The sequence below is a fragment of the Sphingobacterium sp. UGAL515B_05 genome, from assembly GCF_033097525.1.
Classification (GTDB): domain Bacteria; phylum Bacteroidota; class Bacteroidia; order Sphingobacteriales; family Sphingobacteriaceae; genus Sphingobacterium.
Genome location: NZ_CP109907.1, coordinates 6,285,136 through 6,340,559 on the forward strand (window position 1 = coordinate 6,285,136; position 55,424 = coordinate 6,340,559).

Below are 55,424 nucleotides of genomic sequence, written 5' to 3' on the forward strand. Positions count from 1 at the left end.
TCCGCAAGCTTATATTTAACCGCATCGTCCGCATCCCGAACGCGATAGTCATTTGCTATAGCCCGTAATGAATCGGCAGCAATATTTCTGCTCGCTGCTATTTCATTAATAAAAGTACTGTATATACTTCCCAAATATGATGTTACCTGCAAACGATTGGGATCACTCATTTTATTCAAAAAGTAAGGTTCAACAGCACTTTTAAATGTACCTACCTTCACAATCTGCATCTCTACTCCAACCTTATCCAAGAGGTCTTTATAGAACATCGTAGAACTTGCCAAGCCTCTGAAATCAATCGTTCCTTGTGGATTAACATATACTTTATCAGCGATGCTCGCTACATAATAGGCCTTTTGGTCATACCCGGCATTATAAGCAACAACAAATTTGCCGGTTTTCTTAAAGGCCAAAAGTTCGTCCCTGACTTCCTTTAAGCTCGCAAAACCAACTCCGATATGACTAGCATCTAAATAGATCCCTTTAATATTCCCATCCGTAGCTGCATACTTGATCCTCGCCAAAATATCGTCCAACCCAATATTTTTAGTAGAATAACCTGGAAGATTAAGACTACCCAAAGGATTCGCTTCACTTCGCTCTGTAATATCATAATCAAAAGATAGGTATAAAACCGAGTTGCTTTTAACAACAATCTCCTGATCAGAGGACGCCGAGCTGATAATCGCCCCAATTATCCCCATCAAAACAATAAACAACACAACAAAAGAGATCACAATCCCCGTAATTGTTGCCAGTACGTACTTAAAAAATGATTTCATATTTTGTAATTAAATCCGATCCATAAGATATCTTCCAAGAGAAAGACCTATTTTTCACTAAAGGTAAGGCAATATTTTTTATTCACCCAGTCTTTTATTTCATCTACACCACATTTTATTCGCGAAATTAAGGAGCCTAGCCTGAAAGAAATCTACCTATCCAAAGATCATCAATACCCTAAATCCAAAGAAATAGCCGAAATTCAAACAACTAAGTTCCCCAAAAGCTTAATTTAGCATTATGAATAAGATTTATATACTTTTGGGCACTAACCTCGGAGACCGTTTTCAACAGCTTGATCTAGCGAGAAAACAACTTGAAACACACGTTGGAGAAATTATTGAAGTTTCTTCGATTTATGAAACAGCGGCCTGGGGAGTTGAGGACCAACCAGCCTTTTTGAATCAGGTCGTTTTAGTAGCGTCCGAGTTACAGCCTTCGGCATGTTTAAATCTAACACAACATATCGAACAGGAATTAGGACGTATCCGCATAAAAAAATGGGGTGAAAGAGTAATTGACATCGATATACTCTACTTTAATCAGGAAATCATCGACTTGCCCGCACTGCAGATCCCACACCCTTATATCGCCGAACGGAAGTTCACACTCGAACCATTGGTAGAAATAGCTCCGGGCTATATCCATCCCGTTTACAAAAAAAATAACGTATATTTATTGGATAAATGCAAAGACGACTTACCCGTAAAGAAAATTAGCGACGATGAACCATATCGACATTGAACTGATCCGCCAAAACATGTTTGACAACCACGAATTAATCAAACAATTTGTATCCATGTATCTTATCCAAACACCTGTGGATCTCGACAAGCTCCGACACGCGGTAGCTGAAGGTGATCTTCAAAAGATTGGTGATACAGCCCATCATATCAAACCGACAATGGACTATATCGGTGCCTTTCACTTAAAAGAAAAATTTGAGGAATTAGAGACCAATGCAAAAAATGAAGAGTCTCTCGAGGGCCTTCAGGCCACCTTCGATATTATAGATATCGAAATGAAAGAGCTCCTGTTTGAATTGGAACAATATGAAAAAACGATCTAAACCAGATCGTTTTTTTTATTGAAATGCAATGCCGATAATAGGAAATATAAAACTAAAATAATCGGTAAAGCCATAAATTGACCAACAACAAACAAGATCAACGTCATGATCAAAAATATAAAGCGAAACTTATTCGTTTTCCAGTCCATCGAACTAAATTTCATCGAAAACAACCTAATTTCACTCACCAATAGATAACTGGTTAGAAGAATACTAACGATTAATACAATCGGATTTAAAACCAATTGCGGGTACTTGTCTGCAATATAAGGCAGTGAAAGTACATAAAATGTATTCATTGGCGTATTCAAGCCAATGAAATCAGAAGTTTGACGCTCATCCAGGTTAAACTTTGCTAAACGTAAGGCCGAGAAAACAGTAATGATAAACCCTAGATAAGGCAACAGAGAGCCATCAGGAAACACCTTTGTCAATAAAGTAAACATAATTGTCCCGGGTAAAAAACCGAAACTGACCATATCGGCCAACGAATCAAGCTCTTTTCCGATTGGTGATTTAACATGAAGAAGCCGCGCCACCATTCCGTCAAAAAAATCGAATATCCCGGACGCAAAGACACAAATAGTAACCACTTGAATATTGCCTTGCAATGCCATCAATACAGCGATACAGCCACTAAATAAATTTAGGCAAGTCAGTAGATTTGGGATATGTTTTTTCATTTACAGGATCTATTTTATAAAAAAAGCCATCATTCGATTAAAATGATGGCTAAAATATCAAAATTTGATGGGATTACCCATTCATACTGATCAAAAATTCTTCATTTGATTTAGTTCCACGCAATTGACCTTGTAAAAATTCCATGGCCTCTGTAGAATTCATATCAGATAAGTGATTACGAAGTACCCAAATACGTTGTAATGTTTCTTTGTCAGTCAATAGATCATCGCGACGTGTACTGGAAGCTGTGATATCGATCGCAGGGAAGATACGTTTGTTCGCCAACTTACGATCCAACTGTAATTCCATATTACCTGTACCTTTGAATTCTTCAAAGATAACTTCATCCATTTTAGAACCTGTATCTGTTAATGCTGTTGCTAAAATTGTCAATGAACCACCGTTTTCGATATTCCGTGCGGCACCAAAGAAACGTTTCGGCTTATGTAAAGCGTTAGCGTCCACACCACCTGACAAAATTTTACCTGACGCAGGCGCAACTGTGTTATATGCACGAGCCAATCTTGTGATTGAGTCTAACAAAATAACGACATCATGTCCACACTCTACCATACGTTTCGCTTTCTCAAGCACGATATTAGCGATTTTCACGTGGCGGTCAGCCGGCTCATCAAATGTTGAAGAAACAACTTCAGCGCGCACACTTCTCGCCATATCAGTAACCTCCTCAGGACGCTCATCAATTAATAAGATAATCAAATAAACTTCTGGGTGATTCTTTGCAATAGCATTTGCAACCTCTTTCAACAAGTTTGTTTTACCCGTTTTCGGTTGAGCAACGATTAACCCACGTTGACCTTTACCTATTGGCGTGAATAAATCCATGATACGTGTCGAATAGTTTCCAACACCCATATCCAAATTTAAACGCTCATCAGGGAATAATGGTGTCAAATAATCAAATGGCACACGATCCCGTACCTCAGCAGGATTTTGCCCATTGATAGCTTCAACCCTTACCAAAGGAAAGTATTTTTCACCCTCTTTAGGAGGACGAATACTACCACGTACCGTATCACCAGTTTTCAAACCAAATAATTTGATCTGAGATTGTGATACATAAATATCATCAGGAGAAGTCAAATAGTTATAATCTGATGAACGTAAGAAGCCGTAACCATCAGGCATGATCTCCAATACACCCTCATTAACGATCACATTATCGAAATCTGTACTTGAAGAAGTGTTTTCTGCTTTAGGAGTTTGTGTTGCTTTTTCAGGTTGGGGACCTTTATCTGCTGATGGTGTGTCTTCGGTTGCAACCGGGGTTTCCTCTTGCTCAGAAACTTCACGTTTTCTTACCGTGACAGGTTCCGCAGTCTTTACGGTCCGCACACGTTTACGTGTACGTTCAGCATGTTCCTGGTTATCTTCCTCTACTTTAGCTGCTTTTTCAGCTGGCGCTGGAGCTGCTTCCTCTTCCCCACCAGTATTGCTAATTCTTTCGATTAATTCTTGTTTACGCAATTTATCAGCATCTGCGATACCGATCAACTTAGCAATCTCGCGCAATTCCGATACGAGTTTAGCGTTTAATTCGTTAATATCCATTAATGTGTTGTGTATGATTTTTGGATTTTTTTTGAGCTTTTTTCTGAATTCTGATTACACACTTAAACAAGTTTCCATGATTAAATGTAATGAAGAACTTAATGATTTCTTTTAAACCCGAAGTGGATTAAATATTGAGAACCTAGACAAAGAAAAAAACAAATTTTGTTATTTCAAAATATTTCAAAAAAAATATTTACTATTGTAGCTAGTAAAACGATTTAACAACATTTTTAGATTGAATTTTATATTTTTTTTCATAAGTTCGTACCTTTCAAAATTTAAGTTTTTAGATCCCTTATATGGAACAGCAACAAACTAAAACCAATTACCCCGCACTCTACACATTGATTATTGTGTTTTTCTTTTGGGGGTTCATTGCGGCAGGGAACAGTGTTTTTATACCGTTCTGCAAAAATTACTTTCATTTAGACCAGTTTCAATCCCAGTTAATAGACTTTGCTTTTTATACAGCCTATTATATTGGTGCATTGCTACTATTTATTTTCAGTTCAATCGGAGGAAAGGACCTGGTTGGAAAATGGGGATATAAAAAGAGTATCGTTTACGGTTTACTTTTCTCGGCCTTGGGTGCAGCAGCCATGATTGTTGCTGTCGAAGTAAACTTATATGTTGGTATGTTGTTGGGATTATTCGTTGTAGCCCTTGGTTTTTCATTACAACAGACTGCAGCAAATCCATTTGCCGTTTTATTGGGCGATCCGAAAACGGGTGCTTCCCGTGTGAACCTAGGTGGTGGTATCAACTCATTTGGTACAACAATAGGACCTCTTGTTATCGGATTTTCCTTATTCGGAACTTTTGAGCCTATTTCTGACTCCGAGATCGCTAACCTTCCTTTAAACAAGGTTGTTTATCTTTACATAGGTGTTGGTCTATTGTTCCTACTTGCTGCAGCATTATTTAATTTCAGTAAAAAAGTTCCTGCTGGCATTAGTGATGAACCAATGGAAAAGGCTAATAAAGCTTTACGTACATTGATCATTATGACCGTACTACTTTTTGGTATGTTCACACCGGTTTTTCTAAGCTATAAGAGCGATTTAGCCTTGCAGGTAGAGCAGTTACATAAACAGGTTTCAAGTTTAACGGATCAGGTTCAGATTGACCAACTCAAATTGCACATTAAAGAAGTGGCCAAACCACTCGAAATGCAACGTATGCTATGGTTGGCCGGAGCATTGGTGGTTGTGATCGGCGGTTTATTATTCTCCAATAAGAGTGCACAAAAAAATCCAGAAGGCTGGGGTGCAATGAAATATCCACAATTGGCTTTGGGTATGCTCGCCCTATTTATCTACGTCGGTATCGAAGTTGCTATCGGTAGTAACCTCGGGGAATTATTGACATTGAAGGAATTTGGTCATTTGCAATCATCGCAAATTACACCTTATGTATCTATGTATTGGGGGAGTATGATGATTGGTCGTTGGGCCGGTGCCATTACGGCCTTTAACTTGAGTAAATCGACTAAAAATGGATTATTGATTATCGTTCCTCTGATTGCATTCTCCATTATCATCGGAGTAAATACGCTTGCAGGATTTGAAATGTCACATCTCTATTATTACGTAGTATGTATTCTTCTTCAAATTGTAGCATTCTATCTAAGTAAAGAAAAACCTGCTCGTACATTGATTATTTTCGGATTATTTGGAATCATAGCGATGTTAATTGGCCTATTCTCATCGGGTACTATTGCAATCTACGCTTTCTTATCAGGCGGTCTTGCATGTTCAATTATGTGGTCCTCGATTTTCAGTTTATCGATTGTAGGTTTAGGTAAATATACCGCTCAAGGTTCGGCATTTCTTGTCATGATGATTCTTGGTGGTGGTGTTCTTCCTCCGATTCAAGGAAAATTAGCGGATATTATCGGCATCCATAACTCGTATATTCTACCATTAATCGGATTCTGTTATGTTGTTTTCTTTGCGATATTTGTTAAGGGAATATTAACAAAACAAGGAATCAATATTGACGAAATAGAGGCCGAAGGGGGCCATTAATACCCCTCACTAATTGTAAATAGTACACTATTTAAACAATTTTATTACACAGCTCAAAAACTGGCTTAACAATATCGTTAAGCCAGTTTTTTTATATAGTCACCAAACTACAAAAATTTATTTTTTGAAAAATACGCGGATAAATTATGATATTTAAAATTAAAAAATGTATTTTCGGGGAATTGATTAATGAATTGATTACTCATTTTATAACGATAAACACAATTAAAACTACTCAATAATGATAATCATTGCTGACGGGGGATCAACAAAAACAAACTGGTGTTTGTTAGACGATTCGAATAAAAAAATCTACTTCAACACAGAAGGATACAACCCTTATTTTGTTGATAGTGAATACATTGTAAACTCCCTAAAAAAAGGACTACCGCAAGATTTACCTTTTGAAAAAATCTCAGAAGTAAACTATTATGGTGCAGGTGTTCATAACAAGGAAAAGGCACAAATTGTAGTTGATGCCTTAAAACAAGTATTTACTACAGCTGAAGTTGAAGTAGGACACGATCTTCTTGCAGCAGCAAGAGCATTATTAGGAACTCAAGCCGGATTTGCTGCGATCTTAGGAACAGGAACAAACTCTTGTCTCTATGATGGCAAAGAAATCACATTAAACATCGACTCAGGTGCTTACATTTTAGGTGATGAAGGTTCTGGTAGTTATATTGGTAAAAAATTATTGGCAGACTATGTTCGTAATTTGATGCCTAAAGATGTTAAAGAAGTATTCTATAACACGTATAAAATGACAAAAGACGAAATTATGGACGCGGTTTATACCAAACCTATGCCAAATCGTTTTTGTGCTAGCTTTAGCAAATTTGTCTATGACAACAACGTAAATATCGAATATACACGTAATATCGTTGATGAAGCTTTTGAAGCATTTTTCAGAAACCTTGTTAGCAAATACCCTAATTATCAAAGCTATACTTTCAACTGTATTGGTTCGGTAGGTTATAATTTCAGAAATGTTTTGGCTGAAAAAGCTGAGCAATATGGAATGAAAGTAGGCAAGATCTTACGTTCTCCTATCGACGATTTAGTACAATTCCACATCGATAGAGCGGCAGCAACTGCCAAATAAAAAAGAAAAATAATCTTTAACATAATGAAAGGTATTCAATAAAATTGGATACCTTTTTTGTTGCTTTTCCCCCACGCTCTTGACCTTGTGGTCGTCTCCTCCATGAAAATCCCTTGCCAATATTAATTTCCAATAAACTAATTCATACCGTTTTACAAGACATTTTAATGATTTAATAACAGGAATTTCATCGGTACAAAATAAAAGTATCCTTTTTTTGTAAAAGAAGATAACAGATTTATTGAATGAAAAATCGTGGCATACAATAATACAAAAAACGGTAAAATAGACCGCTCATGATCGATTCATTTCAGGCAAATCCGTCAAAGGTGAACTATAGTCCTCAACAGCGGGACAAACAACAAAATCAACAAAGGTCGAGACATCTTTGTAGACATAGATGAATAAACAAATTTATTGCAAATGAAAAGAAGCCTTGATATACTTGTAATCTCAGATTTACACCTAGGTACCTACGGTAGTAGAGCTAAAGAGCTTTTACTTTACCTAGAGTCCGTATCTCCCAAAATACTGATACTCAATGGAGACATCGTAGACATTTGGCAATTTAAAAAAAGTTATTTCCCACAGGAACATCTCAAAGTCATCAAAAAAATCATTGACATGAGCTCTTCGGGCACAGAGGTGCATTACATCACGGGCAACCACGATGAAATGCTGCGCAAATTTACCGATCTAAAATTAGGTAATATCAAGCTGAGCAATAAACTACTTCTCTCACTCAATAATCAAAAAGTATGGATCTTTCATGGAGACGTTTTCGACGCATCCATTCATCATTCTAAATGGTTGGCCAAGCTGGGTGGATGGGGCTATGACAAACTTATACAGCTCAATAATATCATTAATTACTGCCTGGATAAAATGGGTAAGGAGAAATATTCTCTCTCTAAAAAGATCAAAAACTCTGTTAAAAAAGCCGTCAAGTATATATCGGATTTTGAACATACAGCTACTGAACTAGCGATTGAAAAAAATTATGATTTCGTTATCTGTGGACACATCCATCAACCTCAAATCAAAGAAGTTATAACACGAAAAGGAACCTGTACCTATATGAACTCAGGGGACTGGATTGAAAACCTCAGTAGTTTAGAATATAAAAATGGAGAATGGAAGCTGTTCTATTTTGAAGAAAACAAAGAACAAATCCTGAAGAATAAAATCATCGATATCCCTCTTTTCAGCCTGGAAGATCTTAAAAAGATTGTCATATCTTAATGAACACAACGCAGATCTGCATAAAATCAGGAAAACCATACAACAAAAAGCCGAGCTAGCTCGGCTTTTTGTTGTATGGTTTATAACTCAAATGTTGAACCGATTTCCGGCAATGACAATGAAATATCCTCATTTTGGAATTTATCCAAAGCTTGTTGTTTATCGATCGTTATTGGCGGAAATGAATCGTAATGAATACCAACTACCCGAGCACAATTCACAAATTCAGCGGCTTTAATTGCATCATCCACATCCATTGTATAATGCCCACCAATAGGCAAAAATGCCCAATCCAGCTTCATGTCTGCCAGCAATTTCATTTCCATGGTTAATGCAGTGTCTCCAGCAAAATAAATTCGCTTGCCTTTTACAGTAAAGACAAAACCGACAGGAAACCCACCGTATTGACCATCAGGTGTACTATTGGTATGTGCAGCATATACCATCTTTACCGAACCAAAAGGTAGTTGAACCGTTCCGCCCAAGTTAAACTCGATAACTTTATCATCAGGTACCCCCTGTCTTCTCACCCAACCTGCCGTTTCAACAATCGCTAAAACAGTGGCACCGCTGTTTTTTTGAATCGTCGCCATATCTGCCACATGGTCCTGATGTCCATGACTTAAAAAGATATAATCCGGTTTAATTGTATTTACATCGATTTCTTTTGCAAGTGGATTATAGGTAACAAATGGATCTAAAAGAACCCTCGTTCCGTCAAAATCAAACTCCACACATGATTGTCCATAATAAGTTGCTTTCATGATAATATCGCTATTGATTAAACAATCCACCTAGTCCTCCTAATCCACCCAACATATCCTTGCTTGCTGCCTGCATTTCAGCCTGGCTGATATTCTCAGCTTGGGCAATTGCCTTATTCAAAGCAACCACAAGTAACTCCTCCAATTCTTCCTTATCTGCGTTTGATAAAAATACAGGATCGATGGTAACCTCTTTTATCTCTTTGTTTGCTGTCGCTACCACACGGATTAGACCACCTTCCACTTCACCAGACACAGAAATTGAATCCAATCTTTTCTTGATTTCCTCCGCCTTTTGCTGGGCTTGAAATAATTTGTCAAACATATTTATATCATTTATTTCAGGCCAATTTACAAAAATCTGCGCATACCTACTATTGCTAATTTACTTTCGCCAATGCCTCCCTTTTTTTGAAAGTGTCTGATCTTATTGACCAGAAAGAACCTTCAGTTCGCTTTCATTGCGCTTGGTGTCTGCGAAGTCAGGAAGGTTTTGTATTTTTGCAACATGCAAAGCAATCAAGAAAAACTAGTCGCCCATATTTTGGACCAGTTGGATCTAAATTCGGCAGCTATTCCAGCTGAAACCTACGACACATTGATTTCAGATCGCCCTCAACTTGTCGACATCGATGATATGATCTCCTATATCAAACGTATCGGGACTGCTCTCGATGCCATCGATAAAACAGTTGAACTGGTTGAAAAAATTGAAGACGAAACAAGTATTCTAATCCATAAGCTTAAGTTTATTTCGGCCACTGACAGGCCCAAGGTATTGGTGCTAGACCAAATACAGCCCCTTGAAATAAACCGTTCGGCCTATCTGCAGGAAGCCATAAAAATTGCAGGTGGTATTCCGGTTACGACAGAAAATGAAGCCGATAAAATCATTGTCATCGGCCATGGGGAACAGACATTTATCCAAATCCCACAATTGTTGAATACGGCAGCTATCGCTTCATCCAAAGCTATCGAACTCGATCAGGTCTTTATTATGACCAGTGAACAATTTGCACAGATTCCCGGATACAATTATTTGAGCGAACTCGAATCCTTAGCCGAAATTCTTCAACCAAAATATTTCGTTTATGGTCATGAAGGAAACGATTGGCTACAATTTCAACTAAGCTAAAGAACCAAAAATATGGGCATAAAAAAACAGCTCCGCTAGAACGAGAGCTGTTTTTTATGTTTTACAATTTTAGTTGTATCTTCTGCGCAGGACGTTGTATAATTTTTCAACGGTATGCGGCTTCTCGGCCCACTTATTTTTAATCGCATAATTTGTCTGCAAAAACGCGTCCGCTTCCGCGTAGCTTGTAAACCTATTCAATAATTCGACGGCCTCACTATATGCTAAACTATACCCATTGAACAAATCCTTAATAAATAAGAGTTTGTCATTTAAGCTTATTCCTGCTTTAATATCCGTGAGCTTATCGCTATTGCCAGACTGATTCACCTGATAAACACGATTCTGCACGCCGGCTTGTTTCTGTTGAGAGATAATTTCATTTAAGGTCAATGGTCTCGCTGGAGCTTCCTCAATGACCGTATTGATTTCTTCCTGAATTAAAACTTCTTGCGGCTGTTCAATAACGACCTCTTTTGGTTCTTCGATTACTTCTGTAACGAAGACAGTAGGTTCTTCGACTTGCGTAATAGCTTCCTTTTCTGTCGGATAAGCTGGTTCCTCCACTGGGGCAGCTGCAAAAACAGGGGGAATTGAAGCAACTGGAGGAACAACAGATTCAACAACTTCAGGACTAGACTCTTCCGGTTGTATAGGTTCACTTTCAGAAACAAATGGAGTTTCTGGCTCTTTCGATTTTACAGTTTCACTTTCAAAGACAAATGGGGTCTCTTTTTCCTCCACGATCGCTTCCTCATTTCCACGGCTGAAATCTTCAACTGGTTGAGCTTCTTGAACCTCTTTTTGAGGCTGTTCAGCAACAACTTCCTGCGCTGATGTTCGAATGGTCGAAGGTGGGGTAAAATAATCGTTGAAAGCAATCTTCTTACTGTCCAAGGCTGCAGTACTTAAAGCATGCTGCGATTGACCTTCCTGAAGAACAGCCTTGGTCTTGAGTAAAGTTATGTATGCTGCCACAGCCTGTGCTTTCGCTTCCAGTGTTACTAATTCGTTAATTTCGGACAAACTCTCTTGCTCTGACAAGCTTAGATACTGTCCATTTAAATCCTGTAATAAATCGCCTATCTTATTAAAAATTTCCTCTTTAGTACCCATAGTTCTATTTGAAATCACCAATTAATCATTTATAATACTTATACCTTCAATCGACCGAAAAGTGGAAAACTCAATCCTTTGATTTAGAAATATTTGGATTTACCTTCACTTTTTTGCTACCCAAATTTAATATTTAATTCTGATATAATGCCGTTAAGTTACTGTACACAAACATTATAACAAGATTGAATACACTTCGTTGTAAATTATTTGTAAATCTTTCTACAAAACTTGACAGAAGTGCCCTGCCCTATTCCCAAATATCCTAAATAAAATAAACTTTTTTCAATAACACTATCGTTATGTTGTAATATGTTTTTATATTTGCAATGTTATCGTTTTGGTTATGTCGCGTTATGTTACTAATTCTGGATTACTTGACACTGATTTAGAATTGTTAGTGCTTACCAAACTGAGGAAGTTGGAGATTGGAGGAAAGCTTATTGTATCGGAGGTGGCTAAGAGAGATCCTGAGGGATTTATCAAGGTCATTAAAAGATTGATCAGCTGCGGATGGAGTGAATACGAATTTTCCAACGACTACACAGAGGTTAAGCGCTTGGACTTGCCGGATTTTGCTCGTGATTACTATCGCGAGCAATTAAGGGCACTAAAGCTTAACGAAAATGAAACCAAATTTCACAGAGAGTAATCTATCATCATTGGGATTTGATCCCAACGGAACATGGGGAGATAAGAGTCTTCCTTTATGGTCTATCTATTTAGGACACGGCATGTCCATGCACGTGGTCGATTGCAAAGAAGTATTTATTGAGGTTGATGGTTCAATCAAACCGCTGCCAGGTGTAACCAATGTTATGGCGCTTGCTAGTGGCTTGTTGCTGTTCGGTCGGTCGGTGGAGATATCCCGTGTATTGTCTGGTCTGAACGTGGACACTTTGGAAGTCGCAACTGGGGTTTATGACATCGCGCCCGAGCGTGAGGAAGTTTGTGAGGAGGTGTAGGGATGACAATCGAAGAAAACAACAATCTAGTTGACATAGCATCTAAAAAGAAAGATGGTGTCTACTCTAAAAAGCCTTACACCTATGCTGTAAAGGATGGCAAGATGGTAGCTTATGCAGATTATTTCGGTGATGTGTACAGGTGTTTCAGAGGATTCAATTCGCACATAAGAAAGGTGCAGCGCTATGAAGTTCGAGCAACTTTAACCACGATCATTAAAGAATTATAAACCATGAAAAGCAAGCAAGAAGTAATACAGCAACACTATATCGACCTATTGAATGCTGACAAGTTTTTCAAATTGAAGCCACACATCGATGAAGATGGATGGTGCTTAATGTTCGATGAAAAAGGTGAAAAAGTTAGTTTAACATTTAAAGAATTAGGCTTCGAAAAAGATCCACTAGGTAAAACGGTTGCCGGTGGACTGACGCAAAAAGGCCATAAATGGCGGCCTAAATCCCTTGCAGGACTCGAAACAAACAACGGATGGACTATTGCCGATGTAACCAAATTACCTACAGAAGGAATATACAATGTAGGTTACTTTTTGGATGATGGTACTTTTCATTTAGGTAATGATGAAGTTGAATGGTATGAATTACGGGAATATGTAGTTGACTTTGGATTCACCCACTACCAACCCATCATCAAACCCGAAGACCCTATTTATTAACCCTTATAAATCTTAAACAAATGAACTATCATATAACTAGCGACAAATTCCATAAGTCAGGATTCGTGCCTAAAAGCAAGCATTCAGAAATACCTAAAGCTGCCTTTGTAATTTCATATCTAAAAAATAGAGACCGTAGCAATGGATTTAAAACCTGCTTAGGGGAAGGTCATATAAGAACCATAGTGATCAATAATTTCATTATGAGGGGACTTAACTTAAGATTACACGCATGTCTTGATGAAAAACTTGAACTGATTGCTGACAATATGGACCTGTTCAAAAAGTGGGTAACTAAAGAGCTAGGCGACAATACTATACTCCTTAGTCGCAAAGAATTTGAAAAACTTAAATATTAAAACAATGAATAACGAAATAACAAGGCTAACACCTCAGCAAGCAATAGAACAAGGGTACACACATTATACTATTGATCAAACTGACATTTGGGACTCTATCGAACATTTTGCAGAGTATGGTAGACCTGAGTCTTACCCTGACAATAAACTGTTTCTATTGGACAAAAATAAAACAGCTTTCAGCATTAGTGCAGAAACCATTCAAGGCTTACTTCAAGACCACATAGAGAATCAGGAAGATTACTATTGTGAAGATGATTCCCTTTGTGAAGAACTTGCCGAAGCAGACTTTGAAAAGATCGCGGAACTGGTCAATGTTGTTTTCAAAAAACGATTTATGTTCCCGACCGATATAGAGCTGGTTGGAGAAGGAAAGGAGGTTTCAGGTGAATAACGAAAAGAAAGCGCCAGTACTGACACTGGAACATATAGCGCCATATCTTCCGTATGGCATACGTGTTAAAGTTGGTAAGACTGAACGAAATTTAACAGCGGTAAGCCTTGATTCCACATTTGTATTTGTGTCCGCATGGAAAGGTAGTAGAGAAAAGGAAATGGTATCTATTGAAGAAATAAAACCAATCCTGAGACCTCTATCCGACCTTACCAAAGTGATTGAGCATAATGGTGAAAGGTTTGTGCCAGTAGTAAATCTAGGGTGGAATTCATACGACCATATTTTAAAGTCTGGCACTTGTATCAATATTTCTTATGAATACATGGTTAAGCTATTCAAATGGCACTTCGACGTATTCGGCCTAATAGAAAAAGGCTTGGCCATAGACATCAATTCTATCGAAGGAAAGGAGACCAAAGAAAATGGATAAGGAACAACTATGGATCGAACGTCTTCGAAAATATATCGAGGACAATAAGGCGGATAGAAATAATAAGGTATGCACCTGGTGGCTAAGACTTGAATACAACGACGAAACCCCAACAGCTCAAATAAATTATTGGCTAAATAAGTCAGTCGCAAAAGGAATTTTGGGCAAGGAAACTTCTTGTTATTACACCAAATATTGGTTTTTAAACACACTGAAAGGAGAAAAGAGATGAATCACGCAATCTATATTTATTTTATCATCAATGCTTTTTTGGCTGGAATGGAATTCAGTGATAATAAGGGCATGGCATTAACATTATTATTTGTTGGGTTGCCAATTTACACCCTAGGAATAATTTGGCTATACGCAATAAGGCAACCTCTTATTTGGATCGAAAACAAGTCCCTTATTTTGGGATGGTATCGGCTATACTTCACGGATTATTTCAGTAAAATGGATTACCAAACTATTGATGTAAGACGAAGACAATACAGAGGTGAATATGAAAACATAAACGCCAATCGTTATCAGCGTTTCTTTCTCCGCCAAATTGATAAAAAGTACAACTACGGTATTACTAAAGAACCAACAACATGACACCCCAGGAAATAGGCGAACTAATCGAATTAATAATAGGCGATATCCTCACATTGGAAGAAGCAGCGGCTATTGAGTGTATCGATCCGCGCGAACTATCCCGTGTGATAGATGAGGTGATGACTTTCAAATCTCGTCACTCGCGTAATAATTCGGTGGTTTGCCTTCCTTCTAAAATTTAACCAAAAATGATAAACGCATTTATACTACAACATAAACCATTCACACCACAAATAGTAAAGAATCCCGAACCGATTCGTTACATTGTAATAGACCTTTTTTGCGGTGCCGGTGGAACTACAACGGGATTTGCCAAAGCAAAAGACAATGCAGGCAATCCAATAGCTATTATTGCTGCATGTGTTAACCACGATCACAAAGCTATCCGTAGCCATTGGGAAAATCATCCGGAAGTTTACCATTTTGAGGAAGACATTCGAACTCTCGAACTTTCTCCATTGACTGTGATAGTCGATAAATACCGGGAGCTATATCCATGGGCAAAGATTGTCCTTTGGGCATCTTTAGAATGTACCAATTTCAGTAAGGCTAAAGGCGGTCAGTCTCGCGATGCCGACAGCCGAACCCTAGCGGATCATTTGGACAGATATATTACAGCTTTAGATCCTGATTATGTACAGATCGAAAATGTAGTAGAGTTCATGTCCTGGGGGCCATTAAATGAATTTGGCAAACCAGTTAGCATGAAGTCTGGTCAAGACTGGCTCAGGTGGCGAAATCACATTAATTCCTTTGGTTACCGAGACGAATGGAAGGAATTGAACTCTGCCGACTTTGGCGCCTACACATCAAGAAATAGACTATTTGGATGTTTTGCTAAAGAAGATCTTCCTATTGTATGGCCTGAGCCAACGCATTCAAAAACTGGATCTGGCAAACAAGATCTTTTCGGGAACGGCCTGTTAAAATGGAAACCGGTAAAAGACCTATTGGATTTTAAAGATGAAGGCGAAAGTATTTTCGGACGTAAAAAGCCTTTAGTTGAAAATTCCTTAAAACGCATTTATGCTGGATTGATAAAGGAGGTGGCAGGCGGTAAGGATGCTTTTATAGCTCAGTATAATTCGGGAAAAGATAGATTTACAAGCGTAGAGAGTCCATGCAATAAGTTGCCGACTACCAATAGATTTTCTTTGGTTCAAAGGTCATATTTGGTAAAAAACTATTCAGGAAGCCCAAATGATAAAATATCATCAATTGATTCTCCTGCACCAACAATCACTACCATCCCTCATGAATCGCTAGTAAACGTTGAACCATTCGTTTTGACTTCTTCCTATAGTGGTGTTTCAAAATCCATAGAGGAACCATGTCCGACGGTATTGGCTAGCAGAAAACACCACTATGTAGTAAACCCGGTTTTCTTAACTAAATATTACGGAAATGATAAAGGAAGCGAATCAATCAATAATCCACTTGGAACTATCACGACTAATGATCGTTTTTCCCTTATATGCACAAATTGGCTAGATAAACAATATTCCGGAGAGCGAAATCATCAATCAATTGAACAACCGGCTGGATCTATTCTAGCAAATGACAAGCACGCTTTGATGACTGCAAAAGGATTCATCTACAATCCTTCTCATGGTGGACACTCCATGCACATCGACCAACCGTGTCCAACGATTATTGCACGCCAGGACAAAGCGCCATTGTACTTCATTCAGTACTCAATAAACCACAATGTGATAATTGAAATATACGACGGTGATTCGGAGACCATGGTTAAAATTAAGGAGTTCATGGCGCTATACGGAATATCCGATATTAAAATGCGGATGCTTAAAGTTGATGAATTAAAATTGATTCAGGGATTCCCTATTGACTACCGACTACATGGCAACCAGTCCGATCAAAAGAAATTCATTGGCAACAGTGTAGTTCCTCATGTGGTGTGCGCCTGGGCGGAAGCTCAAGGTAAGGAACTTTTAAAATCAGCAGCTTAAAATATAGACAAAATGATAACAGTAAACAGTCTTTCGGGTGGAAAAACATCCAGTTACATTGCTGCCAATTATCCCGCAGACCTCGACGTCTTTGCTTTGTGTTGTATCGATGACCATAATGCAAATGCTCATTATAGACAAAGATACAAGGACGAGAAAATGATTCAGCGAGTTAATGATAAGCTCCAAAAGTATTGCTCTAATTGGCCTGAATTTATTGCCACATCGGAAGATCCACAGATACTCTGGACGATGTTCGACTTGGAACAAATGATAGGCAGGGAAATTATTTGGGTTCGCGGCATGGGATGGGAACAGATGATGAGATACAAGAAAGCTATTCCTAACATGAGTAAGCGATTTTGTACAACAATAATGAAGATGCAGGCAATATTCGATTTGCTATTAATGTATTTTGAGCTTCCTGTAAAGATGAGAATTGGCTATCGTTGGGATGAAATGGAACGAGCTGAACGATTTACTGAGACTTGGAAATATGCCCACGAATGTGAATTTAGAGAAAAATCAGAAACATGGATTCACAGGTGGAAAGAAATTGTGTGGCGTGTTGGTGAATTTCCTTTAGTGGATGATAAAGTGATCCATTATCATATCCAGCAATTTTGGAAAGATAAAAATATTGTTTTCCCTGAAGATAGCAACTGTCTAAATTGTTTTTGGAAAGATCCTCAACAGCTCCGTAAAAACTTCGATAAACATTCACCAATAATGCACTGGGCTGCAATTCAAGAGGTAGTAATGGGAAGAAGTTTTAAAGATAAAATGACGCTATTAGAAGTCAAAAAATTAGGTATTCAATTGGATTTCATGTTTGGAACTGGATCAGGTTGTCAAGCAGGATTTTGTACAAATTAACAACCCCCACCCTAGTATAGTCTAGGGTGGTAAAGAAGAAAACCATGCAATTAAACATAGATTTCAATATCAAATCAATCCACGATAAAGATACCAATAGCAATAAATTGAGCGTCTCAGTGGATGTTAACAAGAGTGTTTTAGAACATCTTACAGCTCTTGAAATGGCTAAACAAGCATTAGCCAACGCGCTCGAAGCATACGTAAAAGTAATGCCAAAAGGCATGGTCACTGATAAGGAGTATGAAGAATTGATAACTACACCACTTAAAAAATTGAAAGGGTTTGAAGTATGACAAACGTAATAAGCCAAACAACCCAAAAGGCACGCAAAGTTCATAGATGCAACTATTGCCGAATGCCTATCGAAATAGGTACAGAATACACCCGTCAGTACAACGAATTTGATGGAGATACATTCGCATGGAAAATGCATATGCACTGCGACCAGATAGCGCAAAAGTTGATCAATTTTAAAGAATGTGATGATGGTGGCGCTTCATCTGATGATTTCTACTGGTCGGTAGTTTACAAATACGAGGAAATAAGCGGAAGATCATCCAACGGCAAATCATTATCCGAAATGTTAGATGTAGTCAGAAAGGTGTTGAGAGTTTAAAAAAATGAGGGCGGATATACTCCCGCCCTGTTGAGTGGCCTCCACGGGATTCGAACCCGCACACCTTTCGGCACCTCTTTGGCAAAGAGGCTTGTCTACCAATTCCAACAGGAGCGACACTCTTTTTTGAATCTCGCACCTGTTGAATATAAAAATAATAATTATTTATTGAATTACAAACATGACCCTCACCAAACAACAAAGAGAAGCGCTCCGACTAAAGTATTCGGGGCGCTTTTTCTATAATAAGTTTTTATATTTTCTTTCAGCGTCCAACAATAATAAAACTATATCCATAGGCTTTAGAAATCCTTTTCCTTCTGAATCAATTACCAAATTAGCACCATTTAAGTCATTTTTAACTTCTAAAGAGCGCCACTTAGCAGGAAATCTTTTATTGTTAGTTATATTAAACTTACCACCATGGGCTGCAGCATTCCTGCAATGGTAAAAAAAATTCGCTAAAGCATCCGACTTAAGATATCTAACCGATGCAGGTAGACTTTCGAATGCCATGACAATTAACATATTTGACATTTTACTTAGCCCCTCAATCCTCCTATCGACTTTGTCTATTTTGGAAACCATGTTATCATCATTTATCAAAATAGTATTTCTATCAAACGAGTTAACAAGGTTTGAGGGGAATAGCAATCTTGGATATTGAGGTACACCTTCTTTTAAATACATCTTCTCATCATTGCGTAGATCAAATCCATCGATATATTCCTCCCAAACATTGCCCGTCCTTAACGTTTTTTCAATCTTTGATAGTTCTGATAAAAAATATTTATTCCATAAAATCGTACTGCCGTAGAAGTTAACTAAGTACTGATAAACATAATGGTAATATGGCTTATCTTTATCGAATTCGTCGAGTATAAACATAGAATTATAAAAAAAACAGAAAATTTAACAACACAAATCTAGGCTTTTACTATTGGATCAACCCAATACACCTTATGATCAGTCAAATTAAGCACATCCATTGGTGAAACATGACATTCGATAATATCTTCTAATCCATCACCAAGAACATACTTCAGGGCTTCTGCAGACTCGACAGAACCCTCCAATATAGTTCCTTCATCCAGTACATATAAATCAGATGTAATCATGTTGACCTTGTTTTTAGTAATCCATTCTCGAAGCTGATCTTTGGACATTAGGACAACTCTTTCTCCAGCTTCCTTTGCTTCTTTTATCTCTTCATCAGCAACGTCTGGAAATTCTTTCCTTACAGTCGCTTCATACAAATCCCAATTGCCTGAGCGTATCGCTTCATTTCTCAGATATAGCTTGCGGCCGTATTCTCCCACTTCACTGTAGTATTGTTGCAATGTTTTCATAATTTATTCTTCTATAAATACACTTCCAAATAGCGCATCATTGTCAATATTGTTTAGGGCTTCGTCTATCGGTAAGATATGCGGCTCCTTAAAAGGTATATTCGTCCATCCCACACAATCTAAAGCAACCAACCATTCAAAAACATTCGGTACCGTAATAGCCTTCCAAGTTACGTTTTCACTATCTTCACAGTCGGATGGAGCAATTAGGACATTATAACCTTTTCGCTGTAGCTCCTTTAATATGCGATGTGTTACTTTTTCGAATCTCATTTAGTTTCTTCCTTTCAAGAACAACCCATCTAACCGCTTTGTCAAACTCTCCTGGCCACTCTTTTAATCCTTCTTCAAGTATACGTATTCCTGCTTCAATTCCAACGCCATCAGCAGCCAATAAAGCTGACTTTTTCATGTGATCAAGATATCCAATCGGAGGTTTATTACTTAGTTTCATACTTAACAAATGTACAATTAGATTTGTTTATTTACTAAAAATGTTAGTAATTTTACATCATGAAACCTCTTGAAGTTTATTGCCGAAATCGCGTAATGTACGTCCAAATGACTGTGCATGATAAAAGCATGGGCATGAAAGACTATCATCTGTATAACAAAAATGGTCTTGCTTTTTACGTTTTCAGGAAATCTCAAGGGTTTTGGGAACTGGCCTATGGTGAACTTGCCGATGACATCAAGGAAGCGTGCATTGATGCGCTTATACTTCGCTTTGATACGGATGTACCCGAGCTTTTTTACCACCATGGCATACGCCAAGTAATAGAGGTGCGCGCAAAGAAATACAGCCTTTGGCATATCTATCTTAATAACGCCTATGTTGGCAGCATCGAGCATGACAAGTATTCAAAAGCTTTTGATTACCATATTGAAGATAACAGCCTACTTACTGACGATCACATTCAAAAGTACATTGGTATGATTCAGAGGGGTGAGCTAAAGTGGATAAAGGATGATGTTCGATAATTTTGAGGTCGATGGTGAGCCACAGGTTTTGGAGATTTGTCCACTTATGGGCGGCTATTTTCATGTGTACATCAATAGAAGGTTTGTAACTAGTATATCTTACACCACCGAAGGCTGGCGAGTTCATTTCAACAATAATTCATGGCTCACCAAAGATGAAGCTGATATATTTATAGAATTGATCGTTTCGGGGGAAATTCCTACGTTATAAAAAAGGACTAATCTTTCGATTAGCCCCTTAACTAAATTATAGACAGATCCATTTAGGACCGGAATATACTTTTGAAAAATGGCCAGGCCTTAAACCTGACCATACAATTAAAATCAACCGAAACGAAACTTCCTAAATTGAATCGATTGTCAATAAATGGACAAATGTTAAAATATATTGGTTTGAAAAAAATAAAAAAAAGCCTTGAGTGGGGAACCCAAGGCTTTAGCCATTATTAACCTATTTTTTTATGAAAAGTACATGTAGTACAATATAAATGACTCTTTAGTTTGAAAAAAACTAAAAAAGGTTGATCATAAGACCAACCTTTACATCAACCATAAAAAATAAAATCTATTAATCGTGTCCTTCAGTCTTAACGATCTTATTGTAAATTCCTAATAATAAAAACGGTGCCGCCCATTGACCGACGAACAAAGCTGTATTATCATCTTTTTTGTTGCAACATTTTAATGCTGCTGAAATTCCCATTGCTGCAAGTGAAGCCGCCAAGAATAAAATCGAGGGAATTCTGGAAGTTTGCTGTTCAACTTCTTTAGTTACTTTGTCTTCATTTCCTGTTGTAAGTGCCATAATATTTATACTTTGGTTTATAATTGAACTACTTTCAAAATGAAATGGTTTAGTTTTATACAAAATAAGGCCGAGAACATGAATACTCGGCCTTAACACGTTACCTAATATTGATAAATGGAGGACTTACATAACAAATATTATTTAGTATAGTTTTGTTAAATAAAAAAACCTTGAGTCTGGGAGGATCTCAAGGTTTGTTAAATACTGCCTAAATATTAAAGTAATTATAATACAATATCGAATAACGTTTGGTTTTAATAAAATAAAAAAAGGCTTCGGGCGGAGAACCCAAAACCTTTAGACCTTTAATTTGAAATTATTAGTCAATATACAAAAAAAAGGCCGAGTTACCAAGCTCGACCTTAACAAATGAAATGTATTTACCTTTAATTGAGAACTTAATAACAGCGAACCTCTTTATTAGTTTTCTTCCTTTGGCTTTTTGGGTCGGAACCCGATAAATAAAAGCAAGCCAATAACAAAAACCAAAGCACCTAATCCTAGCCAAATAATCATTGATCCTTTAGGCTCCTTCTGGATATCATCAATTTTAGTCGATTCCTTTTGCCGATGCTCCTGTGATGTAGCAACTTGCTTTTGGACCTGTTCAGATCCTTTCTTTTCGCTTTCTTCCTTAGCATCCTTTTGCTCTGTAACTGTTTGCTTGGTATGTTGCGTGACTTTTTCGCCAGGAGACTCAGATATCACAGTTAAGGTCTGCTTAAGCGTATCGAGCTTGACCAATATTTTGAAGCCGGCGCTATCCTTTAGTAAAATTTCTGCCCCAGACTTAACCTTGTCAACGCCAACTGAGCCGCCTACTTTCCCGCCCTTTTTCTCGGTTACAGTAGTCGTTTCTGTTTCAGTCACAATAACACCATGATCAGTCTTTATAGTTCGCTGTAGGGTATCTTTTTGCGTTTTCTCGGACAATGAGCTGTCGCGCTTACTGACAACCTCCAAAGAATGCTTTTCAACGTGCTTTGTCGACTTTCGGAACATCCCACAAGAAGCAAAGGCGGTCACTATGACCACCAATGCAATTAGTTTATTTAGCATACTTCAATATTGAGTTAAGCTCAATAACCGATTGCTTTAGGCTATCCAAGCTGTTTACTAAATCAGGCTTATTGAGCCTTTGTTTTCCGTTTGATGAGATCAGAGTAACCGACCCTAATAGCATCAATAACAATACTAATTTTTTCACCTTATTACCTCCCTTATGATCTGTTTTATTTGACTGGTAGTTGTATCGACCTGCTCACGCATTGGTGCCGTTTGCTTGCTTACTTCTTTCTCTACTGCTGGTCTAAGTTCTACCGGTAATTGCTTGCGAATTTCGTCTTGAACCTGCTGGCTCGTAGATTTCAATAAAGCAATATTCTCATTCTTTGCTTCAATGTATAAGCAAATAAATAAGATCAGTAAGGCAGACACGAAAGCACATAGAAAAGCCATTGGATTGTCCTTTATCCATTGTGTAAACTTTCCTACACCATTAATTTTCCTGTCAATGAAATCGTCTTTTTCCTCTGCCATTATTTCCACAAACTAGCATAATAATTAATCTTAGCCCGACGATCGTCAAGGCCGTTATATCCCCCATTCACGGCAAGGCATACAGCACGGATACTTGCTTCCGAAAGATCTTTAGCTTTTGCCCAAATGTTTTTTGCGTCAAACTCCTTTACAGCAGTGGTAAAATAATAGGCCGATTCTCCGATCAGATCGGGGTTATCGTACAATTCTTGACCGCCGTAACGCTTGTAATCGAAACCTCCTGTACACTGCAATGCCCCACCTCCACGATATTTCCAGCCATCACCTGGGCGAGTATTTCCAAGCTCTTTAGCCTTGCGCGGATTACCTAAGCCGTAAACACGTTCTGCCAAATCCCAAGGATTGCCCGCCAATCGTCCTGCTTCTGCCACAGTTACATTTGCCGAATGCCGTCCCGTCCCGAATATTTCCATAATTCTTGGAGCGGTATAGTTCATATTCTCCCGGACAATCGTAAATCCTCCACTTTCATGGTGGATGTTCGCAAAGAAATGTATTGTTTGAACGCGTGTGCGGCCAAACTTAACCGCGAACTTTGACAAGGTTTCCTTTCCGATAATACCGTCGGCACTCGCACCGACGGATTTCTGTAATTCTTCTATGCGTTCTTTAGCTGTCATCTAGTCCCGTCGTTATTGTATAATAAGTTGTTTTTTACTTGCATTACAATATATTCTTTAAAACATCAAACATTCTTTGTCCAAGATTCTGAGTACTGGTAGCATCAAAGTGATATGAGTCAAGCAAAGTACCATCTGACATATCAATGAGATATACAAATTTGTCCTCCTGACTTATCTCAACTTGCGCCTGATGTACTTCAGCAGTGTATTGTGCAGATAATGGTGATATCGTCCCAAAGATGAAAGGCAACTTTGGATTACCAACTATACCTCTAATGTATGAAATGACGTTCTTGAAGTTTTGATAATACTTAACTCTAGCTGTTGCCGTCGAATCTCCTTCACCCTGATGCCAAAGTACTGCCTTGATCTCTAAATCTGGATTAGCAGCAATCGCGTTTAGAATTTTAGTCTTGAATTCCTCAACAAGCTTTCTTCCTTGCGTTATATCCTCAGTATAAGGTGTCCAATATCCACCGCCATTTGTCCCAGAGGGGTCAATTGCAGTTCCTCCAACAGCCCTTTTTACAAGATATATTGTTCTATTTTTATTTTGAGCAAGAAGATAACTTGCAATAGAATCGTAAGCATATAGATTTAAGGTACTCGCTTCACCTGGTGCACCAGCTCCTGTATTTACCCCATACTTAAAAGGTGCAAACGCTTTCGTCTGATCATTCCACATCATGACATTAGGTACGGTATTGTCATTGTTCAGAATGTATGAAGGTAATTGCGCGATTGGAACACGCCCTTCTGTATTAGATTGCCCGGATACGATAATACCATACTTTTTAGTTGCAGATAAGTTAACTTTTGCAAGACCACGTTGGAAGATATTTGAAGCTTCAAAATCACTTGGATTCATCTTTTGGAACTTATCATCCGTTTCAAGATCTTTCTGTAAAAGATAGTAAAGACCCTTATTGTAGTTAATAGGTTCACTTTCTTCAATAGTCGCATAAGCTGTTCCGTAATTACCATCAGCATAATCCGACATGCCAACAAGTACATCCTGTGTAGCTATGTATGTTCCCTCTTTAAAAGTTCCTACGGTGGCTGTGGTGGGTCTCAAAACTGTTGATATGAATAATCCTTCGAGAGTATAAATGTTCAGATTGGCAACACTACCAACAGCTGTGTATAAGTTTACTCCATAATTAAGTATCTGGCTTTTTCTCAGAAGGAATTTATCAGTACGTTTATGTCCATACGTCGTACCACTCACAGCACCAGTTGTAAGATAGTAAGATGTTAGATTGAAAGGAATATGCTGCTCAGGATCTAATACCTTAGCCCCCTCAAAAGCTACATCAACGTCAACTGTCAATCCATTTGTTCTTGTATTCAATGATGCTAAAGACAAATCCTCAATGTACTGTATTTTTACGTATCTTACACCAATATTACCCAAAGTATAATCTACTAAGCCAATCTTACAATCTTCAGTAGCTGTATATACTTTCTCAAAGAATTGATTTAAATTACCTGATTGAGGATAAAGATTTTGTTTAAAAACTCCTGCCGCATCGTAAATATTGGCTATCGCAGCACTTCCAGCGGTATTATATGTATTTACCCCAAACAATAGCTTTTGGCCTTTTTTAAGGTCAAACAAAGGAGTGCGCTGCATACTATAATTATTCCCAGTATTGGGTGCTCCTGTAGTATAGTAGTAACCATCAACCCAATTATTGATAATTATCTCTTTTTTACCATCTTCAACATTTTTAATAGCTTTAAAAACAGCATCACCACTGGTGGCATCAGTATTTCCTTCTGCTACCACTCCTGTTACTGGCGTGGTACGCAACTCCTGCATCTTACTAATCTTCCAAGTAAGCGCAGTACCATTCCAATACAACATACCATCATTCCCTTGTGGAATACCATCGGTACCAAGTGGATTCTTTAAGACGGTGTTGTTATACTTCCAGTAACCCCACGACGCGTCAAACCAACGATTTTGTCCAGTCGGCCCAGCTGGCAGAGCGACAGCAGCTGCAGCAGTCGTACCCCCTTGAATAGCTGGCATAGACTCGCCATTAACCTCGACAAGTTCATTTAACCGATCAAGCTCAAACTTCATAATCGGCTTTGACTTATTACCGCACATCAAAAATTCCACGGTTGTTGGATCTTCTACCTTCTCCGCCCCATCTGGCCAAGGGAGAGCCTTTCCTTCTTCTTCTTCTGCCATTTCTTTATTTTTTAGTTGCTCATTATTCTATTAAAATGGGTTGGTTTGACTTGTATTTTGAACAAAGTCGACCACCAATCCATTGATATAATTAAAGTGATAATACACTGTCGTAGATGCTGTATTTGCTAGAGTGATTTTCCCAGTGAAGCCTTTTTTATTACCGACATATATATCACCCTTACGGATGTGAAGGGCCACATTTTCATTTCCTCCATCAGCTTCGATTTCCAAACCAACATTAAAATACTGTCCGATACCGCCGGGCAATGCAGTGTTTATAGTGTTATAAACTGTTGCTGCCGCCGCTCGTGGCTGACCTAAATTGTCTTTATACAAATTCCACGAAAATTCCCGTCTCTCACCTGCGACAGCTCCATTATCCCGCATGAGGAAATAATCCTTCGTCATATAAACCGTTTGGCTATTTATGTCCCAAGAGCCGCCATTTGGGTTTGTTCCAACCTTTAGCGCGCTAGCTGTAATAGTAAATGAACCAATTTCGCCTTTAGTGGCTTTCATTGATCCGTCATTTAGCACACTGAAAGGAGCATTTGCTCTATCTTCTTCCGTCGCCCCTGCCCAGAATCTTTGCGACTGATTGCCGTTATCCGCCAAGCCGGATATTCCAGCATTTACAAAGCCGTCTGAACCAACTGTCACCACTTGAGCAAACAGTCGATTTGCATTTATCATATACGCCGATAGAACATCGGTCTCAATTTGCCCTCCACTGATAAGGGTAAATCCCTTTGTCGGGTTGAATGTCCGTTCGCCTTCAATTACCGTCGTCAGGTACCCAAAATTGAAATGCCAATATCCTGGTTCACCATTGGTCGGAATTTGCTCAGGCGATAAAACCCATTCACCTGTAAGCGCTGTTTTGCTACATTTGGCAGCTAGGTAGTAACCCTGAGTTGGCGTTAGTCCCGTTTGCGAGAAAGCGGTAAGATTCCAGATATTCCCAAGTCCTTCAATTTTGAATACCTTATGGATCAAACGGCCGGCCGACATGGCAAAGCTGTTTGGATCACCACCGGCATTCGTAGTAATCAATACATCATCCAAATCATAATACATGGATTCCGTACCGAACCAACCAGCGATTGCCTGCTGCATGGCATTCTCAAGATTACCGTCAGGATCAAGTACTTTAGAACGGAATTCTGTCAATGCCTGGATGTTCCGACGATCACGTTCCCAAGATTGTTTGTTGTATTGCGTAACCACCTCTTTTTGTTCCTTGATATCGTTTTGCATCTTCTCAAGGAAAGTATATGTGACTTCATTGCCGATGACGGCATCGAAGGACATTCCATTTTCGATAACATCGGGATATATGGCTGGATAGCTTACTTCTGTGATACGTATTTCAGCATCAATACCTTTTTCGGCATCCTTCAAGCGAATTATATCGCCTGCATCTAAATTGGTGTTGAGCCTAGCCAAATGGATAAAGTCCACTTCAAGCTCATAAACCACGCGTGGGATGCTATTGCTGTCCAAATATTCCTGACGTTTGGTAGTCAATTCAGCTGCTGCAGCATCAATATAACTTTGTGGCATGCGAATGCCAATCAAAGTATATTTATCGCCTACCTCAGCATGTACAGTCTCAGTTGGGAACCAGTTATCGTTGCCTTCGTCGTTAGCCTTAAACCGAATCGTCTTGCTTGCGTGATTGTAACTTGTTATCTCGAATTGGTTTCCTTCCAACAGGCCCGATTTGAAAACTATATAAGCTGTTTCCCCTTCAATTTTTTGACCATTGAGATCAAAATCAATAGAACTATCAGAGATGGAGAAAAGCTTTTTATCTATTTGAGCTACGGCCGTTACGGTACCTGTTCTTCTAGGATAGATCTCTTCATCAATAAACTCACCTTCACGGATACCGTATATACCTGTGTTTTTCTCTACGTAACCAGGAATAGTAAAATAATTGAAAGTACCCTCAGGGAGATTCTTATCACCTCCACGCGCGTATGCCCGAGTAACGATCTTTTTATCCTGCAAGCTTTTTCGGGTAAGGCTATACAAGCCTTTTCCCTTTCCGTACTCGAAGGTTAAAGCGCGCGGAGTGCCCACGGTTTTCTTTAACGATATCACCTTTCCTTTGATTCCCCATTCAGCCTTAAAAGCTTGGGCAACCATGGTAAGAGCATCGAGAATATACGTGCTATCAAACTCAACAGTAACACGACCTAGATCTTCAAATTCACCCACGGACCAGCCAGACGACTTGCTGTTGGTGCAATCAACGAATAAGTGTAACCATTCCTCGGCGGTACCGGAAAAGGAAAACTTCCTTGCTCCAAGATGGACCAAAAACAAATAAGCCAAAGTATGACGCGATCCTTCAAATACAAAATCAAACGACGATACGAATCGGCTCATCTTTTTGAAGTCCTCAACCTGGTTCAAAGTGTATTCCTCGCCTTTGTACGTAAAAGTATCGCCCACACGCAAACCCAAGGAAGCAACATTACCATAACTAAATGATAGCCCATGTTCAGCCATTACCTTGTTGCTGTATTTGGCAGCATTCAAGGGAAGCTTGATCGTATCAACACCGTTTCTCTTTACCTGAACTTCCATTAGAATAGTTGTTTTTGTTGTTCGAACTGGATCGGCTTGTCGGGATATGACAAAATCAAGCCGTTCACATCAGCCAAATAAAAATCGACTCCTACAGGTGCGAAGTTGTTTTCCAATACGAGTGTGAAATCTGTATACATATAGCCGATCTGCTTCCGAGGGTTTATCACATTCAAATCGGGAGAGCTAATGTATCTAAGTGCGAAAGATCTTCCCAACGCATCCACTCGCAAATTGAAACCTTCGGGCTTGACCAATATTTCCAATAGAGCGTCTCTTTGATTTTGCAAATCGGTGAGACTGGTAGATTTCAAATAGCACTTGATACTGTATTGGATCGACTGGAAGTAAGTCGGTGATGTTGTATCATAGTCCTTTCCATGCTCGTCAGCCCAATCATGATATGCACGTTCTTTTGGAGTCGGTAACTTTAGTAATTCACTCCATGTGCCGCGCTGGAAAAACAGCCCGAAAGCAGTACTTGCAACTTTATTTTCTATCTCGAAACTCATTTTTTAAACTCCCTCACTTTAGCATTACCAAATACTTCCTTAATCAGCTGACCTTCCTTTATTTCCACAGTAACAAAAGAATGTTCGACGGCAGTCAATTTGACTACGCCGCGTTTAGTATAGATCTGGCTAACTTCATAACCATTCACTTCGATGTTTACCTGGCCACCGAGAATCAGTACAAATCGGGGATTGATTACTGTATGAACTCCATCAAAGTAAATCCCCTCCGACTCCAACTCTTTCCGATATTTTTGAAGCACTTCCAGTGTAAGAAAATCAGCATCCATTGCAAACTCCACACCTTTTGGAGATTTGAGTAAGCGGATAAGATCGGACGCAGATCGCGCTTCGGTCAATCTTTGCAATCCCCAAACACATCCTTTGTGCTTTTTAACCAGATTATATATTTCTTGACTAAACATTAGAATCGTCCTCCTAAACTTTTGTTGATTGATTTAAGTTCACTTACCGCTGTATCTAGGCGTTTAACTGTTTCCCCTGTGTTTACTTGAATTGCATTTAATGCGGTCAACTGATCTAGCGCAACCGCCAATTGCTTACCCATTGTAATTCCTTGGGATTTGCTTTCATCAAATGACCTTTTTAGCAACTCTGTTTGGGAACGCAAAAGCCCATTGTTTTCGCTTTGTGTTGCTTCGGTAACTTCTCTTTGAATCGAGCCTTTCAACCCACCTCCAGTAGAAGTGCCATCTTTGCTTAACCCTAACTGTTTGTAAGCCTCCTCCAATGTCTTTGTGAATTCAGTGCCGGCACCATCAATTTTATCTTTCCATACCGAAAAATTGAAACCCGTCAAAGTGTTGTTGTTGGATTTCATGTAGTCAGCAAGTTGGTTCACCATGTCATTTACTATTGGTTCAATCATCTTCAACTTGAGCGAGTTTACCAAAGCATTTTTGATGAATTTATCAAAGGTTTCATCAAGGGAATCCACGGCACTTTCACCAGCTTCGAATGCAGTAACTAAAGCATCCGCAAGAGAAGCAGAAAGATCCTTAAAAGTAGTTTGAACTAAATTTTCTGTAATTGATTTTTGGATATCCTCGATTTGCTTGTTTATCGAATCAATTTCATCGTAATAACCCCGAACTTTTTCCTTATCTGTCCTTTTCTTGTCTTCCTCGGCTTTAGCCATTTCCGAAAGGATCCGTTGTTGCTCCTTGAGATTGGCAATTGCCTTGTCGCTGTCACTGTAGTAGTTCTCACCTACACTATTGGAAATTCTGCGCTGCAAAGTATCGTATGCTTTTCCAAGACTGTCCAGTTGGGTTTTGTATGCATCTATCTGTTTTTGAAGCTTCTTATCTTTAGTATTGAAAAGGTCGAGTGCAGAGGTTAGGGTTTTGATGGATCCACTGATGATTGAAATTGGGTTTCCACTGGCAATCCCAGCCGCTAACTCTCCCATACCTCCAACAAGGTTTCCAATTTGATTTACTGTGTTTTGTAAATTGTCGCTAGCGCCAATGGAACCTAACAATCCATTTACATCGCCAATAATTTGTTGAGCATTTTTAAGATCCGAAGCCAATGCGGTAAACATATCTTTTTGCGCTTGTTTGGCCTGATCGGAATCTTTACCGTATAATTGAACTTGCTCTCTGTACTTTTTCAAAGCTCCTGTGGATGCAATCCAGGATTTATCTAAGTTTACTTGAGCTTCTGCATTATCAAGTTGAAACGAATCTCTTTCAAAATCCTTGTCAGACATTCCTTTACCCCGCATCTCCAACAATACTTTCCGTGCCTGAGCTATTGCGTCGAATGCAGCTTTTTTGCCAAGGATAGAAAGTCTATAGAACATTTTTTCCGTATCGGCTTCACGTTCATATTGTGCAACCAATATTGCGCTTTTCTCTTCTTGCAACGATTTGTGCAATTGGGCCTTCCTTTCCTTACTTGCATTTTCACCCAAAGCTGAGAAAGCATCTTGATATTTTTTCTCAACTGAAAGTAGTTGATCGTTATAGGTAGAAGAAAGCTTAATAGCGTCTAAATATTGGGAGAGGTTTCTTTCAGTTTGATCCTTTTCCCAATCAGCCTGCAGCTTTGTAAGCTCAGCCAGGCGTTCTTTTTCAATATCGGCCATTTTGGTAGGATCAGTCTCCAACAACTTAGACATTTCCTCCTCGATCTTTTGACCAAAGGTTTTAGTGATATCCAACTCAGCGCTATATCTCTCATTAGCTACCCTAACACCATGCTCTCTCTTTAAATCCTCGTATTTAGCATAGTTTGAATAATCGTCTTGATATGATTTAAGAAGGTGTGCCGTCTGTTGCTTGTATACCGTATCATTAATAGCCCTCTGTTCTATAGGATCAACGTCGCTAACATTTAATGCCGCAACTGGGGTAAATCCTTTCTTCCCTTTATTTTTATTGTTAAACTCAACTATTTTTTTATTTTCTTCCTCTAGAGTTTTACGAACCTCAGCAAATTTGTCTTTCAAGGCTTGAATTTCGGCCTGATCAGAATCCAGTCTCTTTTTGGCGTACTCGCGGTCAATTTGGAGGAGTTTCTCATAAGCTCCATTTCTTGAATGGAGAATTTGTTTGTAGAGGTTTTCTTGGGGAGAGGATTTGGTGGTTACATTACCTTTTGAATCACCAAAAATGTTTACTCCCATTTTAACGGCGTTTTTTTGTGCTTGCTTAAGGAAATCAGAAGCTATTTTATTTTGGGTAATCTCCGTCTTCTTAGCTTCTTCTATAACTGCATTTCTAGTTGCATTACCCATCCTAAGCATATCTTTTTTAGCTTGAGATTCTGCCTTGTTGACATCATATCTAGCGCCTGGCCCAGATAGACCCGGCATTCTATTCAATCCATCAACGAATTTTTGCCAACCAGTAAGAGATTCTTCAGGGGATTTAAGTTTTGCCATCTCAGCTTCATAAACTGCCTTGGCTGACTCCTCTAACGCCTTGTTGGCAGCAGCCTTATATAGGGTCATTTTCACATAATTTTCAGCGTTTTCTGCTAAAAAATTCTCAACCTGTCCAAACGTTTTTACTTGACCTGTTACCTGACCTATTGTTTTATTATATTCTTGCAGAACAGATTGCTTTGAGATAATACCTTTTTTGGCTAAAGAAACAGCAAGTTCCAGCGTTTTGACCTCTGTTACAGCCTTTTTGTATTCAGCACTTTTTAAGCCTTCGTTTAATGATTTTTGACTCTCTTTTAAGGCGTCTATAGCTTTCTTGCCCTTGAACAAGGATGAAATCCATTCCCCAATCTCTTTACCGTAAACAGTAAGTAAGGTTATTCCAAGAGACATTGCAGTTTGCCAGCTCAATAAACTCCCTAATAATTGTTTCCAAACAGGAACACCTTTTTTACCAGATGCATTTAGTTCTTCATTTTCAATTCTGATTTTTTTTATCTCGTCCGCAAGAACAGGAAGGTTGTTGGAAATCGCCATGAACCCCGTTTGAATAGAATAGGTAAATGCAGGAAGTTCGCGAGTCAGTTGGTTGATGCTATTTTGAATACCGTTCCACCCTCTTGCATAGTTACCAACGCCTCTTCTAAAATCTCCAAGGCGGTGCTCCACGTTCTCTATCTCTTGCCTCAGGGCTTGATGACGTTCAATCATCTTATTGACAGCAGGATTGCTGCCATCCATGGCACCGCCGGTACGAATAATTTCTGCAGTAAGTTGGCTATATTTTATCCTTGCTTCTTGAAGTGAACCAGCAGCTACATTTTCAAGTTGAACAGCTTGTTTAATATCCCTATTAAGATCTTGAAGAGAAACGGCAACAGCCTTCTGACTTTGGTTAACCGCCGTAAGCGACTTGTTATATTGATCAATAGATATCTCACCTTGCTCAAATTGGGTATTTAACGCTTTTTTAGCAGACGTTAGAGAGTCTGACTCTTTTCTTAAGGTTGTATATCTGGTTGCCAAAGATACAGACGCATCACTGAGTAAACTTAAATTACTCAGTGCGGTCTGTATGGCGTTAAGGTCATTTTCTGATATGGGTGTTTTCGACTTTAAATTCAGCTGAATTTTCCCAAGGGTATCTAACCTCTTTTTTAAATCATCAATCTTAGATATAAGCTCATCGGCGTTTTTTTGAGCATCCTTAAAACCTAAATCATTTTTGGAAGATACGCCACTCCCTTTCAACAATTCGCTAATTTTGCGTCTTGCCTCATCCTCATCTATGACTACTTTATACCTTAAATCACCCATAAAGCAAACATAACAAAAGTGATATGTAGGGATAAGACTTTGTGGTTGTCCGATGAGGCAATGACAACGTTAACCTAAATCGTTCAATATTTGAAACATATCACCTTCTTTTACCTCGCTCTCTGTACTGGATAAGTTTCGTACTCCATCTTCTTCTAAAGTGGGCATCACAAGGCTGTATAACAAAAGATTCTGGTAACTAATCCTCCACTTAATATCCCATTCACTCCATCCTTTGGAAAGAATAGCTGAGTTAATTATTATTGACCAGCAGCTTCCGGATCCTGGGTAAGACTTAGATTTAGGCTTTTTAGCAAAACCATAATATCGAAAAAAGCCCCAAGGTCTAACCTCCCGTAGACCTTCTCAACCATTTCGTTTAACTCAACATAGGTAAATTCAAATGATATAGCCCTGAGAAGGCTTTCGGATGGCATCTTGTCGTAAGGAGATGTCGCTAATCCGATGACTTTAGCAAGCTTATTGGTGTTGTGCTTTATAAGCTTGGTAATCTGATCAGAGTGGTTTAGATTTTCGATTTGCTCTTTGCCGTACATTTCATCTAACTCTGCTGCGATCAATTGTACTTTACCAATTGGTATTCCTTTTAACTCTAATCGAATTTCTTTGGTGAAACCTAAGATAGACCCGAGTATGCCAAACTTGCTTACCTTTACCGACCCTAAATATATACCGGTATCAGTAATAGTTTCCGCTATTTTTCTTTGTGTAATTTCTTGCATTTTGGAAAGGTAAATGGCGAATTGCCGTTAAAAATAACCCCTACTCGCCAACCTTTTCCACAAGAGTGGTTTTCGGGGTAAAAACGTGGACTGTGGTTATGCCACAGCAACTTTTTCGTAATACCATGGAGATACCGCTACCCCAGTTGCATTTGTAACTGCTTGCGCTTCAGCAGTAAAACCCAAGGCAACGAAAGCATCCCCCTCTTTGGTCATTGCATTCTCAATCCTACCAATTACAGAGCCATTTAAGATAACGAAAACCATTTTGAATCCGTTCCAAGGTTTGCTTGTAACACGAACAGCAAGATTAACTTGCGCGGCACCATCAATAGGAGCTTCAAATTTGGTCGTGGCGGTAGAAGCAGCATCTCCTTTGAGTACGAGATCAGCCATTTTTGGATCTAAATTCAAAAATTTTGCTGTAACACTCGCTCCGTCTCCTTCTTCCCCTACAATTGCAAAAATACCCGCCTTGTCTTCAACCTTTACTTTGGTCAAGGTTTTTTCTGGGATGTTCAATGTCGCAGATCCCATCTCAATGTTTTCCCCTTTAACCCAACCTGTGTCCGGTAGAGTCCCATCCGCACTTACTGGCGCAAACTCAATTGACTCAACGCCTTTTACAATAAATTGTGCCATATATAAATTCTTTGTTAGAGATCAACGAGAAGCATTTTGCCCTGCTGCTCGCCGATAGTTAATATTCTATTTTTTAGTAGCCTGTGTTAATAATCCGTCCGCAGGAAATTATAGTTCACTTGAATATTATAATACCAATCCGTGTTAAATCCCTTCAATTCCCCCGGATTACGCAGAGAAAGAGAAAAATCAAAACCATGATAATCATCTAATGCAGCAACAATCGCAGCACCGACGGTATACATCCGCGTGACGTCAGGTTGAGTATTGTCTTTTGCTGTTGGATTTTCAGCGGTTTGATTCTTAAGATTTGGAACATGAACGTTTATGTTGAAAATTCCCCATTGCTTTTGCTCAGCATCGTATATCAACGAGTTGGTGATGATGTCCTCTTTGGTTGATCCCAAACGGCGCTGAGCTGTCCGAAGTTCACCTGTAATCATCGAGGGAATACCAGCGACAATAAGAACGCCTTGAATATCATTCATTGCATCGAACACACTCTTTATCGTCTTCCTCATACACTTATCCTTTCAAAGGCTTTATCTACCACTTTTTCAAGTTCATTTTGTGCCAACGTAATAACTGTTAAACCTCTCCCTTCAACCCATCCTGCATACTCTTTCCCAGCCACAACGATAATACCCCAACCCTTTGATGTTCTTAATTGAGCGTAAGCAAGTTCTCTGCCTTCCTTTAATCCTGGCTCTTTGTCAGTTCCATATGGACTTAGCTCAAAATCTTCAAATAGAACTTTACCATCTTTAAAGATTATCCCACCTGTACTGGAACGAAGTTGCCCTGTCTGATCGTCATATCCTCCACCCATCCTCATTGTAGCACGTTGAATTTTCAAAGCTTCTGCTAAGACCATTTTGAATTGTTCAAGAGTTTCCGCTTCCACTCTTCTGAACTCCTCATCAACAATAGCGTCTATTTCCGCTGGGGTCATATCTAATTCGAGTCTAAACATACTTCAAGGCGCTATACATATCCTTTGCAATGAAAACTTCCATGATGAAATAAAGCAATGGGTTCTTGCCAAACTATCACATTACCCCTGTCGTCATATGCAGTAACCAGTTCACCAATCAATAATTGAGGGGTGTCCTCTGGAAATGCTATAACATACGAAACATCGACTTCAACACCATCTTTTACCTTTTTCAATCCGGTTCCTTTAGAAGGTACAAATCGACAAGGCAGCCCCTGCTCCTTGGTTTCACCTTCTCTCACTAATATATCAGGATATTGTCCTTCGAAATTCATACTTTTCCCCTCTTTCTTGTTTAGTGAGTATTTGAAAGGTCAACAAAACCCGATGTAACTGGCGTTTCATCAATCCCCCAACGGAGCAACAACCTGAGCCGTAAAGCTTCCAACGCTGTAGCATCCTGCTGGGTTAGTTGGTAATCCAATTCCTTGACAGATTTAGGCCGTGTTAAAAGGAAATCAATCAACCCTGCCCGGGAAAGATCCAATGCTTTAGTCTGATCTTGATTTTGGGGCTCACGTTCCGCTACAGGATCCAACCCATTTTCCGCCAACATCATTTCAACCGTTGCATCAGGGAACTTAAACCCCATCGATGACACTAAGACTTCCTTTACACTTGCCATATTATCTAAATACGGGTAATTACCCTTTCTTTACCAAACCACGTTCAACACACAAATCCAAACGATCCTGAGGAAAATGAGACACATCATCACCTTCAACCCATTTCTGGCTGAAATTATCTTTATCGGCAAATGGAGCGATGACAGTGTATTTTTTCTTTACTGGTTTGGTTTCGCCTTTTCCCTTAAAAGCTGCAGCATCCTTCTGCGCACGTTCGTCAGCTTTGGCTTTAGCATCTTCTGGAATCTCTACCTCATCGCCAACTTTAATACCTCGTTTTTCAAGGTCAGGGTTGTGTTTTAGATCCGATTCCGTGACGATATGTTTAACCAACTTCGGCCCACCTTGTGGATCAGTTGAAGAAGCACCGGATTGTACCCCTGCTTTATTTTCTTGATCTGCCATTATGCTTGTACAGTTTTAGTGTCCAATTGGAAAATCTCGTTTACGTTGTTAATGACAGGAACGTTGCGCGCCTGGATATCAGTAAACTCTCCGAAAGGTTTGTGTGTAACGTATTTCGAAAGTAAAGCTCCGTGTTCACCTTGGCGGTACTCAACTGCTTTAGATTGGTGATCTGCTTCAACAGGCTTTTTCCATACCAACTGCCCTACAACTAAGTCTGGGTGTAAAATAGCTTTACCTTCGTCCCAGGCTTTCACTGTTTTCTTCACTCCATCTTTTTCAAACTTAATTGAGCGATTTACAACGATCAACTTCACTCCCAACTCTTCTTCCAAAAATGAAGGGAAGTTTTTATTTGATGGTGATGGCTTAGTGTCACTAAAATTTCCATTAGCCACAGCGTACAAATCCTTAACCTCATTGCATCGGCGAGCGATATCTAAAGAAGTCTTATCAATGGTAATGTAACTAATTGTGATTCCTAATGCGTCAGCTTTGTCAATCTCCCTCTGTAAATCCGCTACAGGGGTCATTGTAGCTAAATTTGCATTCGACCAAACAACCGGCACGCCAGCTTGGTTGATGTATCCGTAATTCACACGTACACCAGTACCTGCATTATCATTATCTGTCAACGCAATACCGCTTGAAAAACCACGGAGGAATAAATACTCCTTTTGTTCTTCCACCCCGACAATACAACGTTTAGTGTCATCAAAAATCTCCGTGACAATATCCTTGATATCCGCATTCTTAGCAAGCATTGTATCAACTTGGTCGAGTTGATTCTCGTTCATTTTCAACTCCATACCAAGCTTCGGAATATCTCCGGAAACAGATCCCATTGATGGACGTAATTTCAATGGTAATGGGGAATCCATTGCTACAACATCAGCAGCAACGTTTTGGTTATCTGCCAACAATGATGTCCATTTCCCATCGACGGAAGGTTTTGGCGTCAACATCTGTTTGTACAGATACTTTGGCGCATTTTTCTCACCATTGATGGTTTTGTAAACAGAAGCAATAAACCCTGTAAAGTACTTCTGAATGTATTTAATAAATTGTGTTTGCTCTGCCATTATGCCAAATCTGATCTAAATTTAACCTCGTTGTTTAATGCCGTAAGAAACGCTGCTTTGATTGTAGCTACCGGGAATGGCGAAGCCACTTCGTTTACATATCCTTCGATCATAACACCAGCGAACGGACGTTTTTTAAGGATCGTAGCGACTAAAACACCTGCATACTCATGGTCTGCCGGTAAAGCAGAATAAGCCGTTGCGCCAGCATTCAAAGGCATCGGTTTATAATTACCTGTAGCTGTTTCTTTAATTAAGATGTGACCAGCATTAATCACATCAGGAGCGAATCCAGTAACGTCTAATGTTTTACCTCCAGGAATACAATATTGATTATGAATAATAACAATGCTGTCCTTCGAGGTATCTACGTTAATCTGTTCGTCCACTAAGTTTGCTTGAACTGCCATTTGTTTTAAATTTTAATGTCTCCAAATAGCTTGTCTACCTCAGCCTGTGAAGCTTCAGCGACTTTGCCATCTTTACCTACACTTGAAAATGGACTATCTTTCCCCAATTTACTTTCAGCTTGCGTTTGCGTATGGTTAGCAAAGTCGGTTTCAACATCAGTTAGATAAGTAGTGAAGTCCTCATCAGTAGCAAAGCTCATACGACTGAAATCGCGTAATACTTTTGCGCTATAATCCTTATCAGCATTAGCCAACTTGCCCAAGATGAGCGATTGGCGATCTGTAACAATCTTTTCGCTTTTCAACGCTTGAACAGTTTCTGTCAACGTTTTATTACCATCAATAATAGCCTTGGCCCATGAAGGCACTTCTTCGCTTGCCGCAGGAGCTGGAACAGGTGTTGGTTCAGGTGGCGTAGGTTGTGGTGCTGGAGTTGGTGTTTTTAATTTATCCAATTCCGCTTGTACGCTCCTTGCACGATCATCATCCTTAGCCAAATCTGTAAATGGCAAGTATTCATTGATCGCTCCCATCTTTGCTTCCAATTCCTCTTCTGTTGTAACTTTACCTTCAAATCGTTTTGCCAACTCATCTACACGAGCTGATGAAAGTTGAGCGCCCCCAAACTTAGTTTGAAGTAATGCTCTAATTGCTTTTTTGATATCCATTTGTCTTTGTTTTTACCAGTGTCTACCCATATCGAATGGCCTTTCTAAATAGTTAGAACCCGATATAGACAAATATCGCTTACGGAAGTGGTGAAGGGAAATAGTCGTAGTTGTCTTTGGGTAGTTTGACAACATGGAGTTTGGTAGGTGCGGGAAGTGCTCGGATATGAAAACATAACACAACATATCATAAATGTTTGGTTTGTTTAAAAAGTTTGTTATATTTGGGGAATGGTTTCGCGCTTTTGGTTCGACGTTCTTTGAATGTATTTTTTATCTTTGGTTTTAAAGCAAAATCGATTATGAAAAAGTATTTTATATTAAGCTGTATTATAACTGGATTTCTTTACTCCTGCAACGAAAAACCGATAGAGAAAAAGCCGTTTTTGGTGGAGAAGATTCAGAATTTTAATGCAATTTATCCAAATTGGGATAATAATGATTTGGTTCGTGATAGCATCAGTAAAATATTCATTGATAGTGTTAATAGCTGGTTTGTAAATGATAAGGTTTTAGAAGGGATTCCAGTACAAATTTATGAAGTTGGAAAGGCAGATGAAAAAGGGGAAACAATTAAGTATGGGCTGGGTAGGCTTGGAGCAATTTACGAAAGCGGGACATTAAATATGTCGTTATCATTGATGATAACTGATTCAATGGCTAATGTAATTAATAATGATAGACAATATTATATAAAGGGTAAAATATTAAAAAATCTATATGCTCCCGAAGGACTATCTCGTGGGGAATACGATTTAGGTAAATATCGAGTTAAAGTAGATTCGCTATTTGTAAAAAACAAATAAATTTTGATTTTTAAAATATGTTTTGCATTTTTGAAATGCGAATCAAGATGTGGAGCAAGTCCACTGAATTTAATTTATTAACAATAAAGCATAGGCATACCGGTGTAAGTCCGGAAATCAACGTTTCACGTCTTGGTTCGCGGTGACCTATGCGCTTATTTAATATTTCCAAATTATGCGAACCAAGGAAATCAAAACCCATCAGCTACCATCCAACATAGTAGCTTTCATGACTGCACCATCTGTGCCAGTTGATCAAATCCAAGAAATTCAAACTATTTACAATGTCTCCCTACGGATCGCCGTTGACATCTACGAAAGTGTGGGCGAACGTTACACCGACGAAATCTGGGTAGCTGCAGTATGTGGTATTGCTTCACCCGCTTACCTTCAGGAAATGAAAGGAGGTTTGTCATGTTAAATTCAGAAACCATGCCAACCACCCCTGCAATCCTCACATCAGAGGAATTATCCCAACTGAAAGACCTTCTTTTCACTATCCAATGGTTCAATGAGGAAATGGCGTCGGATCCGGCTAATGAGGTGATATCGGCCTTACTGGAATCTACCAATCACGGCAACAGTAATCAAATCGGTGAAGCAGTTCAGCTGCTGTATAAACTTGCGTTGAACTCGGCTTTTGTATCTAAATTGCATAGCAAGTTGAAGTAGAAAAAGTCCCCATACATTATGCAAACTGCCTTTACAGGTGGTAATAGGGAGATATTAAATAAACATTTTAAACAAAGTTTATACAACGTTTGAATTGTTTATAAAATGTTTAATATATTTGAATTGTTAAGGAATTAAATTATGAATATACACGAAAGAAATTCGGCAGATATGCCAAGCATATTCTCTTATAATGGGAATGCTGTTACGTTTAAAACGAATGATGGCGTAACTTATATAAATGCAAATGAAATGGCCAAACCTTTTCCAAACAAGGAGCCTAAACACTGGTTTGAAAACCCAAGCACTCATGAATACATATACGCTTTGGCTAAACACAAAGGAATAGAAGCGAAGTGCCAAAAACCGACTTCGTTAAATACCAGCGAGTTAGCAAAAATATACCCGACATTACTAATTGTTGTGAAAGGAGGTATTCCTGGGCAAGTCAAACAAGGGACATGGATGCATGAGGATGTAGCCTTAGAATACGCTCAATGGTTATCTATTGATTTTAAATTATGGTGTAACGATAGGATAAAGGAATTACTTTTAAATGGAGTATCCATCGCTCAAGGATCTATCGATCTACATTCTGAAATTGCACATCTTGAAAGCGAGTTAGAGTATGACAGACAACAGATAGACCGTAAAACCGTCAAATTAGAGACTATAAAAGAACTATTAAATAAAACCCACGCGAATACCGGCTACCAACTGGAAGTGCCAAAAACTATTGATACTCCTCCGATACAGCAACAAAAACTTACTTGGCAAGAATCATTCATTATCACCTACGAGCAGTATATATATGACAACATTGTAAATAATATCGACGAGTGGCTTAATCAAGGGACAATCCCGGTTGCCGAATTCAATAGCAAATATAGACCAAAGGGGCTGGGTGTCAAAATGTACATTAGAGCTATAAAACGATATTGTATACACTGCAATATTAGGTTCATCCCTCATAAAGTTGTATATCTTACTCAAACTGGCTCTGTCCGTTGTAGGATCTTCGAGAAGTAAAACAGTAATGGCCCCAAATATTGGGGCTATTATTCCACCAATTCGCCGTTTGATTTTTTGAATTTATAAACTGAGGTATCATCTGTTAATGTAACAACGATATTATCAGGCTCATCAGTAATTACGATATTATCCTTATTAATATCACCATTTCTTTTTATGCTTTTTTCCCAAAAGGGCACAAAGTTACCAGATGCGCTTGTTAATGGATGGCAAGATACTTTAAACCCACCAAGCTCATTTTTAATAAGTATCATCCTGTTTTCTTCAAAATAAAAGATAGCCAATGCGCTCCGTTCTAACAATACCGAGGTATCACCAGATTCTAGCACCTTTTCTCCGTTGGCTCTCACAAACATATTCACCTTACCGTTACTTAAAAACCAAACTGTCTTATTTGTAAATGTTAGAGATAATAGATAAGCATTATTATCGTCCGTAACTTTAGACTCAATTACATTAATGGAAGTATTATGAGGATACACAACCCCGTAAGATAATAGCTTGGAGCCACCTACTGTTTTGAAAGCAATAATAGCAGCGTCACCTTGCTTAATTTGATTATCAGGAGCAAAATCAATAGACCCAACTTTACCTTTCAGGTCAATAGAAAGTTTCTTGTAACCCTTAGCGGCAACTTTACCAATGTCATCGATATAAGCTATAACCAAATCTGTTTCATTGCTACCTACAACAACCTTGTATTTTTTGTCCTTCGTAATACCCTCATTAATGATAGTGTAATCCCTAAGTTCTGGGAGTACCCATTTAAATTTATCACGAATAACATCTGATTTTGTTTCTTGTTCCGTTTTGGGCTCCGGACTAGGAGAATCACTCTTACTACAGCCGGTAACAGCCAAGGAAGCAGCTAATATAAATGGAAAAAATCTTTTCATAATATGTGTATGTTAACACAAACTTAAGGAAAAGATTGGAGAAAGAAAAAAGCCCTCTGGTGGAGGGCTTGTAAAAAGTAGTTAGGCCGACTTTTTTAAATCATCTCTTTCTTTCTTCAATTCTATTATCTTTCGGTTTGCACTCTGTGAAAGTGTTTCTTTCTCAGTAAACATCTGCCCAAAAATGTCAATTAAATCTAACATTGAATAAAGCTGTTGTATCTCAGATTCGATTAAGAATATTTTAAATTCGTTTTCTGAAAGTTGTGCTTTAGCTAATGCAATGGTAGCACCTTCGTTTTTTGTCAATTGCCAGAACAATGGCTCGGCATTGAAATTAATGTTCAATTTTTCCATCTGTGTATGTTTTAATAAATTATTTAGTCAAACATACTAAGAAAATTATCATGCTAAAAATTTTTAGCAAACTGATTTACTGTAATTTTTCAACAAATAATGTTGAAAAAAGTTATTTTTAAAATCTTTTGATTTTATAATATTTATAACTACAAATCACTGAATTCGTAAGAAAACAAATCCCCCAGACATCACACGATGCTGGGGGATTTGTATAGCCAACTAATATTCCCCTAAATCACAATTCTACAGATAAAGTTTTTGATTTTGCAAAATTTATCTTATGTATTTTTGTACTAATAAATAATCAAATATTAAAACGAGATACAATGATCAAAACTATCGATTTGCCACCAATATTGATAAAAGTTGGTCGAGAGGAGCATCTACGAGATTTAGTAAATAACGGAAAAATACTATTTGGCTCATCTAGATTTTATAGAGGTCAAGATAAACCTGATTATAAAACTACCTTAGAAAGAGTTATATATAATCAAATAGATGAAAACCTTTCTACTTTTGATCCTTTGGAATCAGCTTCTTCCATCGAATATACAAATGAAGGACCGATTGTAAATTTCAGCGAAAGCCATTCACATATCCTTAGTCTTTATGGATTTGCGCCGAAAGTCGATTTCAATTTTAAAATATCGGATAAAATGAGAGAATTTGGGTATAAGTTCTTTACCATATTTGATTCAAAATTTTTTTTAGAAAAATTGAATTTAGCCCTTGGAGAAATTAATCTAACCAATGTAGTTTCTCAACCTGAATATGGATATGTAAAATACTATGATTTAAAGCCAGGTGAGAATATATCGAATCTAACTCAATTTCACAAGAAGAAATCTGACTTTGATTATCAAATGGAATATAGAGTAATAGCGAGATTACCGCAAAATGAATCTTTAAATGGTGGTTGTATAGTAAATCTCGGTTGCCCTCTCTTCAAGGATAGTGAATGGGATGATAAGGCCGAGGTTTACCCTATAGAGAAGTTATATAGTATGTTATTAGATATTAGAGGAGAATAAATCGGTTATTCTCAGAGACATTAGGTGATTCGATTTTATGGCCATTCAATGAAATGTAGTTTCCAATTCGTAATCCTTGATCTTTCATATAATTGATTTAATAATACTTCTATTTCATTTTCACAACATCGGTCGTATTTGAAAAAACCGTGAGGTGTTTGGGAGACAACCCCACGGTACAACCAATTATAAACCTAAATTATGAAAAGTGCTTAACAAAGCCTGTCTTTCCAGGCTGTCAGGTGCTAACGTTCGGTATGGATTTACAGTCCAACCATTGTTTTTCCGATTTGTCACTCATTGGCAAACACATCGTCGCCGAGGTGATACCCGTCCGGTCATGTCCGTATCTCTATTACCTGTCCATGAAGTCAACCGTCTCCAGTTCTATGTAACCCAACACGGTTAGCACCATCTCTGCTATCTGTAAGGGTTGTGGAGAATAACGGATTCGAACCGTTGACCCCCTGCGTGCAAGGCAGGTGCTCTAGCCAGGCTGAGCTAATTCCCCCGTTTTTTTTCAAAAAAGCCAATTCCGTAAAACTGGCTTTTCTATTTTCTCTTTTTTCTATTCACCTATAACATTCTGATTGTAGGCGGTCCGTTGGCATTCGGTGTGATATCTGATTGATGTCCAGATAGTGTTTCGTCTTCTGATAATACAGTTACCATTTTGCCGTATTGAGGTTCAACAGAAGGTGTTACACCGTCAAGGATAGCCACCATTTGCGGACTATCTGAACCTTTCTTTAACTCAATGGGCTTATTCTTATCGAATGAAGCGTACACAGCGCCAACCATTAAAAAAGAGAACATTCCGACTAATGCAATTGCAATAAATCTCTTCATTTCTTGAATGGTTTTAATAAAACAATGAACTATTGTGCTGTCTTTCCAGCTGTCTTAATTTTTAACCTTTCGGCACCCCAACCGACTACGTGTCGTTTGCTTCTCGCTATTGGGATTTATTTCTTGTTAGAGTTTTTATAACGACCCTAGTCTCTTACCACTGTGTGACCGTTGCCCCAATCACTTGAACAAATATAATACAATTTTTAAACAAAACAAACATTTATTAAACATTTTAAACATTTTATTTTCAATCATAATTATTCACTTGGTTATGAAAAATGGAATTATAGTTTTATATTGGGTTCATTAAACCAAATTAACCAACATGGAAGAAAAGGATAAAAAAAGAAATCTAAATTCACAAGGCAACGCTAGAATGTTATCAGAAGCAGAACGCCTTTCGATTCATGATCACGATCACATAACTCCATTGGAATACTATCGGATGGTAACAAAAGATGGAAAAATTCGAGTGATAAAAACTCATAGAAATGAAGGGGAATCAATTTTTGACTCAAGCTCTGAAACCAAAATTAATATTGAAGAAGAAATATTAAACTTAAAACGCCAACTTTTAAGCGAAAGAGACAAATTACATGCGGAGCAAGGTGATAAAAAAGAATTGCTAAGAGTGTATAAGGAATTAGAAAGTAAACAAAAGAGCTCTCACATCATAAGTAGAATTCATAGCGAAGCTGTGTCGAAATACTTGAGTTCTAAAGAATTTAGATCACAATTTGAGCACGGTAAAGAAACATTTGCTGTAGTTGTTTCTATCGATATTAGACGATCAACAGAGTTAATGCTAAAGGCAAAAAATCCTACCGAATATTCTGATTTTATAACTGGTTTGAGTGATAAGTTATCAAAAGCTATAATAAACAATTTCGGTATTTTCGATAAATTTACAGGTGATGGGATTTTAGCATTCTTTCCAAAATTCTATAGTGGAGAAGAAGCCGTATTAAGAGCATTAATAGCGGCAGAAGAATGTCATGCAATATTTGACGACCATTATAAAAGTAGTCGTGATAAGTTTACTGTTTTTATTAAAGACGTAGGATTAGGTGTGGGTATTGATTGCGGAACAGTTAGTATAGCGAATACATCATCTGAACTTACTGTAGTGGGAAGACCTGTTGTTTATGCTTGTAGGTTTTCAGGCGCTAAGGCTGGCGACACTTTACTAAATTTAGAACCTTATGAGCAATTAATTAATATGGATCATCCTATGATAAAGGATATTGAAGAAAGTGAAATTCATATAAAAAATGAAGGTGTAGCATTAGCTTTTAAAGTGAGAATTGATAGTAATAAATATGAGTATAAAACAGCTTACCCTTGGGATGTGTTTAAAGATGATAAAACACCAACTCAACAACCTGAAGATATCCATAGAGAAATGAAAGATAAAAAAGGCGCCTAACCAGCGCCTTTCAGCTTCACAACTGTCCCTTCTTCCCCTGCTCCTCCCTCCGCCTTAATCTTCGCCATCTCATCCTGGACGTTAGTTACCAGCCCAGATATACCCATGGCAGTCTCTATTGATATCAGTCCCCCGCTATTAGCTTTAATCGCCAAATCAACATCGGCATCCAAATCGTCTAGCTTGAACCGTGGTACTTCAACCGTAACGGCCAGTTCCTGCAAAGCCCCGGTAAGTCCAGTGTCCATACTTGCGAGTAAAGCCTTCTCCAAGTTGACACTACGCTGCAAAAGCTCGCCATATCCCCCATCAATCTCATTGCTAGCAGCCAAATGGGCATCAATAAACACCCGATCGAATGCAACACCCGAAAGATCACCCAAAGCCTTCATTTCTTCAAAACTGATATTTGGAGTTTGGGTAAGCGAGTATATGAAGTTAACCAACGTGTCGATTTCCAATTCAACAGCAGCAACAGACTGATCCCAAGTCACGTACTTAGCATCGGCATTATCACCAGTCAGTAAGACAGCCTTACCATTCTCTCCTTTTTCCTGTGCTTCGGCTCCTGCTGCTCCCTTGAATACTAAAGTTGGCGATGCGTGATAGTCATTGGTATCAGCAAAGTTAGATATAACCGTTTCCAATCTTTCGATCAATGGCTGCACGTTGGCCCATATCGGTGTATCTTTCGAGTAATAGATAATTGGAAGCTTTTTGTATGGCAAATCAATCGTGTCAACGAGTGTCCATCCACCTTCACCTCCTCCACCGGATCCGCCCTGCTCAAACTTCAATACCCGGTCAGCACTGTAAATGTCAAAACATTTCACTGTCTTGTCGCCACCACTGGTTTCTCCGGCCAATTCTTCCAATGACTTACGACGATCGTATTGTAAACCGAAGTATGTTAGATCACCAGTAGCATCGAATACCGGTAAAAGTGTGTAACCCTTGCTTGGAGACAGTATCTGCATCTTAAAGTCAATAGAAACCTTGCTCAGACCTCCCCAGTGGCTTGCGTCCTCAGTAACCTTAGAATACCATAATTTAGCAACCTGCAATTCCTTGTTTAAAAGCTTAGCAATCTCGGATTCCTTGTAACCTACTTTATTATTTTCCCTCAACCGTTGCAATAGATTAAACGCCCGCTCCTGGTCGTTGCCGTCCGGTTCCGCATATAATCGAGCCTTACCCAAATTCATAAAAGCCACCCTACGAGTGACAATGATCTCCTGCAAAGCCAAAGGAAGACGAGCAGGATCGACATACGTTGAAGTTAGCGTTGGTGTTTTCCCATCCGCCTGCATGACTGGTTTACCGTCGGCTCCGATCACCTTCTTCTTAACCTCTTTCCGCTTCCTAAGCTGCTCATCATAGATATTATGCTCCTTGATGTCGGTTTCCTTCTTCACCTCATAAGCAGGAGCTGACTCCTTGCCTAGTTCTTCAATTATCTTTGGATCAATGGCATCTGATGCCGCCTTAATTTCTTTTGCCATAACTTTATCTTTACTGTACACCGCGGTACTTAGCCAAACATTCCTATTATTGAGTCGTCAATATTGCTTTCCTTATTCACTCCGAAATTCTCCACAACGCCTGTCAAACAATCAGGCGCATCATCGTGAGCGTTATTACCTTTCTTGCTATACGTTGTTACATGCTTATAGAATTGGGGCCACAACTTATCCCAACCAACAGGCATGTGTATAATCATATTCACTTTTGCAGAATTGGTGAAGATCCTTGAATGCTTATTCTCCCCTTGATGGAACCATTCTACCGCACAATTGAAGGCTTTCAGGGTGACCAAATGCGACTCTACATTTCGAGCAAAACCACGCCCGCCATTATTTGATTCAATCAAAGCATATTCCACCTGATGCATTGCTAATTGCCTTGCAGTGTCTGGTTCCGTTATTTCCATTGGATCCTGAGTATAGATCACGTCAAGAACAAAGCATCCTAAATCGGTTTCCAAATACGCTATGCTACATAAATAATCTTTACCTGTGTCCGCGGTATCGACGTATGCCTTGCGATATGCTTTGATATAAGGCGGAATATTCAGATACTCTTTGAATTCCCTATACATCAACCCTTCTTTAGGCTGCGGATTCTGCATATACTGCCTACCAAAGTTGATTGGGTTGATATCGTTCATTTTCAAAAGTTCGTCCAAAGTATGCTTGAACTCCCACAAAGCTCGGCCATCCTTCAAATCCTGTCCATCCTCAACGATAATACAAGGAAGTGATAATACAGTCCATTCACCTGGATAATTAGCCAGCACGTGACCGCATAAATCTTCCTCATGCAAACGCTGCATAATGATGATTATAGGCGTATTACGCGAGTTTACGCGGTTGATAATTGTTGAGTCAAAACGATTATTCACACGGCCGCGAACAACATCGCTATCCGCATCATCAGGCTTAATCGGGTCATCAATGATCAATGCACCGCCGAAGGTGGTTACGCCAGTGTCGGCAGTAAGTTCGTCTAAGGCGGACTGGAATTCCTCCTCGTCTGCATCGCCTGCTTCTCCTGGTTCAATATCAACCTGCCCAGCACCAAAACCTGTAACCTGACCACCAGCTGCACGAGCATAAACGCCACCACCTTGGGTCGTATACCATTTATTTTTAGCCGTCGCGCCTTGTTTTAGTTGCACATCAGGAAATAGCGCCTGATAGTCTGGACTAGTTACCAAGTCTTTTACGGCTTCGGAATTATCCAAAGCAAGATCGTCCGAGTAGCTCAAGTGAATGAATTTTGAAGCAGGATTGATCGCAAGACCAGCGGAGATAAGGTTCTTAACTGCTAACTCCGTTTTTCCATATCTAGGGGCTATATTAATAATCAACCGCTTAAGACGGCCCATAAGGACATCATCAAGCGCAGCGGCTATTTTAGTATGATGCTCACCAACAACAAAACTCCTTCCATATTGCTTTTGGAAGAAGTACTTCGTGTAGTTCATTATGGATGACTTACACCAAAGGGCTATGATATCGCGTTTTGTGAATCCTGCTGTTGGTGTCATTTTTCAATTTCCCACATGCTATGTTGTTTGATATAATCCAAGTGGTAACCTTTTTTCAATTGATGTAATATGTAATGCATTTGATTCAAATTGAGCTTTTGAAAGTGCTCAAAATCTTCATAAGTCACAGGATGAGCTATACGCCTGAATGCATATGATAGATCCTCTTTAGCAATTCTATCGGCTCTTTCTTCTCTAGTATCTTTTAGGCTTTCAATGAAGTCCCGAAACAAACTTTTGAATTGACTTAATAATGTGCTCATGTTAACCCTCCTCTACGTTAAAATTGCCAACTGAAAGCTGTTTCAATAATCGTTGTGCTTCCTCAGGCGATACTTTTTCGTTTAGTGACTCACCTTTTGTAGTATGGTCTATCTCGGTTTTATCTCTCCATTTTTTAGGCTGACGATTTTTTAACCAAAATATAGCACTTGTTGGATCGGGTGGATAAATTTTTCTTACTGGTACGCGTTCAACAGCAGAACCCTCACCTTGACCTAATGACACAACTTTTATTTCTTCATCATCATGCTCAAAACCCATAGCCCTTTGGTACAATCTGTTTGCGACATTTGCGTCAGCATCCATTTTACCCCTTTTTATGGACTCGCAAAACTCCTTATGATCTTTCTTCCATCTATTAACTGTAGCAACATCTACCTTAAAAAAGTCTGCTAATTCGTCGTCAGTAGCTCCAAGAAGACAAAGTTTATATGCTTCATCATTGAACCTCTTGTCAAACTTTGTTGGACGACCACCTTTCCCTTTATTCTCACTCATCTCCCCTAACCTCCTCTAAAATTTCGTTTACTGTATCTTTTGCCCAAACTGTTTTGGTGTAGTAAAACCTACATTGCTCAAGCTTCTTTGCAATAGCTTGTTTACTTACGCCGAGAATATCGGCAATAGTCAAAGCAACGCCTTTTCGGATCATTGTATCAGCATGAATAGATTCAGGTGAACAAAGCAAAAGAACTGCTGTTGTAGCTATCAGTCTGACTCTCCAAACTTCCTCGCTCCTCAAATAGGATAGATTAACCACACGTTCTACCAATTCAGGTGTACACGGAATCGACTGTAGTTTATCTGTTACCTCTTGGTAAACATCTGGGTGATGTGACGAAAGGTATTTGGCAATGTTATCTCCGGCGCGGTTACTCATGCTGCGAACTCCTTTCCGGGATTGATGATAGCTTTGAAATGCACTTGGAACTCCCACAACTCCCTAACTACTTTCACCGAAATTCCATTGGCTTCCCAAATAGAATGAAGATCGGATTGAACTTTACTTACTGTACCTGTCAGTGTTTTCACCTCAAATCCGTATGTCTGACCATTCCAAATAAAAAGTAGATCAGGAACACCAGCAATAACACCTGAAGCTTTGAATTGCATTCCCTCTCTTGCAGAACGATTGCCGCCATTAGGAACATGGAAAAGCAAACGACGTGTATGTGGATATGTATTCCATGCCCACTGAAACATTTCAGTTTGAATCTGAATTTCGGATTTATCCAAAGGTTGGGTGATACTCGTTGATATTCTACTCATAACTTTTTTCTTTAGAAAAATAGGAGCCTTCACCCTTGACTGATCCGGCCCCCATTAACATACACAAAGTAAAAATACAACATAACATTAGATAACACAAATGATATGTTAAAATAAATTAGGAAGGGAGGGAAAACAGTGGAAATTTGGTTTTTCTTACAAAACGCAAAGGGCGTCTTACAAAACGAAAAGAGTGAAAAACGCGGAATGGAAGCTGTGAGAGGGGTTTTCCTATCGTCTTACAAAATACACCCCTATTTTTGAATCTTTACTATAGAATATCATTTACATATACATCTTGTTTTTATGCAAACGTTTGCGTGTTATAACATATATATAGCAATTTTTAATAATTGTTTTTTTTAATAAAAAAAGGGTATTATTTTGTAAGACACGTAAAAAGATAGGTTTGGAGCGAATTGAGAGGGTTTTTTCTTACAAAACGTTTTGTAATATACCTGTAAGAACCTGTAATATGGCGTAATATTTTGTAAGAAATGGCTATTTTAACTTTTTTTTGGTGGTGTCGCGGGAATTTCGTAACTGATATGGCAGGGGTTAAATTAGAATCCTTTTCTTCTCAGGACTGAGGTAATAAAATTTACCTGGTAAAGGTTAGGATAGCCCGAATAATGAAAGGAAAGATTGGTGTCCGATTAAGTCATCTGCATCGCCGGATCTGACAATACCCAATGTTAGATGAGGCTGATAATGTGGATATGTGTTAGTATGCTCGAAGGTTTCTCGGAGATGCTTGTTGAACTCAATTATTGCAGGGGCTGTAATGGAAAGGTATACTACATCATTTTCATTGCTGAAAACACCTAACTCTTCGGGTATTATGGATAATTCCCCGCCAACGGAGAAATTGGCTACAACATCCTGTAATTTATTAAAATCAAGTTCGTAATGATGAAGCCCATAAAGTACGGTTATATGGGGGCGAGATTTATATCTTATTGCATCCGGCAACAAGTGACGCACTCCTTCCATCCACTGTTCTTTATCAAAATCAAGATAGTAAATTACAGCTCCTAAATTTCCACTGTGTTTATCCATACCCAAATATAAAAGAAAAGCGACCAATGGTCGCTCATCATATTACAAATCCCCTTTTGCCTTATTTAACTTTATATCTTTATCAATGGATTCGAATTGTTTTGCATCTTTAGAATAAATAAAAATACTTCCATCTTTTCCTGGTTCAGCTGATAACATCATAGTAACCTTTTTTCCATCCCACATAAAACTATTATCAGAACTTAGTTTTTTGGCATCACCGTAAGCATATTCTAATACTTCCTTTACCGTTTCAAAATTTTTACTATTAAATTTTACATAAATATACCCAACTAAATCTAAAACAGAACTTATATCAATACTTTTAATTGGAACTGATCCTATAAACATTGATTTCACTTTTGCTGAATAATATTCTGTCCCCGACTCAGATTTCCCAATAAATGTAAATTTATCTATATTCTTAACTGATTCCCCTAATTTGATTTCCTTAAATCCATACTTGAGATCGAGATCATTTATTGATCCTTGTTGTCCATAGGTTGTTATAGCTACAAAAAAAGCTATGGCTAATAAAAATACTTTCATAATAAAATGGTTTAACTATTTAAAAATAACAAAAAATGCCCAATAATTTATTGGGCATTAATTTTTCAGACATTAATCCTAATCGCAAACTCAATAAATATCAGCCTGCGCAGTTCTTCCAAAGATCACGGGGCCCTTGGCAGGCATACAACCTTTCTGTGGTACGCCATGTGTAACGATCCGTCAAGGTGGATCAGTTTAATTCCGTATTGTTGCTGTAAAGTGTGTATGTTCATTTTTAGATCTGGAAAAGCCCTGTGCTTTCGTGAATAAAAATTAATCAGGGAAGTATATTCCCAGAAGTAGTCCAAGCAGGATGCATAGTGAGAATATTATTGCACATATTGCAAATAATGCTTTCTCTGACTGCATAAATTCGTTCCACTTGTCGCCCATTACCTGTACCCGGAAAACCAACCGTCGCCAAATACCGCGAATTCTACGCATCAGATATTCCATTCTTGTAGCTGGCTTAAACTTATTCTTTTGCCAAGCCTGTTGGAGTCGCGAAAGGCGATCGGCAACTTCGTCACGATCAGTACGATCATCAGTTGCATCCCACAATGGCGGCTGGATCTGATCCAACCTGCCAAAATTGTTTCCCTCCGGTTTCATGCCGTAACCTTTAGCCAAGTTTCAAAATCAGGCTTTTCTAAGCAGCTTGCGGACAATTCCACTCTGCAGCATGGGCACTCGTTATGAGCTTCGGCTGGGTCTTCCCAACTGCCATGGGAGTCGGTAACATACACCAGTTGGTCATCACTAACCACCGATTCACAAAACGGACAGATTGTTGTGTGGTTATCCATTTGGTAGTCTGAGTGCATTTGGATCGCTTCATCCAAGCCAATGTCACCGACAATTTCCTTAGCGGATTTATGGATTTCGATTAAAAATTCTTTACTTTGCATCACGTTTAAATTCTTTGTTAGAGACTTTTTACTAGCGGTTAGTTAGGATTGCCCTCCTTCTAACCGCGCTTTTTTTGCAGTACATCAAGGCGACTGCGCTCGCCTTTTGTCAAACTTGGGTACCGTTGTTCCCTTTTGACTCTACAAACATATTAAACATTTTAAACAATTCAAACATTTTAAACAAATTGTTTGTAATTCACTGTTTATCAGATATAAAAATTTTATCGATATTTGACATCAAAACGGAAATCCATCGTCTTCCACCACTTCCCCTTCATAAACACCCTCGAAAATATGCACCCTCTTTGTTCCTTGGTTGGGTATATACTTAGCTTTTGACTGCTCGAAATTCAAGGCATGGCGTTCGCAAAATTCCTTCACAGCATTTGATAATGTTTTCTGAGATAGCTTGTATTTCTCCTTCAATTCCCCAGCCACATACTCATCATATTGCCTTTGGAAAGTGGCTACTTCCACATAGTCCATACGTAGCCACTGTGTGATATTGTCTTTGAAAAACTCCAATGTCTTCTCCCCAAATTGATTTGAGAACTTCTTATCCCATCCAATATTTGAAAGCTCCACCAATTCAACTTTACCTCCTTGCTGCAAATGGTACTGAATAGAAGAGATGACAAAATCGTCAAACCCTTTCCAATCTTCTTTTGTGAATCCTGAAGGGAACATTTTATTGTGAACGGCATCAACACCCCCATGGCGTGTGTAATAATCTGTAAACTCCACCGGACGAATACGACGGCGTAAACCACCGTCTGTATCTTCATAAGAGAAATTGGTGTTGATTAGGATTTTTGGCATATCTTCTGGGCGGATCTCTTCCTCATTTTTGTAAAGCTTCTTCAATAACCCATAGCCTGTTGTTTGCTCTTTAAGGAATGACCAATCAATCTTTTTTGGGATATCGGCCATAAAAAAAACACGTTGACCATTCCAAGCCTGTAAGAACTTCTCATTAAATTGAACCATCGCACCAGGAACAGTACAAACCATAGTCATCTCCCGAAGAATATTTCCGAAGATATTCTTACCTGAACCACCACCATTTTTGGGATCGGCCACCATTTCCTGAAGCACAATAATATATCCAGCTGATTCGGATTTAAAATCGTGGGACAGGTAACCAATAACGTTTCTAATGTAGTCTTTTACTTCGCCTTCTTCTTCTCCAGTTGCATTTTTAAGGTAAGTTTGGAACAATTGTGAAGGTTGTACATCATCACCAAGATAATTACGAGATAGCATTTTATCTGTCCATATAAGGCCATCAATGTCGGCATAATCTAATTTCGTGATAGCGTCCGACGTGATCCGTATAGCGACATTATTATAAAATTTATAACAACAATCAGCAGTGTCGTAAATACAGTCGCTATCATCAAATCGCTCAAGACGATTATCCATAATAAACTTACCTGATGACTGGATAAACTTTTCATAGGCATTACAAATATCCTTGTAAACATCCGCTTCCTCCTCCTGGATATAATCCTTCATATTATCAAAGAAGGTCATCACGTCAATCCGATCAACAAATTTCCCATTGATCTGAATTGCCGCTTGCTTGTACGATCGGAACCCAAGGTTCTTGGCAACATTAAGAAAATCCTCACGGCTTATCTGTATTTTATGGTTTTCATCATACTTCCAGAACACGCCATATGGATGCAGCTCCGCAAACTGCTCTTGCAATCGCTGAAACTCTTCCTTGGCTTCTTCTGAAAAATTTGGAGGGATGGTGGCCTGTCCATTGATTACAGCTTTCTTAACCAATGACTGCTCGACGTTACGCTTTACCTGACCGAATCCGCCTTGTACCAATTCACGAAAAGCCGCTTTCTTATCTCCATTGTGCGTGAACTCGGCAAATAGCGTAGCCGGGTTGTAGCCGCGTTTCTCGTCCAGATCGGTGGAACTGGTGAAAATGAAAAACACTCGCTTTTCACGGTTGAATGAAGCCGAAACACCATCCTCTTTACCCGGGCGTGTAAACCAAATAAACCTTGTGTTCTCACGAAGGAACTTCCAACCTTGCGATTCCATGAGTTGCACGGGGTCACACTGGCTATTGAAGTCCTCAAATGGATTTGTTGTATATATCGAATCCTGCGTCTGTGTAAGTTTAGGCGATGGGGCTACCTTAGTGATCTCACAATAACTCTGACATAAATTGATCAATGAGCAACGCTCTTCCCAAGTAATTACTGGAATAGGATTGTTTTGGTGAACGGTGTAACCCAATGACGGTGGGAAAAGGAAATAACCACCTTCACCACGTGTTTCCAGAAAGTTCACAGTCTTGGTAGGTTTCCGTTTACCCGAAGCATAATCCGCCTGTAATTCTTCATCAGTCTTCATACGGCCCGCAAGCTTTATGTTCCCCTGTG

Annotated in this window: 71 protein-coding genes and 2 tRNA genes (2 of these 73 only partly in view); 28 read left to right on the top strand and 45 right to left on the bottom strand. The window is 38.8% G+C overall.

All coding sequences use genetic code 11. The features are described 5' to 3' along the window. On the bottom strand, positions 1–782 hold the beginning of the coding sequence (gene sppA, locus OK025_RS26245; protein ID WP_317667698.1) for a signal peptide peptidase SppA. 985 nt of this gene lie to the left of the window's left edge; the window shows 782 of its 1,767 coding nt (coding positions 1–782); the start codon lies at positions 780–782; its stop codon lies off the left edge, out of view. Between the two features lie 241 nt (positions 783–1,023). On the opposite strand from sppA, the gene folK reads away from it, so the two are divergent. Continuing rightward, positions 1,024–1,527 (top strand): 2-amino-4-hydroxy-6-hydroxymethyldihydropteridine diphosphokinase, encoded by a 504-nt coding sequence (gene folK / locus OK025_RS26250; RefSeq protein ID WP_317667699.1) that lies wholly within the window; start codon positions 1,024–1,026, stop codon positions 1,525–1,527. After that, positions 1,508–1,852: an Hpt domain-containing protein gene (locus tag OK025_RS26255; RefSeq protein WP_317667700.1), complete on the top strand. Its 345-nt coding sequence runs from the start codon at positions 1,508–1,510 to the stop codon at positions 1,850–1,852. The genes folK and OK025_RS26255 overlap by 20 nt, the downstream gene beginning before the upstream one ends. Here OK025_RS26255 and pssA read toward each other — a convergent pair. Together pssA and rho are read right to left on the bottom strand one after the other, a co-directional pair. Beyond that, the gene (gene pssA / locus OK025_RS26260) at positions 1,849–2,535 is read right to left on the bottom strand and encodes a CDP-diacylglycerol--serine O-phosphatidyltransferase (RefSeq protein WP_248933299.1); all 687 of its coding nucleotides are present in this window, start codon (positions 2,533–2,535) and stop codon (positions 1,849–1,851) included. The two genes, OK025_RS26255 and pssA, sit on opposite strands and share 4 nt — an antisense overlap. 73 nt (positions 2,536–2,608) lie before the next feature. Continuing rightward, the gene (rho, locus tag OK025_RS26265) at positions 2,609–4,108 is read right to left on the bottom strand and encodes a transcription termination factor Rho (RefSeq protein WP_317667701.1); all 1,500 of its coding nucleotides are present in this window, start codon (positions 4,106–4,108) and stop codon (positions 2,609–2,611) included. Between the two features lie 302 nt (positions 4,109–4,410). Here rho and OK025_RS26270 point away from each other — a divergent pair, with 302 nt between their 5' ends. The 3 genes from OK025_RS26270 (at position 4,411) to OK025_RS26280 (ending at position 8,485) form a co-directional block, all read left to right on the top strand. Next, a complete protein-coding gene (locus OK025_RS26270) occupies positions 4,411–6,138 on the top strand; it encodes an MFS transporter (RefSeq protein ID WP_317667702.1) in 1,728 nt (575 codons plus the stop codon). A 241-nt stretch (positions 6,139–6,379) separates the two neighbouring features. Next, entirely contained in the window at positions 6,380–7,243 is an 864-nt protein-coding gene (locus tag OK025_RS26275) for an N-acetylglucosamine kinase (RefSeq protein ID WP_046671899.1), read from the top strand. Between the two features lie 423 nt (positions 7,244–7,666). Next, positions 7,667–8,485 carry a UDP-2,3-diacylglucosamine diphosphatase gene (locus OK025_RS26280; RefSeq protein WP_046671898.1) on the top strand — a complete coding sequence of 273 codons (819 nt, stop codon included), beginning with the start codon at positions 7,667–7,669 and terminating at the stop codon, positions 8,483–8,485. Positions 8,486–8,565: 80 nt separating this feature from the next. Here the strand turns inward: OK025_RS26280 and OK025_RS26285 are convergent, their stop codons facing one another. Both OK025_RS26285 and OK025_RS26290 read right to left on the bottom strand, forming a co-directional pair. After that, complete coding sequence (locus OK025_RS26285; protein WP_317667703.1) at positions 8,566–9,249, bottom strand: metal-dependent hydrolase; 684 nt, start codon at positions 9,247–9,249, stop codon at positions 8,566–8,568. Between the two features lie 10 nt (positions 9,250–9,259). Then, a complete protein-coding gene (locus tag OK025_RS26290; protein WP_046671896.1) occupies positions 9,260–9,574 on the bottom strand; it encodes a YbaB/EbfC family nucleoid-associated protein in 315 nt (104 codons plus the stop codon). Between the two features lie 183 nt (positions 9,575–9,757). Between OK025_RS26290 and OK025_RS26295 the strand changes: the two genes are divergently transcribed. Continuing rightward, positions 9,758–10,384 (top strand): hypothetical protein, encoded by a 627-nt coding sequence (locus tag OK025_RS26295; RefSeq protein ID WP_317667704.1) that lies wholly within the window; start codon positions 9,758–9,760, stop codon positions 10,382–10,384. A 69-nt stretch (positions 10,385–10,453) separates the two neighbouring features. Here OK025_RS26295 and OK025_RS26300 read toward each other — a convergent pair whose 3' ends face one another. Continuing rightward, positions 10,454–11,500, bottom strand: a complete 1,047-nt coding sequence (locus tag OK025_RS26300) for a hypothetical protein (protein WP_317667705.1) — start codon at positions 11,498–11,500, stop codon at positions 10,454–10,456. Between the two features lie 626 nt (positions 11,501–12,126). Here OK025_RS26300 and OK025_RS26305 point away from each other — a divergent pair. The 13 genes from OK025_RS26305 (at position 12,127) to OK025_RS26365 (ending at position 18,390) form a co-directional block, all read left to right on the top strand. Beyond that, a complete protein-coding gene (locus tag OK025_RS26305) occupies positions 12,127–12,465 on the top strand; it encodes a hypothetical protein (protein WP_317667706.1) in 339 nt (112 codons plus the stop codon). A gap of 2 nt (positions 12,466–12,467) precedes the next feature. Continuing rightward, on the top strand, positions 12,468–12,695 hold the full coding sequence (locus tag OK025_RS26310; RefSeq protein ID WP_317667707.1) for a hypothetical protein: 228 nt from the start codon (positions 12,468–12,470) through the stop codon (positions 12,693–12,695). Positions 12,696–12,698: 3 nt separating this feature from the next. Continuing rightward, positions 12,699–13,142 (top strand): hypothetical protein, encoded by a 444-nt coding sequence (locus OK025_RS26315; protein WP_317667708.1) that lies wholly within the window; start codon positions 12,699–12,701, stop codon positions 13,140–13,142. Between the two features lie 20 nt (positions 13,143–13,162). Next, entirely contained in the window at positions 13,163–13,501 is a 339-nt protein-coding gene (locus OK025_RS26320) for a hypothetical protein (RefSeq protein WP_317667709.1), read from the top strand. A 4-nt stretch (positions 13,502–13,505) separates the two neighbouring features. Next, positions 13,506–13,895: a hypothetical protein gene (locus tag OK025_RS26325; RefSeq protein WP_317667710.1), complete on the top strand. Its 390-nt coding sequence runs from the start codon at positions 13,506–13,508 to the stop codon at positions 13,893–13,895. Continuing rightward, complete coding sequence (locus OK025_RS26330; protein WP_317667711.1) at positions 13,888–14,328, top strand: hypothetical protein; 441 nt, start codon at positions 13,888–13,890, stop codon at positions 14,326–14,328. The genes OK025_RS26325 and OK025_RS26330 overlap by 8 nt, the downstream gene beginning before the upstream one ends. Beyond that, the gene (locus OK025_RS26335) at positions 14,321–14,560 is read left to right on the top strand and encodes a hypothetical protein (RefSeq protein ID WP_317667712.1); all 240 of its coding nucleotides are present in this window, start codon (positions 14,321–14,323) and stop codon (positions 14,558–14,560) included. The genes OK025_RS26330 and OK025_RS26335 overlap by 8 nt, the downstream gene beginning before the upstream one ends. Further along, entirely contained in the window at positions 14,557–14,925 is a 369-nt protein-coding gene (locus tag OK025_RS26340) for a hypothetical protein (RefSeq protein WP_317667713.1), read from the top strand. Before OK025_RS26335 ends, OK025_RS26340 begins: the two co-directional genes overlap by 4 nt. Next, positions 14,922–15,107 (top strand): hypothetical protein, encoded by a 186-nt coding sequence (locus OK025_RS26345; RefSeq protein WP_317667714.1) that lies wholly within the window; start codon positions 14,922–14,924, stop codon positions 15,105–15,107. Before OK025_RS26340 ends, OK025_RS26345 begins: the two co-directional genes overlap by 4 nt. 6 nt (positions 15,108–15,113) lie before the next feature. Beyond that, positions 15,114–16,895 (top strand): DNA cytosine methyltransferase, encoded by a 1,782-nt coding sequence (locus tag OK025_RS26350; protein WP_317667715.1) that lies wholly within the window; start codon positions 15,114–15,116, stop codon positions 16,893–16,895. A gap of 12 nt (positions 16,896–16,907) precedes the next feature. Beyond that, positions 16,908–17,771: a hypothetical protein gene (locus tag OK025_RS26355; protein ID WP_317667716.1), complete on the top strand. Its 864-nt coding sequence runs from the start codon at positions 16,908–16,910 to the stop codon at positions 17,769–17,771. A 44-nt stretch (positions 17,772–17,815) separates the two neighbouring features. Then, positions 17,816–18,067 carry a hypothetical protein gene (locus OK025_RS26360; RefSeq protein WP_317667717.1) on the top strand — a complete coding sequence of 84 codons (252 nt, stop codon included), beginning with the start codon at positions 17,816–17,818 and terminating at the stop codon, positions 18,065–18,067. A gap of 62 nt (positions 18,068–18,129) precedes the next feature. Further along, entirely contained in the window at positions 18,130–18,390 is a 261-nt protein-coding gene (locus OK025_RS26365) for a hypothetical protein (protein ID WP_317667718.1), read from the top strand. Between the two features lie 35 nt (positions 18,391–18,425). Here the strand turns inward: OK025_RS26365 and OK025_RS26370 are convergent. From OK025_RS26370 to OK025_RS26390, 5 genes are all read right to left on the bottom strand, one after another. Next, positions 18,426–18,508: transfer RNA gene (locus OK025_RS26370), tRNA-Gly, on the bottom strand. Between the two features lie 122 nt (positions 18,509–18,630). Continuing rightward, positions 18,631–19,278, bottom strand: a complete 648-nt coding sequence (locus OK025_RS26375; protein ID WP_317667719.1) for a hypothetical protein — start codon at positions 19,276–19,278, stop codon at positions 18,631–18,633. Between the two features lie 38 nt (positions 19,279–19,316). Beyond that, a complete protein-coding gene (locus OK025_RS26380; RefSeq protein ID WP_317667720.1) occupies positions 19,317–19,730 on the bottom strand; it encodes a hypothetical protein in 414 nt (137 codons plus the stop codon). Between the two features lie 12 nt (positions 19,731–19,742). Continuing rightward, positions 19,743–20,012, bottom strand: a complete 270-nt coding sequence (locus OK025_RS26385) for a hypothetical protein (protein ID WP_317667721.1) — start codon at positions 20,010–20,012, stop codon at positions 19,743–19,745. Next, positions 19,954–20,193, bottom strand: a complete 240-nt coding sequence (locus tag OK025_RS26390) for a hypothetical protein (RefSeq protein ID WP_317667722.1) — start codon at positions 20,191–20,193, stop codon at positions 19,954–19,956. The genes OK025_RS26385 and OK025_RS26390 overlap by 59 nt, the downstream gene beginning before the upstream one ends. A gap of 134 nt (positions 20,194–20,327) precedes the next feature. Between OK025_RS26390 and OK025_RS26395 the strand changes: the two genes are divergently transcribed. Further along, complete coding sequence (locus tag OK025_RS26395; RefSeq protein ID WP_317667723.1) at positions 20,328–20,720, top strand: hypothetical protein; 393 nt, start codon at positions 20,328–20,330, stop codon at positions 20,718–20,720. Then, entirely contained in the window at positions 20,707–20,931 is a 225-nt protein-coding gene (locus OK025_RS26400; RefSeq protein WP_317667724.1) for a hypothetical protein, read from the top strand. Before OK025_RS26395 ends, OK025_RS26400 begins: the two co-directional genes overlap by 14 nt. A gap of 357 nt (positions 20,932–21,288) precedes the next feature. Here the strand turns inward: OK025_RS26400 and OK025_RS26405 are convergent, their stop codons facing one another. The 19 genes from OK025_RS26405 to OK025_RS26495 all read right to left on the bottom strand — a co-directional run bounded on the left by OK025_RS26405 (position 21,289) and on the right by OK025_RS26495 (position 38,822). Then, entirely contained in the window at positions 21,289–21,525 is a 237-nt protein-coding gene (locus tag OK025_RS26405) for a hypothetical protein (protein ID WP_317667725.1), read from the bottom strand. A gap of 423 nt (positions 21,526–21,948) precedes the next feature. Beyond that, positions 21,949–22,587, bottom strand: a complete 639-nt coding sequence (locus OK025_RS26410; protein WP_317667726.1) for a hypothetical protein — start codon at positions 22,585–22,587, stop codon at positions 21,949–21,951. Between the two features lie 144 nt (positions 22,588–22,731). Next, positions 22,732–23,067: a hypothetical protein gene (locus tag OK025_RS26415; RefSeq protein WP_286776998.1), complete on the bottom strand. Its 336-nt coding sequence runs from the start codon at positions 23,065–23,067 to the stop codon at positions 22,732–22,734. Further along, positions 23,067–23,708, bottom strand: coding sequence for a hypothetical protein (locus OK025_RS26420; protein WP_317667727.1), 642 nt, complete (start codon positions 23,706–23,708; stop codon positions 23,067–23,069). The genes OK025_RS26415 and OK025_RS26420 overlap by 1 nt, the downstream gene beginning before the upstream one ends. Positions 23,709–23,751: 43 nt before the next feature. Continuing rightward, complete coding sequence (locus tag OK025_RS26425; protein ID WP_317667728.1) at positions 23,752–25,911, bottom strand: sialate O-acetylesterase; 2,160 nt, start codon at positions 25,909–25,911, stop codon at positions 23,752–23,754. A 30-nt stretch (positions 25,912–25,941) separates the two neighbouring features. Further along, positions 25,942–28,509, bottom strand: a complete 2,568-nt coding sequence (locus tag OK025_RS26430; RefSeq protein ID WP_317667729.1) for a phage tail protein — start codon at positions 28,507–28,509, stop codon at positions 25,942–25,944. Continuing rightward, positions 28,509–29,021 (bottom strand): hypothetical protein, encoded by a 513-nt coding sequence (locus tag OK025_RS26435; protein WP_317667730.1) that lies wholly within the window; start codon positions 29,019–29,021, stop codon positions 28,509–28,511. Before OK025_RS26435 ends, OK025_RS26430 begins: the two co-directional genes overlap by 1 nt. Further along, complete coding sequence (locus OK025_RS26440; protein WP_317667731.1) at positions 29,018–29,446, bottom strand: hypothetical protein; 429 nt, start codon at positions 29,444–29,446, stop codon at positions 29,018–29,020. Before OK025_RS26440 ends, OK025_RS26435 begins: the two co-directional genes overlap by 4 nt. Further along, entirely contained in the window at positions 29,446–33,252 is a 3,807-nt protein-coding gene (locus OK025_RS26445; protein WP_317667732.1) for a hypothetical protein, read from the bottom strand. The genes OK025_RS26440 and OK025_RS26445 overlap by 1 nt, the downstream gene beginning before the upstream one ends. Before the next feature lie 260 nt (positions 33,253–33,512). Then, entirely contained in the window at positions 33,513–33,995 is a 483-nt protein-coding gene (locus OK025_RS26450) for a hypothetical protein (RefSeq protein ID WP_317667733.1), read from the bottom strand. A 96-nt stretch (positions 33,996–34,091) separates the two neighbouring features. Then, entirely contained in the window at positions 34,092–34,637 is a 546-nt protein-coding gene (locus OK025_RS26455) for a hypothetical protein (protein WP_317667734.1), read from the bottom strand. A gap of 86 nt (positions 34,638–34,723) precedes the next feature. Continuing rightward, the gene (locus tag OK025_RS26460) at positions 34,724–35,158 is read right to left on the bottom strand and encodes a hypothetical protein (RefSeq protein ID WP_317667735.1); all 435 of its coding nucleotides are present in this window, start codon (positions 35,156–35,158) and stop codon (positions 34,724–34,726) included. Further along, positions 35,155–35,610 (bottom strand): hypothetical protein, encoded by a 456-nt coding sequence (locus OK025_RS26465; RefSeq protein WP_317667736.1) that lies wholly within the window; start codon positions 35,608–35,610, stop codon positions 35,155–35,157. The genes OK025_RS26460 and OK025_RS26465 overlap by 4 nt, the downstream gene beginning before the upstream one ends. Positions 35,611–35,621: 11 nt before the next feature. Continuing rightward, positions 35,622–35,906, bottom strand: coding sequence for a hypothetical protein (locus tag OK025_RS26470; RefSeq protein ID WP_317667737.1), 285 nt, complete (start codon positions 35,904–35,906; stop codon positions 35,622–35,624). A gap of 20 nt (positions 35,907–35,926) precedes the next feature. Continuing rightward, positions 35,927–36,256, bottom strand: coding sequence for a DUF6706 family protein (locus OK025_RS26475; RefSeq protein ID WP_317667738.1), 330 nt, complete (start codon positions 36,254–36,256; stop codon positions 35,927–35,929). A gap of 19 nt (positions 36,257–36,275) precedes the next feature. Further along, positions 36,276–36,662: a hypothetical protein gene (locus OK025_RS26480; RefSeq protein WP_317667739.1), complete on the bottom strand. Its 387-nt coding sequence runs from the start codon at positions 36,660–36,662 to the stop codon at positions 36,276–36,278. Further along, positions 36,662–37,744 carry a hypothetical protein gene (locus tag OK025_RS26485; RefSeq protein WP_317667740.1) on the bottom strand — a complete coding sequence of 361 codons (1,083 nt, stop codon included), beginning with the start codon at positions 37,742–37,744 and terminating at the stop codon, positions 36,662–36,664. The genes OK025_RS26480 and OK025_RS26485 overlap by 1 nt, the downstream gene beginning before the upstream one ends. After that, a complete protein-coding gene (locus tag OK025_RS26490; protein WP_317667741.1) occupies positions 37,744–38,154 on the bottom strand; it encodes a hypothetical protein in 411 nt (136 codons plus the stop codon). The genes OK025_RS26485 and OK025_RS26490 overlap by 1 nt, the downstream gene beginning before the upstream one ends. A 5-nt stretch (positions 38,155–38,159) precedes the next feature. Continuing rightward, positions 38,160–38,822 (bottom strand): hypothetical protein, encoded by a 663-nt coding sequence (locus OK025_RS26495; RefSeq protein ID WP_317667742.1) that lies wholly within the window; start codon positions 38,820–38,822, stop codon positions 38,160–38,162. Positions 38,823–39,124: 302 nt separating this feature from the next. Here OK025_RS26495 and OK025_RS26500 point away from each other — a divergent pair, with 302 nt between their 5' ends. The 4 genes from OK025_RS26500 (at position 39,125) to OK025_RS26515 (ending at position 41,329) form a co-directional block, all read left to right on the top strand. Continuing rightward, positions 39,125–39,628, top strand: coding sequence for a hypothetical protein (locus tag OK025_RS26500; RefSeq protein ID WP_317667743.1), 504 nt, complete (start codon positions 39,125–39,127; stop codon positions 39,626–39,628). 175 nt (positions 39,629–39,803) lie between these two features. After that, positions 39,804–40,049, top strand: coding sequence for a hypothetical protein (locus tag OK025_RS26505; RefSeq protein WP_317667744.1), 246 nt, complete (start codon positions 39,804–39,806; stop codon positions 40,047–40,049). Next, positions 40,043–40,300, top strand: coding sequence for a hypothetical protein (locus OK025_RS26510; RefSeq protein WP_317667745.1), 258 nt, complete (start codon positions 40,043–40,045; stop codon positions 40,298–40,300). The genes OK025_RS26505 and OK025_RS26510 overlap by 7 nt, the downstream gene beginning before the upstream one ends. 141 nt (positions 40,301–40,441) lie before the next feature. Beyond that, positions 40,442–41,329, top strand: a complete 888-nt coding sequence (locus OK025_RS26515) for a KilA-N domain-containing protein (RefSeq protein WP_317667746.1) — start codon at positions 40,442–40,444, stop codon at positions 41,327–41,329. Between the two features lie 29 nt (positions 41,330–41,358). Here OK025_RS26515 and OK025_RS26520 read toward each other — a convergent pair whose 3' ends face one another. Beyond that, the gene (locus OK025_RS26520) at positions 41,359–42,228 is read right to left on the bottom strand and encodes a hypothetical protein (RefSeq protein ID WP_317667747.1); all 870 of its coding nucleotides are present in this window, start codon (positions 42,226–42,228) and stop codon (positions 41,359–41,361) included. An 81-nt stretch (positions 42,229–42,309) separates the two neighbouring features. Continuing rightward, positions 42,310–42,585, bottom strand: a complete 276-nt coding sequence (locus tag OK025_RS26525) for a hypothetical protein (RefSeq protein WP_317667748.1) — start codon at positions 42,583–42,585, stop codon at positions 42,310–42,312. 329 nt (positions 42,586–42,914) lie between these two features. Here OK025_RS26525 and OK025_RS26530 point away from each other — a divergent pair, with 329 nt between their 5' ends. Then, on the top strand, positions 42,915–43,619 hold the full coding sequence (locus OK025_RS26530) for a hypothetical protein (protein WP_317667749.1): 705 nt from the start codon (positions 42,915–42,917) through the stop codon (positions 43,617–43,619). A gap of 436 nt (positions 43,620–44,055) precedes the next feature. On the opposite strand, the gene OK025_RS26535 is transcribed toward OK025_RS26530, so the two are convergent. Continuing rightward, positions 44,056–44,130, bottom strand: a tRNA-Ala gene (locus OK025_RS26535). 65 nt (positions 44,131–44,195) lie between these two features. After that, entirely contained in the window at positions 44,196–44,468 is a 273-nt protein-coding gene (locus OK025_RS26540; protein WP_317667750.1) for a hypothetical protein, read from the bottom strand. 328 nt (positions 44,469–44,796) lie between these two features. Here OK025_RS26540 and OK025_RS26545 point away from each other — a divergent pair, with 328 nt between their 5' ends. Then, on the top strand, positions 44,797–45,897 hold the full coding sequence (locus tag OK025_RS26545) for an adenylate/guanylate cyclase domain-containing protein (protein WP_317667751.1): 1,101 nt from the start codon (positions 44,797–44,799) through the stop codon (positions 45,895–45,897). Here OK025_RS26545 and OK025_RS26550 read toward each other — a convergent pair. From OK025_RS26550 to OK025_RS26585, 8 genes are all read right to left on the bottom strand, one after another. After that, complete coding sequence (locus OK025_RS26550) at positions 45,894–47,399, bottom strand: phage portal protein (protein ID WP_317667752.1); 1,506 nt, start codon at positions 47,397–47,399, stop codon at positions 45,894–45,896. The genes OK025_RS26545 and OK025_RS26550 overlap by 4 nt on opposite strands. A 29-nt stretch (positions 47,400–47,428) precedes the next feature. Next, a complete protein-coding gene (terL, locus tag OK025_RS26555; RefSeq protein ID WP_317667753.1) occupies positions 47,429–48,946 on the bottom strand; it encodes a phage terminase large subunit in 1,518 nt (505 codons plus the stop codon). Next, positions 48,943–49,209 carry a hypothetical protein gene (locus tag OK025_RS26560; protein ID WP_317667754.1) on the bottom strand — a complete coding sequence of 89 codons (267 nt, stop codon included), beginning with the start codon at positions 49,207–49,209 and terminating at the stop codon, positions 48,943–48,945. Before OK025_RS26560 ends, terL begins: the two co-directional genes overlap by 4 nt. Position 49,210: 1 nt before the next feature. Then, a complete protein-coding gene (locus OK025_RS26565; protein WP_317667755.1) occupies positions 49,211–49,726 on the bottom strand; it encodes a hypothetical protein in 516 nt (171 codons plus the stop codon). Next, positions 49,719–50,108, bottom strand: a complete 390-nt coding sequence (locus OK025_RS26570) for a hypothetical protein (protein WP_317667756.1) — start codon at positions 50,106–50,108, stop codon at positions 49,719–49,721. Before OK025_RS26570 ends, OK025_RS26565 begins: the two co-directional genes overlap by 8 nt. Then, entirely contained in the window at positions 50,105–50,497 is a 393-nt protein-coding gene (locus OK025_RS26575; RefSeq protein ID WP_317667757.1) for a VRR-NUC domain-containing protein, read from the bottom strand. Before OK025_RS26575 ends, OK025_RS26570 begins: the two co-directional genes overlap by 4 nt. Before the next feature lie 615 nt (positions 50,498–51,112). Next, complete coding sequence (locus tag OK025_RS26580; protein WP_317667758.1) at positions 51,113–51,556, bottom strand: 2'-5' RNA ligase family protein; 444 nt, start codon at positions 51,554–51,556, stop codon at positions 51,113–51,115. A gap of 42 nt (positions 51,557–51,598) precedes the next feature. Next, positions 51,599–52,105, bottom strand: coding sequence for a hypothetical protein (locus OK025_RS26585; RefSeq protein WP_317667759.1), 507 nt, complete (start codon positions 52,103–52,105; stop codon positions 51,599–51,601). 35 nt (positions 52,106–52,140) lie between these two features. Here OK025_RS26585 and OK025_RS26590 point away from each other — a divergent pair, with 35 nt between their 5' ends. Continuing rightward, on the top strand, positions 52,141–52,281 hold the full coding sequence (locus tag OK025_RS26590; RefSeq protein ID WP_317667760.1) for a hypothetical protein: 141 nt from the start codon (positions 52,141–52,143) through the stop codon (positions 52,279–52,281). Positions 52,282–52,381: 100 nt separating this feature from the next. Here OK025_RS26590 and OK025_RS26595 read toward each other — a convergent pair whose 3' ends face one another. The 3 genes from OK025_RS26595 to OK025_RS26605 all read right to left on the bottom strand — a co-directional run. Then, on the bottom strand, positions 52,382–52,720 hold the full coding sequence (locus OK025_RS26595; protein WP_317667761.1) for a hypothetical protein: 339 nt from the start codon (positions 52,718–52,720) through the stop codon (positions 52,382–52,384). Next, complete coding sequence (locus tag OK025_RS26600) at positions 52,717–53,016, bottom strand: hypothetical protein (RefSeq protein ID WP_317667762.1); 300 nt, start codon at positions 53,014–53,016, stop codon at positions 52,717–52,719. Before OK025_RS26600 ends, OK025_RS26595 begins: the two co-directional genes overlap by 4 nt. A gap of 240 nt (positions 53,017–53,256) precedes the next feature. Continuing rightward, positions 53,257–55,424 carry the 3' portion of a bifunctional DNA primase/polymerase gene (locus OK025_RS26605; protein WP_317667763.1) on the bottom strand. The gene runs 391 nt beyond the window's last position, so 2,168 of the gene's 2,559 nt are visible here — the last part of the coding sequence; its start codon lies off the right edge, out of view; its stop codon occupies positions 53,257–53,259.

Bases quoted from the DNA above. Each gene is read 5' to 3' on its own strand.
- OK025_RS26575 (WP_317667757.1), bottom strand. From the start codon at position 50,497: ATGAGTAGAATATCAACGAGTATCACCCAACCTTTGGATAAATCCGAA.
- OK025_RS26400 (WP_317667724.1), top strand. From the start codon at position 20,707: ATGATGTTCGATAATTTTGAGGTCGATGGTGAGCCACAGGTTTTGGAG.
- OK025_RS26520 (WP_317667747.1), bottom strand. From the start codon at position 42,228: ATGAAAAGATTTTTTCCATTTATATTAGCTGCTTCCTTGGCTGTTACC.
- OK025_RS26485 (WP_317667740.1), bottom strand. From the start codon at position 37,744: ATGGCAGAGCAAACACAATTTATTAAATACATTCAGAAGTACTTTACA.
- OK025_RS26600 (WP_317667762.1), bottom strand. From the start codon at position 53,016: ATGCAAAGTAAAGAATTTTTAATCGAAATCCATAAATCCGCTAAGGAA.
- OK025_RS26510 (WP_317667745.1), top strand. From the start codon at position 40,043: ATGTTAAATTCAGAAACCATGCCAACCACCCCTGCAATCCTCACATCA.
- OK025_RS26325 (WP_317667710.1), top strand. From the start codon at position 13,506: ATGAATAACGAAATAACAAGGCTAACACCTCAGCAAGCAATAGAACAA.
- OK025_RS26530 (WP_317667749.1), top strand. From the start codon at position 42,915: ATGATCAAAACTATCGATTTGCCACCAATATTGATAAAAGTTGGTCGA.
- OK025_RS26560 (WP_317667754.1), bottom strand. From the start codon at position 49,209: ATGAGCACATTATTAAGTCAATTCAAAAGTTTGTTTCGGGACTTCATT.
- OK025_RS26525 (WP_317667748.1), bottom strand. From the start codon at position 42,585: ATGGAAAAATTGAACATTAATTTCAATGCCGAGCCATTGTTCTGGCAA.
- OK025_RS26550 (WP_317667752.1), bottom strand. From the start codon at position 47,399: ATGGCAAAAGAAATTAAGGCGGCATCAGATGCCATTGATCCAAAGATA.
- OK025_RS26385 (WP_317667721.1), bottom strand. From the start codon at position 20,012: ATGAGATTCGAAAAAGTAACACATCGCATATTAAAGGAGCTACAGCGA.
- OK025_RS26460 (WP_317667735.1), bottom strand. From the start codon at position 35,158: ATGAGGAAGACGATAAAGAGTGTGTTCGATGCAATGAATGATATTCAA.
- OK025_RS26275 (WP_046671899.1), top strand. From the start codon at position 6,380: ATGATAATCATTGCTGACGGGGGATCAACAAAAACAAACTGGTGTTTG.
- OK025_RS26580 (WP_317667758.1), bottom strand. From the start codon at position 51,556: ATGGATAAACACAGTGGAAATTTAGGAGCTGTAATTTACTATCTTGAT.
- OK025_RS26445 (WP_317667732.1), bottom strand. From the start codon at position 33,252: ATGGGTGATTTAAGGTATAAAGTAGTCATAGATGAGGATGAGGCAAGA.
- OK025_RS26375 (WP_317667719.1), bottom strand. From the start codon at position 19,278: ATGTTTATACTCGACGAATTCGATAAAGATAAGCCATATTACCATTAT.
- OK025_RS26425 (WP_317667728.1), bottom strand. From the start codon at position 25,911: ATGGCAGAAGAAGAAGAAGGAAAGGCTCTCCCTTGGCCAGATGGGGCG.
- OK025_RS26320 (WP_317667709.1), top strand. From the start codon at position 13,163: ATGAACTATCATATAACTAGCGACAAATTCCATAAGTCAGGATTCGTG.
- OK025_RS26270 (WP_317667702.1), top strand. From the start codon at position 4,411: ATGGAACAGCAACAAACTAAAACCAATTACCCCGCACTCTACACATTG.
- OK025_RS26545 (WP_317667751.1), top strand. From the start codon at position 44,797: ATGGAAGAAAAGGATAAAAAAAGAAATCTAAATTCACAAGGCAACGCT.
- OK025_RS26410 (WP_317667726.1), bottom strand. From the start codon at position 22,587: ATGCTAAATAAACTAATTGCATTGGTGGTCATAGTGACCGCCTTTGCT.
- OK025_RS26315 (WP_317667708.1), top strand. From the start codon at position 12,699: ATGAAAAGCAAGCAAGAAGTAATACAGCAACACTATATCGACCTATTG.
- OK025_RS26515 (WP_317667746.1), top strand. From the start codon at position 40,442: ATGAATATACACGAAAGAAATTCGGCAGATATGCCAAGCATATTCTCT.
- OK025_RS26435 (WP_317667730.1), bottom strand. From the start codon at position 29,021: ATGAGTTTCGAGATAGAAAATAAAGTTGCAAGTACTGCTTTCGGGCTG.
- OK025_RS26345 (WP_317667714.1), top strand. From the start codon at position 14,922: ATGACACCCCAGGAAATAGGCGAACTAATCGAATTAATAATAGGCGAT.
- OK025_RS26440 (WP_317667731.1), bottom strand. From the start codon at position 29,446: ATGTTTAGTCAAGAAATATATAATCTGGTTAAAAAGCACAAAGGATGT.
- OK025_RS26540 (WP_317667750.1), bottom strand. From the start codon at position 44,468: ATGAAGAGATTTATTGCAATTGCATTAGTCGGAATGTTCTCTTTTTTA.
- OK025_RS26475 (WP_317667738.1), bottom strand. From the start codon at position 36,256: ATGGCAAGTGTAAAGGAAGTCTTAGTGTCATCGATGGGGTTTAAGTTC.
- OK025_RS26430 (WP_317667729.1), bottom strand. From the start codon at position 28,509: ATGGAAGTTCAGGTAAAGAGAAACGGTGTTGATACGATCAAGCTTCCC.
- OK025_RS26305 (WP_317667706.1), top strand. From the start codon at position 12,127: ATGAAACCAAATTTCACAGAGAGTAATCTATCATCATTGGGATTTGAT.
- OK025_RS26395 (WP_317667723.1), top strand. From the start codon at position 20,328: ATGAAAGACTATCATCTGTATAACAAAAATGGTCTTGCTTTTTACGTT.
- OK025_RS26495 (WP_317667742.1), bottom strand. From the start codon at position 38,822: ATGGATATCAAAAAAGCAATTAGAGCATTACTTCAAACTAAGTTTGGG.
- OK025_RS26465 (WP_317667736.1), bottom strand. From the start codon at position 35,610: ATGTTTAGACTCGAATTAGATATGACCCCAGCGGAAATAGACGCTATT.
- OK025_RS26595 (WP_317667761.1), bottom strand. From the start codon at position 52,720: ATGAAACCGGAGGGAAACAATTTTGGCAGGTTGGATCAGATCCAGCCG.
- OK025_RS26405 (WP_317667725.1), bottom strand. From the start codon at position 21,525: ATGGCACTTACAACAGGAAATGAAGACAAAGTAACTAAAGAAGTTGAA.
- OK025_RS26285 (WP_317667703.1), bottom strand. From the start codon at position 9,249: ATGAAAGCAACTTATTATGGACAATCATGTGTGGAGTTTGATTTTGAC.
- pssA (WP_248933299.1), bottom strand. From the start codon at position 2,535: ATGAAAAAACATATCCCAAATCTACTGACTTGCCTAAATTTATTTAGT.
- OK025_RS26360 (WP_317667717.1), top strand. From the start codon at position 17,816: ATGCAATTAAACATAGATTTCAATATCAAATCAATCCACGATAAAGAT.
- OK025_RS26310 (WP_317667707.1), top strand. From the start codon at position 12,468: ATGACAATCGAAGAAAACAACAATCTAGTTGACATAGCATCTAAAAAG.
- OK025_RS26420 (WP_317667727.1), bottom strand. From the start codon at position 23,708: ATGACAGCTAAAGAACGCATAGAAGAATTACAGAAATCCGTCGGTGCG.
- OK025_RS26390 (WP_317667722.1), bottom strand. From the start codon at position 20,193: ATGAAACTAAGTAATAAACCTCCGATTGGATATCTTGATCACATGAAA.
- OK025_RS26255 (WP_317667700.1), top strand. From the start codon at position 1,508: ATGAACCATATCGACATTGAACTGATCCGCCAAAACATGTTTGACAAC.
- OK025_RS26335 (WP_317667712.1), top strand. From the start codon at position 14,321: ATGGATAAGGAACAACTATGGATCGAACGTCTTCGAAAATATATCGAG.
- OK025_RS26585 (WP_317667759.1), bottom strand. From the start codon at position 52,105: ATGAAAGTATTTTTATTAGCCATAGCTTTTTTTGTAGCTATAACAACC.
- OK025_RS26450 (WP_317667733.1), bottom strand. From the start codon at position 33,995: ATGCAAGAAATTACACAAAGAAAAATAGCGGAAACTATTACTGATACC.
- OK025_RS26570 (WP_317667756.1), bottom strand. From the start codon at position 50,108: ATGAGTAACCGCGCCGGAGATAACATTGCCAAATACCTTTCGTCACAT.
- OK025_RS26280 (WP_046671898.1), top strand. From the start codon at position 7,667: ATGAAAAGAAGCCTTGATATACTTGTAATCTCAGATTTACACCTAGGT.
- rho (WP_317667701.1), bottom strand. From the start codon at position 4,108: ATGGATATTAACGAATTAAACGCTAAACTCGTATCGGAATTGCGCGAG.
- OK025_RS26565 (WP_317667755.1), bottom strand. From the start codon at position 49,726: ATGAGTGAGAATAAAGGGAAAGGTGGTCGTCCAACAAAGTTTGACAAG.
- OK025_RS26500 (WP_317667743.1), top strand. From the start codon at position 39,125: ATGAAAAAGTATTTTATATTAAGCTGTATTATAACTGGATTTCTTTAC.
- OK025_RS26415 (WP_286776998.1), bottom strand. From the start codon at position 23,067: ATGGCAGAGGAAAAAGACGATTTCATTGACAGGAAAATTAATGGTGTA.
- OK025_RS26455 (WP_317667734.1), bottom strand. From the start codon at position 34,637: ATGGCACAATTTATTGTAAAAGGCGTTGAGTCAATTGAGTTTGCGCCA.
- folK (WP_317667699.1), top strand. From the start codon at position 1,024: ATGAATAAGATTTATATACTTTTGGGCACTAACCTCGGAGACCGTTTT.
- OK025_RS26290 (WP_046671896.1), bottom strand. From the start codon at position 9,574: ATGTTTGACAAATTATTTCAAGCCCAGCAAAAGGCGGAGGAAATCAAG.
- OK025_RS26505 (WP_317667744.1), top strand. From the start codon at position 39,804: ATGCGAACCAAGGAAATCAAAACCCATCAGCTACCATCCAACATAGTA.
- OK025_RS26350 (WP_317667715.1), top strand. From the start codon at position 15,114: ATGATAAACGCATTTATACTACAACATAAACCATTCACACCACAAATA.
- OK025_RS26300 (WP_317667705.1), bottom strand. From the start codon at position 11,500: ATGGGTACTAAAGAGGAAATTTTTAATAAGATAGGCGATTTATTACAG.
- OK025_RS26480 (WP_317667739.1), bottom strand. From the start codon at position 36,662: ATGGCAGATCAAGAAAATAAAGCAGGGGTACAATCCGGTGCTTCTTCA.
- OK025_RS26590 (WP_317667760.1), top strand. From the start codon at position 52,141: ATGCCCAATAATTTATTGGGCATTAATTTTTCAGACATTAATCCTAAT.
- OK025_RS26295 (WP_317667704.1), top strand. From the start codon at position 9,758: ATGCAAAGCAATCAAGAAAAACTAGTCGCCCATATTTTGGACCAGTTG.
- OK025_RS26340 (WP_317667713.1), top strand. From the start codon at position 14,557: ATGAATCACGCAATCTATATTTATTTTATCATCAATGCTTTTTTGGCT.
- OK025_RS26355 (WP_317667716.1), top strand. From the start codon at position 16,908: ATGATAACAGTAAACAGTCTTTCGGGTGGAAAAACATCCAGTTACATT.
- OK025_RS26490 (WP_317667741.1), bottom strand. From the start codon at position 38,154: ATGGCAGTTCAAGCAAACTTAGTGGACGAACAGATTAACGTAGATACC.
- OK025_RS26365 (WP_317667718.1), top strand. From the start codon at position 18,130: ATGCCTATCGAAATAGGTACAGAATACACCCGTCAGTACAACGAATTT.
- terL (WP_317667753.1), bottom strand. From the start codon at position 48,946: ATGACACCAACAGCAGGATTCACAAAACGCGATATCATAGCCCTTTGG.
- OK025_RS26470 (WP_317667737.1), bottom strand. From the start codon at position 35,906: ATGAATTTCGAAGGACAATATCCTGATATATTAGTGAGAGAAGGTGAA.